The sequence below is a fragment of the Methylobacterium sp. E-041 genome, from assembly GCF_022829665.1.
Lineage (GTDB): Bacteria > Pseudomonadota > Alphaproteobacteria > Rhizobiales > Beijerinckiaceae > Methylobacterium.
Window position 1 is genome coordinate 1 of record NZ_JAKSYQ010000157.1, and the last position, 55,224, is coordinate 55,224.

Annotated in this window: 53 protein-coding genes, 2 tRNA genes and 2 pseudogenes; 34 read left to right on the forward strand and 23 right to left on the reverse strand. The window is 69.8% G+C overall.

Annotated elements, in window-relative coordinates:
• From MKK70_RS14405 to MKK70_RS14415, 3 genes and pseudogenes are all read left to right on the forward strand, one after another.
• A pseudogene (locus MKK70_RS14405) lies at positions 1-142 on the forward strand (IS481 family transposase); the annotation flags it as partial.
• A gap of 770 nt (positions 143-912) precedes the next feature.
• A complete protein-coding gene (locus MKK70_RS14410) occupies positions 913-1,371 on the forward strand; it encodes a hypothetical protein (RefSeq protein WP_243948561.1) in 459 nt (152 codons plus the stop codon).
• Between the two features lie 369 nt (positions 1,372-1,740).
• Positions 1,741-2,235 (forward strand): ferritin-like domain-containing protein, encoded by a 495-nt coding sequence (locus MKK70_RS14415; protein WP_243948562.1) that lies wholly within the window; start codon positions 1,741-1,743, stop codon positions 2,233-2,235.
• Between the two features lie 438 nt (positions 2,236-2,673).
• Here the strand turns inward: MKK70_RS14415 and MKK70_RS14420 are convergent, their stop codons facing one another.
• On the reverse strand, positions 2,674-3,084 hold the full coding sequence (locus tag MKK70_RS14420) for a MucR family transcriptional regulator (protein WP_279603656.1): 411 nt from the start codon (positions 3,082-3,084) through the stop codon (positions 2,674-2,676).
• 127 nt (positions 3,085-3,211) lie between these two features.
• Here MKK70_RS14420 and ctrA point away from each other — a divergent pair, with 127 nt between their 5' ends.
• The 6 genes from ctrA (at position 3,212) to MKK70_RS14450 (ending at position 9,006) form a co-directional block, all read left to right on the forward strand.
• Positions 3,212-3,913, forward strand: a complete 702-nt coding sequence (ctrA, locus tag MKK70_RS14425) for a response regulator transcription factor CtrA (RefSeq protein ID WP_243948566.1) — start codon at positions 3,212-3,214, stop codon at positions 3,911-3,913.
• Positions 3,914-4,328: 415 nt separating this feature from the next.
• Complete coding sequence (locus MKK70_RS14430) at positions 4,329-5,891, forward strand: 2-isopropylmalate synthase (protein ID WP_243948568.1); 1,563 nt, start codon at positions 4,329-4,331, stop codon at positions 5,889-5,891.
• Positions 5,892-6,033: 142 nt separating this feature from the next.
• Positions 6,034-6,109 (forward strand) — tRNA-Lys (locus MKK70_RS14435).
• A 174-nt stretch (positions 6,110-6,283) separates the two neighbouring features.
• Positions 6,284-7,081: an ABC transporter ATP-binding protein gene (locus tag MKK70_RS14440; RefSeq protein ID WP_147843016.1), complete on the forward strand. Its 798-nt coding sequence runs from the start codon at positions 6,284-6,286 to the stop codon at positions 7,079-7,081.
• Positions 7,081-7,965 (forward strand): ABC transporter permease, encoded by an 885-nt coding sequence (locus MKK70_RS14445; RefSeq protein WP_243948570.1) that lies wholly within the window; start codon positions 7,081-7,083, stop codon positions 7,963-7,965. The genes MKK70_RS14440 and MKK70_RS14445 overlap by 1 nt, the downstream gene beginning before the upstream one ends.
• Positions 7,966-8,040: 75 nt before the next feature.
• Positions 8,041-9,006: an ABC transporter substrate-binding protein gene (locus MKK70_RS14450; protein ID WP_243936249.1), complete on the forward strand. Its 966-nt coding sequence runs from the start codon at positions 8,041-8,043 to the stop codon at positions 9,004-9,006.
• Positions 9,007-9,049: 43 nt separating this feature from the next.
• Here the strand turns inward: MKK70_RS14450 and MKK70_RS14455 are convergent, their stop codons facing one another.
• Together MKK70_RS14455 and MKK70_RS30650 are read right to left on the reverse strand one after the other, a co-directional pair.
• Positions 9,050-9,295: a hypothetical protein gene (locus MKK70_RS14455; RefSeq protein ID WP_243948572.1), complete on the reverse strand. Its 246-nt coding sequence runs from the start codon at positions 9,293-9,295 to the stop codon at positions 9,050-9,052.
• Between the two features lie 121 nt (positions 9,296-9,416).
• Positions 9,417-10,217, reverse strand: coding sequence for a cold-shock protein (locus MKK70_RS30650; RefSeq protein ID WP_279603653.1), 801 nt, complete (start codon positions 10,215-10,217; stop codon positions 9,417-9,419).
• Positions 10,218-10,523: 306 nt separating this feature from the next.
• Here MKK70_RS30650 and MKK70_RS14470 point away from each other — a divergent pair, with 306 nt between their 5' ends.
• The 3 genes from MKK70_RS14470 to MKK70_RS14480 all read left to right on the forward strand — a co-directional run bounded on the left by MKK70_RS14470 (position 10,524) and on the right by MKK70_RS14480 (position 13,043).
• Positions 10,524-10,997 carry a response regulator gene (locus MKK70_RS14470; protein ID WP_147729085.1) on the forward strand — a complete coding sequence of 158 codons (474 nt, stop codon included), beginning with the start codon at positions 10,524-10,526 and terminating at the stop codon, positions 10,995-10,997.
• A gap of 229 nt (positions 10,998-11,226) precedes the next feature.
• Positions 11,227-12,315, forward strand: coding sequence for a Ppx/GppA phosphatase family protein (locus tag MKK70_RS14475; RefSeq protein WP_147729084.1), 1,089 nt, complete (start codon positions 11,227-11,229; stop codon positions 12,313-12,315).
• Positions 12,312-13,043 (forward strand): RlmE family RNA methyltransferase, encoded by a 732-nt coding sequence (locus MKK70_RS14480; protein WP_243948574.1) that lies wholly within the window; start codon positions 12,312-12,314, stop codon positions 13,041-13,043. The genes MKK70_RS14475 and MKK70_RS14480 overlap by 4 nt, the downstream gene beginning before the upstream one ends.
• Positions 13,044-13,322: 279 nt before the next feature.
• On the opposite strand, the gene MKK70_RS14485 is transcribed toward MKK70_RS14480, so the two are convergent.
• From MKK70_RS14485 to MKK70_RS14505, 5 genes are all read right to left on the reverse strand, one after another.
• Complete coding sequence (locus MKK70_RS14485; protein ID WP_243948625.1) at positions 13,323-14,585, reverse strand: DUF4167 domain-containing protein; 1,263 nt, start codon at positions 14,583-14,585, stop codon at positions 13,323-13,325.
• A gap of 441 nt (positions 14,586-15,026) precedes the next feature.
• Positions 15,027-15,926, reverse strand: coding sequence for a peptide chain release factor N(5)-glutamine methyltransferase (gene prmC / locus MKK70_RS14490; RefSeq protein WP_409568277.1), 900 nt, complete (start codon positions 15,924-15,926; stop codon positions 15,027-15,029).
• A complete protein-coding gene (prfA, locus tag MKK70_RS14495; protein WP_147726318.1) occupies positions 15,923-17,008 on the reverse strand; it encodes a peptide chain release factor 1 in 1,086 nt (361 codons plus the stop codon). The genes prmC and prfA overlap by 4 nt, the downstream gene beginning before the upstream one ends.
• Before the next feature lie 60 nt (positions 17,009-17,068).
• Complete coding sequence (gene ptsP, locus MKK70_RS14500; RefSeq protein ID WP_243948576.1) at positions 17,069-19,333, reverse strand: phosphoenolpyruvate--protein phosphotransferase; 2,265 nt, start codon at positions 19,331-19,333, stop codon at positions 17,069-17,071.
• 85 nt (positions 19,334-19,418) lie between these two features.
• Positions 19,419-20,654: an aspartate kinase gene (locus MKK70_RS14505; RefSeq protein ID WP_243936242.1), complete on the reverse strand. Its 1,236-nt coding sequence runs from the start codon at positions 20,652-20,654 to the stop codon at positions 19,419-19,421.
• A 280-nt stretch (positions 20,655-20,934) separates the two neighbouring features.
• Between MKK70_RS14505 and ubiG the strand changes: the two genes are divergently transcribed.
• The 3 genes from ubiG to MKK70_RS14520 are packed head-to-tail and all read left to right on the forward strand — an operon-like array spanning position 20,935 to position 23,353.
• Entirely contained in the window at positions 20,935-21,723 is a 789-nt protein-coding gene (ubiG, locus tag MKK70_RS14510; RefSeq protein ID WP_243948580.1) for a bifunctional 2-polyprenyl-6-hydroxyphenol methylase/3-demethylubiquinol 3-O-methyltransferase UbiG, read from the forward strand.
• 45 nt (positions 21,724-21,768) lie between these two features.
• Entirely contained in the window at positions 21,769-22,329 is a 561-nt protein-coding gene (locus tag MKK70_RS14515; RefSeq protein ID WP_243948582.1) for a YbhB/YbcL family Raf kinase inhibitor-like protein, read from the forward strand.
• A gap of 49 nt (positions 22,330-22,378) precedes the next feature.
• Positions 22,379-23,353, forward strand: a complete 975-nt coding sequence (locus MKK70_RS14520; RefSeq protein ID WP_243948584.1) for an NADPH:quinone oxidoreductase family protein — start codon at positions 22,379-22,381, stop codon at positions 23,351-23,353.
• A 4-nt stretch (positions 23,354-23,357) separates the two neighbouring features.
• Here MKK70_RS14520 and MKK70_RS14525 read toward each other — a convergent pair whose 3' ends face one another.
• The 4 genes from MKK70_RS14525 to MKK70_RS14540 form a co-directional block, all read right to left on the reverse strand.
• Complete coding sequence (locus MKK70_RS14525; RefSeq protein WP_243948586.1) at positions 23,358-24,371, reverse strand: adenosine kinase; 1,014 nt, start codon at positions 24,369-24,371, stop codon at positions 23,358-23,360.
• A 67-nt stretch (positions 24,372-24,438) separates the two neighbouring features.
• Positions 24,439-24,993 (reverse strand): Uma2 family endonuclease, encoded by a 555-nt coding sequence (locus MKK70_RS14530; RefSeq protein WP_147726311.1) that lies wholly within the window; start codon positions 24,991-24,993, stop codon positions 24,439-24,441.
• 43 nt (positions 24,994-25,036) lie between these two features.
• Positions 25,037-25,357, reverse strand: a complete 321-nt coding sequence (locus MKK70_RS14535; protein WP_147843247.1) for a hypothetical protein — start codon at positions 25,355-25,357, stop codon at positions 25,037-25,039.
• A gap of 77 nt (positions 25,358-25,434) precedes the next feature.
• On the reverse strand, positions 25,435-26,316 hold the full coding sequence (locus MKK70_RS14540) for a sulfite oxidase heme-binding subunit YedZ (RefSeq protein ID WP_243948587.1): 882 nt from the start codon (positions 26,314-26,316) through the stop codon (positions 25,435-25,437).
• A 203-nt stretch (positions 26,317-26,519) separates the two neighbouring features.
• Here MKK70_RS14540 and MKK70_RS14545 point away from each other — a divergent pair, with 203 nt between their 5' ends.
• Positions 26,520-27,539 (forward strand): aldo/keto reductase, encoded by a 1,020-nt coding sequence (locus tag MKK70_RS14545; protein ID WP_243936231.1) that lies wholly within the window; start codon positions 26,520-26,522, stop codon positions 27,537-27,539.
• A 131-nt stretch (positions 27,540-27,670) separates the two neighbouring features.
• Positions 27,671-28,792 (forward strand): DUF2336 domain-containing protein, encoded by a 1,122-nt coding sequence (locus MKK70_RS14550; RefSeq protein ID WP_243948588.1) that lies wholly within the window; start codon positions 27,671-27,673, stop codon positions 28,790-28,792.
• Positions 28,793-28,862: 70 nt separating this feature from the next.
• On the opposite strand, the gene MKK70_RS14555 is transcribed toward MKK70_RS14550, so the two are convergent.
• A complete protein-coding gene (locus MKK70_RS14555) occupies positions 28,863-29,201 on the reverse strand; it encodes a hypothetical protein (RefSeq protein ID WP_243948589.1) in 339 nt (112 codons plus the stop codon).
• 322 nt (positions 29,202-29,523) lie between these two features.
• Here MKK70_RS14555 and MKK70_RS14560 point away from each other — a divergent pair, with 322 nt between their 5' ends.
• The 3 genes from MKK70_RS14560 to MKK70_RS14570 are packed head-to-tail and all read left to right on the forward strand — an operon-like array spanning position 29,524 to position 32,569.
• Positions 29,524-31,419, forward strand: a complete 1,896-nt coding sequence (locus tag MKK70_RS14560) for a PAS domain-containing sensor histidine kinase (protein WP_147858191.1) — start codon at positions 29,524-29,526, stop codon at positions 31,417-31,419.
• A gap of 32 nt (positions 31,420-31,451) precedes the next feature.
• The gene (locus MKK70_RS14565) at positions 31,452-32,171 is read left to right on the forward strand and encodes a peptidoglycan-binding domain-containing protein (RefSeq protein ID WP_243948629.1); all 720 of its coding nucleotides are present in this window, start codon (positions 31,452-31,454) and stop codon (positions 32,169-32,171) included.
• Between the two features lie 56 nt (positions 32,172-32,227).
• Positions 32,228-32,569 carry a DUF1491 family protein gene (locus MKK70_RS14570; RefSeq protein WP_243948590.1) on the forward strand — a complete coding sequence of 114 codons (342 nt, stop codon included), beginning with the start codon at positions 32,228-32,230 and terminating at the stop codon, positions 32,567-32,569.
• A 43-nt stretch (positions 32,570-32,612) separates the two neighbouring features.
• Here the strand turns inward: MKK70_RS14570 and gltX are convergent, their stop codons facing one another.
• Positions 32,613-33,956, reverse strand: coding sequence for a glutamate--tRNA ligase (gene gltX / locus MKK70_RS14575; RefSeq protein WP_243948591.1), 1,344 nt, complete (start codon positions 33,954-33,956; stop codon positions 32,613-32,615).
• 173 nt (positions 33,957-34,129) lie between these two features.
• On the opposite strand from gltX, the gene MKK70_RS14580 reads away from it, so the two are divergent.
• Together MKK70_RS14580 and MKK70_RS14585 are read left to right on the forward strand one after the other, a co-directional pair.
• The gene (locus MKK70_RS14580; protein WP_243948593.1) at positions 34,130-34,438 is read left to right on the forward strand and encodes a hypothetical protein; all 309 of its coding nucleotides are present in this window, start codon (positions 34,130-34,132) and stop codon (positions 34,436-34,438) included.
• 176 nt (positions 34,439-34,614) lie between these two features.
• Positions 34,615-34,689 (forward strand) — tRNA-Val (locus tag MKK70_RS14585).
• Positions 34,690-34,818: 129 nt separating this feature from the next.
• On the opposite strand, the gene MKK70_RS14590 is transcribed toward MKK70_RS14585, so the two are convergent.
• Positions 34,819-35,730, reverse strand: coding sequence for a neutral zinc metallopeptidase (locus MKK70_RS14590; RefSeq protein WP_243948631.1), 912 nt, complete (start codon positions 35,728-35,730; stop codon positions 34,819-34,821).
• A gap of 87 nt (positions 35,731-35,817) precedes the next feature.
• Positions 35,818-36,714: a uracil-DNA glycosylase family protein gene (locus tag MKK70_RS14595; RefSeq protein WP_243948633.1), complete on the reverse strand. Its 897-nt coding sequence runs from the start codon at positions 36,712-36,714 to the stop codon at positions 35,818-35,820.
• 228 nt (positions 36,715-36,942) lie between these two features.
• Between MKK70_RS14595 and MKK70_RS14600 the strand changes: the two genes are divergently transcribed.
• Together MKK70_RS14600 and MKK70_RS14605 are read left to right on the forward strand one after the other, a co-directional pair.
• Complete coding sequence (locus MKK70_RS14600) at positions 36,943-38,616, forward strand: electron transfer flavoprotein-ubiquinone oxidoreductase (RefSeq protein ID WP_243948595.1); 1,674 nt, start codon at positions 36,943-36,945, stop codon at positions 38,614-38,616.
• A 277-nt stretch (positions 38,617-38,893) separates the two neighbouring features.
• On the forward strand, positions 38,894-40,762 hold the full coding sequence (locus tag MKK70_RS14605) for a tetratricopeptide repeat protein (RefSeq protein WP_147841315.1): 1,869 nt from the start codon (positions 38,894-38,896) through the stop codon (positions 40,760-40,762).
• A gap of 7 nt (positions 40,763-40,769) precedes the next feature.
• On the opposite strand, the gene MKK70_RS14610 is transcribed toward MKK70_RS14605, so the two are convergent.
• Together MKK70_RS14610 and MKK70_RS14615 are read right to left on the reverse strand one after the other, a co-directional pair.
• On the reverse strand, positions 40,770-41,210 hold the full coding sequence (locus MKK70_RS14610; protein ID WP_243948597.1) for a HEPN domain-containing protein: 441 nt from the start codon (positions 41,208-41,210) through the stop codon (positions 40,770-40,772).
• Positions 41,194-41,538: a nucleotidyltransferase domain-containing protein gene (locus MKK70_RS14615; protein WP_243948598.1), complete on the reverse strand. Its 345-nt coding sequence runs from the start codon at positions 41,536-41,538 to the stop codon at positions 41,194-41,196. Before MKK70_RS14615 ends, MKK70_RS14610 begins: the two co-directional genes overlap by 17 nt.
• Before the next feature lie 119 nt (positions 41,539-41,657).
• Between MKK70_RS14615 and MKK70_RS14620 the strand changes: the two genes are divergently transcribed.
• Positions 41,658-42,533: a 4-(cytidine 5'-diphospho)-2-C-methyl-D-erythritol kinase gene (locus tag MKK70_RS14620; RefSeq protein WP_243948599.1), complete on the forward strand. Its 876-nt coding sequence runs from the start codon at positions 41,658-41,660 to the stop codon at positions 42,531-42,533.
• A 59-nt stretch (positions 42,534-42,592) separates the two neighbouring features.
• On the opposite strand, the gene MKK70_RS14625 is transcribed toward MKK70_RS14620, so the two are convergent.
• Positions 42,593-43,615: a polyprenyl synthetase family protein gene (locus MKK70_RS14625; protein WP_147725412.1), complete on the reverse strand. Its 1,023-nt coding sequence runs from the start codon at positions 43,613-43,615 to the stop codon at positions 42,593-42,595.
• A 161-nt stretch (positions 43,616-43,776) separates the two neighbouring features.
• Between MKK70_RS14625 and MKK70_RS14630 the strand changes: the two genes are divergently transcribed.
• Positions 43,777-44,007: a DUF2007 domain-containing protein gene (locus MKK70_RS14630; RefSeq protein WP_243948600.1), complete on the forward strand. Its 231-nt coding sequence runs from the start codon at positions 43,777-43,779 to the stop codon at positions 44,005-44,007.
• A gap of 2 nt (positions 44,008-44,009) precedes the next feature.
• Positions 44,010-44,759: a tRNA1(Val) (adenine(37)-N6)-methyltransferase gene (locus MKK70_RS14635; protein WP_243948601.1), complete on the forward strand. Its 750-nt coding sequence runs from the start codon at positions 44,010-44,012 to the stop codon at positions 44,757-44,759.
• A 73-nt stretch (positions 44,760-44,832) separates the two neighbouring features.
• Here MKK70_RS14635 and MKK70_RS14640 read toward each other — a convergent pair whose 3' ends face one another.
• Positions 44,833-45,081, reverse strand: coding sequence for a hypothetical protein (locus MKK70_RS14640; RefSeq protein ID WP_243948602.1), 249 nt, complete (start codon positions 45,079-45,081; stop codon positions 44,833-44,835).
• A 232-nt stretch (positions 45,082-45,313) separates the two neighbouring features.
• On the opposite strand from MKK70_RS14640, the gene MKK70_RS14645 reads away from it, so the two are divergent.
• Positions 45,314-46,168 (forward strand): S49 family peptidase, encoded by an 855-nt coding sequence (locus MKK70_RS14645; RefSeq protein WP_243948603.1) that lies wholly within the window; start codon positions 45,314-45,316, stop codon positions 46,166-46,168.
• A 45-nt stretch (positions 46,169-46,213) separates the two neighbouring features.
• Here MKK70_RS14645 and MKK70_RS14650 read toward each other — a convergent pair whose 3' ends face one another.
• Positions 46,214-46,477 carry a hypothetical protein gene (locus MKK70_RS14650; protein ID WP_147725407.1) on the reverse strand — a complete coding sequence of 88 codons (264 nt, stop codon included), beginning with the start codon at positions 46,475-46,477 and terminating at the stop codon, positions 46,214-46,216.
• Between the two features lie 211 nt (positions 46,478-46,688).
• Between MKK70_RS14650 and MKK70_RS14655 the strand changes: the two genes are divergently transcribed.
• The 4 genes and pseudogenes from MKK70_RS14655 to MKK70_RS14670 all read left to right on the forward strand — a co-directional run bounded on the left by MKK70_RS14655 (position 46,689) and on the right by MKK70_RS14670 (position 50,944).
• Positions 46,689-47,627, forward strand: coding sequence for a glycine--tRNA ligase subunit alpha (locus MKK70_RS14655; protein WP_243948604.1), 939 nt, complete (start codon positions 46,689-46,691; stop codon positions 47,625-47,627).
• Complete coding sequence (locus MKK70_RS14660; protein ID WP_243948606.1) at positions 47,624-48,070, forward strand: DUF3828 domain-containing protein; 447 nt, start codon at positions 47,624-47,626, stop codon at positions 48,068-48,070. Before MKK70_RS14655 ends, MKK70_RS14660 begins: the two co-directional genes overlap by 4 nt.
• 141 nt (positions 48,071-48,211) lie before the next feature.
• Complete coding sequence (glyS, locus tag MKK70_RS14665) at positions 48,212-50,374, forward strand: glycine--tRNA ligase subunit beta (protein WP_409568278.1); 2,163 nt, start codon at positions 48,212-48,214, stop codon at positions 50,372-50,374.
• Positions 50,375-50,591: 217 nt separating this feature from the next.
• Positions 50,592-50,944: pseudogene (locus MKK70_RS14670) on the forward strand (endonuclease domain-containing protein).
• Between the two features lie 9 nt (positions 50,945-50,953).
• Here the strand turns inward: MKK70_RS14670 and MKK70_RS14675 are convergent.
• Entirely contained in the window at positions 50,954-51,955 is a 1,002-nt protein-coding gene (locus MKK70_RS14675; protein ID WP_147841290.1) for a magnesium transporter CorA family protein, read from the reverse strand.
• Positions 51,956-52,165: 210 nt separating this feature from the next.
• Between MKK70_RS14675 and groES the strand changes: the two genes are divergently transcribed.
• Together groES and groL are read left to right on the forward strand one after the other, a co-directional pair.
• Positions 52,166-52,453, forward strand: coding sequence for a co-chaperone GroES (gene groES, locus MKK70_RS14680; protein ID WP_243948611.1), 288 nt, complete (start codon positions 52,166-52,168; stop codon positions 52,451-52,453).
• An 83-nt stretch (positions 52,454-52,536) separates the two neighbouring features.
• Entirely contained in the window at positions 52,537-54,189 is a 1,653-nt protein-coding gene (gene groL / locus MKK70_RS14685) for a chaperonin GroEL (protein ID WP_147725401.1), read from the forward strand.
• Positions 54,190-54,517: 328 nt separating this feature from the next.
• Here groL and MKK70_RS14690 read toward each other — a convergent pair whose 3' ends face one another.
• On the reverse strand, positions 54,518-55,171 hold the full coding sequence (locus tag MKK70_RS14690; RefSeq protein ID WP_243948612.1) for a peptidase inhibitor family I36 protein: 654 nt from the start codon (positions 55,169-55,171) through the stop codon (positions 54,518-54,520).
• Between the last annotated feature and the right edge of the window lie 53 nt (positions 55,172-55,224).

The window sequence follows — 55,224 nt, forward strand, 5'->3', positions numbered from 1 at the left end:
CCTGGATGCCTACAACTTCGCTCGGCGGCTCAAGACCCTACGCGGCCTTACTCCGTATGAAGCGATCTGCCGGGCCTGGGCAGACAATCCAGACCGCTTCAGATACGATCCAACCCATCTCACCTCGGGACTGCACAGCTAGGCGTTGGTGATAGTCCGAGGGGGGATCGTTCGAAATGCTCATAGGCTGGCCTACGCAGGTCGAGAGCACTCGGTTTCACCACGGCCTGTTAGATCGATCCCGCTGGTTTTGACCGGGGCAACCCCAGATCCGTCAAACCAAGCCCCTGCGCCAAACCGATCGCAGCCTCCAGTGAGAGATCGTTGCTAGTGCCTTGTTCGATGGCCTCGATAACACTCGGATCGGTCCCTAGGAGGCGTGCAGCACTGATCAGATCCAAACATAGCTTGGCACGCGCCGGTCCCGCATGGTGGGCAAGGTTCCGAAACAGAACTCGCCTCCGTTCCGCTGTTTGTTCCATGCACACTGCATGAGTTCCTGGTGAACGACGAATTGCCGCTCTCCGAGCATAGCTGTTTAGGCCCGACATCCCCCTACCTGTGGTTGATCCCCTGCCATTCCTACAACGCAAGGAACCCAAACCGATGCCGTGTTCATCGCAGAGATCACGAGGCATAAGGATCTAAGGACTGCACTCAGGAACGTTCACTCAACAAGTGCATCTAAGAACTGCTCTGAAACTGTCTTCCTTTTAATGAAAGCTTCTGCAGTCGAGGTCCGCATCAGCAGACTATGTTCCGTGGACTAATATTGATGATTATCTCCAGATAGGCAGCATACCAGTCTTGCAATTAACGCTATAGCTATTTTATACCAAAAATTAACCATCATATAAATCAAAATAATTATATTATCTAAATATAAATCGCTATGGAATTTTAACTATAAGCATGAAATACGATATATATATCAAACTATGTTATATCATCGAACCCCTTATCCTGCATATGACTGCCAGATTATTGCTATATTATGAGATAGGCATCGTGCTTCAACGTTCTCGCTCTCGTCGTCTGTGGGCACCAGTGTTAGTCTTGGCTACGGTCACAGCCCTAAGTGTCGCTCTGCCAGCCTGGGCAGCGCTATCCACGGTGGTCCGTGTGGTTTTGCAAAAAGGACGCCACTACGATCCGAAGGATCTGTTCCTTCAACGAGGCGCCACGCTTGTACTCGTGAACGGCGACGATGTCGCCGTGCACCATGCCTTCATCGAGGCTGATCGCCTCCGCTTCGATGGCGGTGATCAGGAACCTGGCTCAGAGCGCACACTGAAATTGACAGAGGCCGGTGCCTTCGTGGTTCGATGCGGCATCCACCCAAAAATGACGCTTACCATTCATGTGCAGTGAGCATCCTATCCGGTCGTAGCATCGGGGACATCGTGAAGCGGTACGCCGGGGCCGCGGGCTTCGATCCCGCTGCGTTCGGCGGGCATTCCCTGCGGGCCGGGTTCGTAACGACGGCGGCCGAGCGAGGCGCGGACCTCGCCCGGATCATGGATTAGAGCGGCCATCGCGATCCGCGCACCGTGGTCGGCTACATTCGCCGGGCGAACGCCGTCAAGGGGCACTCGGAGAGCGAGTTTCTGTAAGCCGTCTGTCTGAACAAGAGGTTGGGCCGGCATAGGCTGCGACGGCTAACCACGCAGTGAGTCAGGCTCGATATCTGAACTGTCGGGGTCGGGTGCGGTTATGGAAACACAACCAAGGAGCCCCGCGATGTCCGCACCCACCAGCCTGAAAGAAGTCTACCTCGACGAGATGCAGGATCTCTGGTCGGCCAACGACCAGATGGTGAGGGCTGCCCAGCAGCTCACCGGTCAGGCGAGTGACCCCAAGCTAAAACAGATGCTGGAGCACTCAGTCGGCGGCATCCAGAAGCACACCGACGTGCTCAAGAGCCTAATCCAGGCCAATGGCGGCGAGACCAAGCCGGAGCATTGCAAGGGCATGGAGGGCCTCGTCGCGGAGGCGCTCAAGCACGGTATCAAGGAGGCGCCGAGCGACGGCAAGCTGCGCGACGTGCAGATCATCGCCCAGTATCAGCGCATGTCGCATTACGGCCTCGCGGGCTTCGGCTCGGCTGCCGCCTACGCCAAGGCGCTTGGTCGCAGCGACGACGCGGCCAAGCTCAAGCAGGCGGTCGACGAAATCTACAAGGGGGATACGATGGCCAGTCAACTGGCGGAGAGCGTCGAGCGGGCAGCAGCGTAGGTCGCAGCCTCTTCCACCTTCAGGCGCAAGGTCAAATTGATTTATAGCCAAAAGGCGCCCGGTCGACCGCCGGGCGCCATGTCCGTGTAATGTGATGCCAATCTGGCGCGACCACCGCTCGTCAGAAGCTAGGCTTGACCTTCCTCGGCAGCCGTGTCTGGATCGTTTGGCTTCTTCTGCGCCTCGGCCACCGGATCTTTGCTCTCAGGCTCACTCCCGGTAGTTGAGTCTGGGACGTTCACGCCCGTGATCGGCACGGTGGGTGGAATGGTAGGCTCGTGATCGCTTCCAGCCATGACCTGATGCTCCCTTACCCGAAGGTACCGTTCAGACGGCGCTTGGAATGCGGCAGCGCTGTGAAGGTGTACGCCAGCGCAGAAAATTGGTTGCTCAGCGGCCTTAGGCCACCTCGGAGATCGTCTCTCCCGTCTCAGCAGCCTAAACGGCTGCCTTGCGCCGCAGCTGGCCGAGGCCGAGTGAACGCGCCAGGTCGGATCGCTTGACCGAGTAGGCGGCCGATACGATGGGGTAGTCAGACGGCAGGCTGTACTTCGCGCGGTAGCTCTCCGGTGTGAGCCCGCGAAGCGTTAGGTGGCGCTTCATCGTCTTGTAGGTCTTACCATCCTCGAAGCTGACCATGCCGTCCGGCGTGATCGACTTGCGGATTTGGGCCGGCGTCGGCTTCTCAACGGCGGGCTCGGCTGTCTCCTCCTTGCCAAGGCCAGATAACGCCGCGTGCACGGAGGCGATCACACCAGGCAGCTCACTCAACGACACTCGGTTGTTCGAGACGTACGCTGCGACGAGGTCCGCTGTCATTTCAAATTCGTCCCGCCCCGAAACGAGCATCGCACCACCAGTCATGTTACTATCCTCGGAATACCTGTCACTCCGCATAACAACTTACTAAATTAGACGTCAAGCTTTTGTTAGGGATATCGCATTAGGAGTTTTTTAGATTTTCTGAGGTTGGACGATGCGGGTTCTGCTAATCGAGGATGATGCGTCGGTAGCGCAGAGCATCGAGCTGATGCTCAAGACGGCCGGGTTCAATCCTTTCGTCACCGATCTCGGTGAGGAGGGAGTCGATCTCGGCAAGCTCTACGATTACGACATCATCCTGCTCGACCTGAACCTGCCTGACATGTCGGGCTATGAGGTGCTTCGCAGCCTTCGCCTCGCCAAGGTCAAGACCCCGATCCTGATCCTGTCGGGCATGGCCAGCATCGAGGACAAGGTGAAGGGCCTCGGCTTCGGCGCCGACGACTACCTCACCAAGCCGTTCCACAAGGACGAGCTCGTGGCCCGCATCCACGCGATCGTCCGCCGCTCGAAGGGCCACGCCCAGTCGGTGATCACCACCGCCGACCTAATCGTGAACCTCGACCAGAAGACCGTCGAGGTCGCCGGCTCCCGCGTCCACCTCACCGGCAAGGAGTACCAGATGCTGGAGCTCCTCTCGCTGCGGAAGGGCACGACGCTGACCAAGGAGATGTTCCTCAACCATCTCTACGGCGGCATGGACGAGCCCGAGCTGAAGATCATCGACGTGTTCATCTGCAAGCTGCGGAAGAAGCTCGCCAACGCCAGCCAGGGCAAGAACTACATCGAGACCGTCTGGGGCCGCGGCTACGTGCTGCGCGAGCCGATGGACGCCGAGGAGCGCATCGCCGTCTGATCCTCGCCCGCCCCGGCTCTTCCCTCTACAGGCACCCGCGGATCGCTCCGCGGGTGCCTTCTTCGTTGCGGCGGCCGGTTTCGCCGCTCGGCCGGTCGACGGTCGTGCTTGTCTTCGGGCCCAACCAGGGATATCCACGCTGCCTGCGTCGGCGGCCCCGCACATCTCCGTGCGGACCCGAGATCGGCGCCGAGGAGAGACGAGCCTTGGCCAGCGCCGGCTCAGCACCCGTCATCGTCGAGGCCGCGACCGCGGCGTCGCTGACGCGCGCCCTCCGCTCGCTTCTGCTTACCCGCCCCTGAGGGCCGTCCGGGCGTTCGCCTGGGCCTTCAGGGGATCGCATGGCCGACCTCACAGGCTTCGAAGGCCGCCCGATCCGCTCGGCGGGGGCGCGCCGCGACAGGGTGGACAACCGATGACCAGCGTTTCCGAGACGAAAAAAGACCGCGTCGTGATCTTCGACACGACGTTGCGCGACGGCGAGCAATGCCCGGGCGCGACCATGACCCTCGACGAGAAGCTCGCCGTCGCCGAGCTGCTCGACGCGATGGGCGTCGACGTCATCGAGGCCGGCTTCCCGATCGCCTCGAACGGCGACTTCGAGGCCGTCTCGGAGATCGCCCGCCGCGCCAAGCGCGCCACCATCGCCGGGCTCGCCCGCGCCATCCCCGCCGACATCGCCCGGGCCGGCGAAGCGGTGCGGCACGCCCGCCAGGGGCGCATCCACACCTTCGTCTCGACCTCGCCGATCCATCTCGCGCACCAGATGCGCAAGACCGAGGACGCGGTCGTCGAGATCATCCTGAAGACGGTGGCGCAGGCCCGCGACCTCGTCGCCGACGTCGAGTGGTCGGCGATGGACGCGACCCGCACGCCGATCGACTACCTGTGCCGCTGCGTCGAGGCGGCGATCAAGGCCGGCGCGACGACGATCAACCTGCCCGACACCGTCGGCTACGCGACGCCGGGCGAGTACCGCGCGATGTTCGAGGCGGTGCGCGCGCGCGTGCCGAACGCCGACAAGGCGATCTTCTCGGTCCATTGCCACAACGATCTCGGCCTCGCGATCGCCAACACGCTGGCCGGCATCGAGGGCGGCGCGCGGCAGGTCGAGTGCACGATCAACGGCATCGGCGAGCGCGCGGGCAACGCGGCGCTGGAGGAGGTGGTGATGGCGATCCGCACCCGCTCCGACGTGCTGCCCTACGAGACCGGCATCGAATCGACGATGCTGACCCGGGCCTCGAAGCTCGTCAGCCACGCCACGAACTTCCCGGTGCAGTTCAACAAGGCGATCGTCGGCCGCAACGCCTTCGCGCACGAGAGCGGCATCCACCAGGACGGCATGCTCAAGCACGCCGAGACCTACGAGATCATGACCCCGGCCTCGGTCGGCCTCACCAAGACCAACCTGGTGATGGGCAAGCATTCCGGCCGCGCCGCCTTCCGCTCGAAGCTCGACGAGCTCGGATTGAGGTTGTCCGACAACCAGCTGCAGGACGTTTTCGAGCGGTTCAAGGCCTTGGCCGACCGCAAGAAGAACGTCTACGACGAGGACATCGAGGCGCTGGTCGACGAGAATCTCGCCACCGCGCACGACCGCATCCGCTTGGTCTCGCTCTCGGTCATCGCCGGCACGCGCGGGCCGCAGCGCGCGACCATGAAGGTCGCCGTCGACGGCAAGACGCTCACCGAGGAGGCCGACGGCAACGGGCCGGTCGACGCGGTCTTCAACGCGATCCAGGCGCTGGTGCCGCACGAGGCGCAGCTCGAGCTCTACCAGGTCCACGCGGTCACCGCCGGCACGGATGCCCAGGCGGAGGTCTCGGTGCGGCTGAAGGCCGGCGAGCGCTCGATCACCGCACGCGGCGCCGACCCCGACACCCTCGTCGCCTCGGCCAAGGCCTACCTTTCGGCGCTGAATAAGCTCTCGGCCTCGGCCGTGCGCCTCCACGCGCAGCACGCGGCGGCGGAGTAGGCCGAAAACCGACCGGCCCGGGGGAAAATTCCGGCTCGCGGGCAAAAACCGCGAACACGGGGTGGACAGCCCCCGGCCCGGTTGGTATCAGCCCGCATCGCAGCGGGACTTGGTGGACCGCGGCGGATCGCTCAATGCGATCGGGCGCATAGCTCAGTTGGTAGAGCAGCTGACTCTTAATCAGCGGGTCCTAGGTTCGAACCCTAGTGCGCCCACCAAAGGATTCCGAACTTCGATGATGTGAGGGCAGGACGCGGTCGCGCGTGCTGCCCTTCTTCGTTTGGTCCGGCGCCAGCGATCACGCGTGTCTCGCCGATTCGGCCTCGCGCCTGCATTCTGCATGCAGTTTGGCCCGGGCCTTGCTGGATCCCGCCGTCAGCGTGGAGCCGGTGATGGATGCGGTTGCGAACGGCCGGGACGTGCAGCTCGCCCTGCGGGGCATCCGCAAGGCGTTCCCGGCGAAGGGTGGTGCCGTCCCGGTGCTCGACGGGCTGAGCTTCGACATCTACGAGCGCGACTTCGTCAGCATCATCGGGCCGTCCGGCTGCGGCAAGACCACGGTCTTCAACGTGATCGCCGGCCTGCTCGAGCCCGACGAGGGGACGATGCGCTTTCGCGGCGAGATCGTGCCCGGCCTGTCCGGCCGCGTCGGCTACATGATGCAGAAGGACCTGCTGTTCCCCTGGCGCACGGTCCTGCAGAATGTGATGCTCGGCCTGGAGATGAAGGGCGTCGACGCCAGGGCCGCCACCGAGACGGCACGGGACTACCTCGCCCGCTTCGGCCTGTCCGGCTTCGAGAACGCCTACCCCAAGACCCTGTCAGGCGGCATGCGGCAGCGCGCGGCGCTGATCCGGACGCTGATCATGGATCCGGACATCCTGCTCCTCGACGAGCCGTTCTCGGCGCTCGACTACCAGACCCGGCTCTACCTCGAAGGCGTGCTGCTCGACGCGGTCGAGACCTTCCACAAGACCGTCGTGCTCGTGACCCACGACATCGACGAGGCGGTGGCGCTCTCGAAGCGCGTCGTGGTGCTGGGCAATCGCCCGACCCGGGTGAAGGCGGTGCACGACATCGCGCTCAGCGATCGGTCGCCGATCGGCGCCCGCAGCGATCCGCGCTTCTCCGAGTATTTCAACACGCTCTGCGGCGAGCTCGACATCCAGACCAGCGCGAGGGCGGCCTGATGGCGATCCAGATCCTATCCCACGAACAGGCACCGCCGGAGGCGGCGAGCCGACCGACGCCGCCGGCCCGACGCCGCCGGCCCGGTGCCCTGGCACGGGCGATCAACACCACGCTCGGGCGCGGGCTGATCCAGCTCCTCGCGGTGGCCGTGTTCTTCGCGGCTTGGGAGGTCGCGGTCGATGCCGGCTGGCTCACCGAGTTCCTGGTCGGCGCGCCCTCGGGCATCTGGCGGGTGTTCGTCAAGAGCGTGCTCGACGGCAGCCTCGCCCACGACACCTGGCTCACGGTGGTGGAGGCCATCCTGGGCTTCGTGATCGGTACCGCGATCGGCTCGGTCGCGGGGCTCGGGCTCTGGTACTCGGTGCTGGTGGCGCGGATCGTCGAGCCGTTCATCGTCGCGATCAACTCGGTGCCGAAGATCGCGCTCGCCCCGATCGTGATCCTGTGGTTCGGCACCGGGTTCGTCTCGAAGGTCGCGCTCGCGGTCTCGCTGACGGCGCTGGTCGCGCTGATCGCGGCGTACCAGGCCGCCCGGGACGCCGATCCCGACCTGCAGGCGCTGCTGGCCTCGATGGGCGCCTCGAAGAACCGGATCTTCCGCTCGGTGATCGTGCCGTCGACGCTGCCGGCGATCATCGGGATGTTCCGGATCAACATCGGCTTCGCGCTGGTCGGCGCGGTCGTCGGCGAGTTCATCTCGTCCCAGGCCGGGCTCGGCCACCTGATCTACAACGCCTCGTCGCTCTACGACCTCAACGCCGTCTGGGTCGGGCTGTTCGTGCTGATGTTCGTCGGCTTCCTGCTCTACCACGTCATCGATTTCGCCGAGCGCCGCATCCTGCCGTGGCGGCAGGTCGACACCGCCGGCAGCGTCCAGGTCTGAGTTCCAAGCCGGCGGAGCGCGGCTCGCCGCGGCCGTCCGCCCCGCCCTTCCCGCCAGCAGAACGAGAGCCTTCCGATGATCCAGCGTCGTCCCCTCATCGCGACCGTCGCCGCGGCCTGGCTGATGGGGGCCCTGCCCGCCTCGGCGGCGGCGCTGAAGGCGACCGTGAGCCAGGCCTTCCAGTCGATGCTCTACCTGCCGCTCTACGTCGCCCTGGACGAGGGCCTGTTCGAGAAGGCCGGCATCGACGTGACCAAGGAGACGGCCGGCGCGCCGAGCGTCGCGCTCTCGGCGGTGATCTCGAAGAGCGCGCAGTTCTCGATCCACGGCCCGGAATGGACCGCGGTGGCGGCCTCGAAGGGCGCGCCCGTCGGCGTCATCGCCAACGTTGTCAACGGTGCCGCCGTGTGGATCGCGACGACGCCGGACTTCGTCTTCAAGGACGTGAAGGACCTCAAGGGGCAGACCATCGTCACCGGGTTGATGCCAACGACGAGCACCTCGCTATTCCTCAAGCTCTTGAAGGAGAACGGCCTGTCGAAGGACGACGTGACGCTGACGCAGGTGCAGCTCGGCACCGAGCCGGGCCCGTTCCTCGCCGGCCAGGCCAAGGTCGCCGTGCTGTACGAGCCCGGCCTCGATCAGGTTGCCGCCAAGGGGATGAAGGTCGTCCTCGGCTTCCCCGAGAAGTACGGCCCCTACGCCTTCTCGGCGGTGAGCGCGCGCAAGGATGTCGATCCGGCGGTGGCGCAGGCCTTCGTCGACGGCATGCAGGCGGCGATCCGGCTGATGCAGTCCGATCCGGCCAAGGCGGTCGCGGTGGCGAGGAAGGAGTTCCCCAACCTCGATCCGACCGTGGTCGAGGCTGCGGTCAAGCGCATGATGGGCGACAAGGTCTATCCGGAGAGCGTCGACATCACGTCCGATGCCCTCAAGATCGCCCTCGATACGCAGATCGCCCTCGGCAACCTCGCGGCCCAGCCGGACTACGCCACCTTCGTGCGGCGCGATTTCATCACCAAGGCGATGGCCGGCCAGTAGCGCTCGGTGCCGTCCGCGATCTCAGCGCGGATGGTCCCCCGGCTCAGCGGGTGGCCGGACGCGACGATCGGAGGGACTTCGCTGCCATCGACGCGCTCGGTGGCAGATCGTTCGCGCTCGGAACCGCCGCGTCCTTCTCCGGGACGGGGCCGGGCTTCTTCGCATCCCGCCCGCGCTCGAAGCCGTAGCCGAGGTTCACGCCGGCATAGGCGCCGGTGAAATCCTCGGCCCTCGCCTGCTGCGCCGTGGCGAGGGCGAGCAGGATGCCGAACGGTACGGCACGACGCATGAGATGTCTCCGATTGTCGTCCCGGAACGCAAAACGGCGGCCCCGTGAAGGACCGCCGTTTCCAATCGCATCGGGAACGCGGCGGAAGCGAGGCCGCCGCGTTCGCCAAAAATGCCGCTGATCAATCGTCGACGTTGATGCTCTGAGCCTCGCGGCCCTTCTGGCCGTCGACCACACCGAGCGTCACGGTCTGACCCTCGGCAAGCGACTCGAGGCCGGCCCGCGACAAGGCGGAGCGATGGACGAACACGTCCTTGCCGCCGTCGTTCACCGACACGAAGCCGAAGCCCTTGGCCGGGTCGTACCACTTCACGGTGCCCTGCATCTCGGTCGAGGGGCCCGAGGCGACGCGGCCACCGCCGCCGTAACCGCCGCCGCCGCCACCGAAGCCGCCACTGGCGCCGCCGTAACCACCGCCGGCACCGTAGCCGCCGGCGCCGCCGAAACCGCCGGCGCGCGGGGGACGCGCATCGCGCATCTCGCGCCGGGGCGGAGCCGCCTCGGCCGTCGAGGTGTCGACGCTGGTCACGTTGGTGACCTGCGGACCCTTCTGGCCCTGCGCGGTCTGAACGGTGAGCCGGGTGCCCGGCAGCAGGTCGTCATGGCCGGCTGCCTCGACGGCGCGGATGTGGAGAAAGGCGTCGCCCGAGCCGTCGCCGAGCTCAACGAAGCCGAAGCCCTTCTCCTTGTTGAACCACTTGACCGTGGCATCGCGCTCCGGGCCCGTAGGGGCCGCCGCAGCCCGGGGAGCGCCGCGATCGAAACCACCGCCGCCGCCACCGAACCCGCCACCGCCGCCGCCGAAGCCGCCGCCACCGTATCCGCCGCCACTCGGGGGAGCCTGATCAGGCCATCTCGGCTCTGCGCCACCCTCATCGAAGCCGCGCTTCTGCGGCCCCCGGAAATCACGACCACGTCCCATCGAAAGCTCGCCAAAAACCGTCCGCCGACCACGTCTCGAATACCGCGTGCGCGCCATCCCAGACAGCTAACGCCCCGCACTCCCATTACCCCCGGTCGCGGTAACCAAGAATAACGCCTCAGTCCTGACGCAATTGGCCGTTGACCGCAAGGACCTTGTTGTCGATCCGCTCGGAGTTCCATCACTTTCTCGTCGTCGTGAAACCCAGGCTTGCAGAGCGCGCCGTGTTAGGGAAGCGCAAAGGCCGGGCGCGTATGCAGAGGGACAGGCTCCCGCATCCGCCGGGGCCCGCGTGCCGCCCCCTCGATGATCGCGACCCCGACCTTCCCGGACTTCTCCGCCCTCGTGGTCGACGAGAGCCTCTACATCCGTCGAATCGTGCGCGACATGCTGATGCGCGTCGGCATCAAGCGGGTGCTGGAGGCGCCGGACGGGGCCGAGGCGCTCGGCGTGCTCGCCGAGAGCAAGCCCGACCTGACGATCATCGACTGGGACCTGGCGATCCTCTCGGGCGAGGAGTTCATCCGGCTGGCACGCACGCCCTCGACCTCGCCTTGCCCGACGATTCCCATCATCCTGATGCTCGCCCAGCCGCGTCGGAACGTCGTCGACCGCGCGATCACCCTCGGCGTCAACGAGATCATCGCGAAACCGTTTTCGCCCAAGACGTTGTGGTCGCGCCTCGACGAGGTGATCAACCGGCCGCGACCCTACTCCCAGGTGAAGAGCCTGCTGCGGCCGACCTCCCGCGCCGCCAGCCTCGCCAAGGCGATGGCCTGACGCGACCGCGTGATCGCGCATCGCATCCGATGTCTCGGCGGCCGGGTCTCGGCGTCGGGCGCATGGTTTTCGATCCTCGTCGCCGGCTGCGGTCGCGCCGACGGCCGTGGATGCAGTCCCGGCATTCGTGAACGGGACGTTGCAGTTCGCTGCCGAGCGAGTAGGGTCGAGCGTGAATGATGGCCGGGCGGTTCGCCGGGGCCAGGGATGGGAAAGCGCGGCGACGCCGATGAGGGACGAGAGTGGCGCGACCGCGCCGGCCCGCCCCCAGGGCGCGCCACCGGCAGGGGCACCCGGTTCCGCCCCCGCGGTCTCGCATCGCGACGTGCGCCGCAACGCCTACGCGGCCCTGGATCTCGGCACCAACAACTGCCGCCTGCTCATCGCCGAGCCGTCCTCGCACGGATTCCGGGTGATCGACGCGTTCTCGCGCATCGTCCGGCTCGGCGAGGGGCTCGGCAGCTCCGACCGTCTCAGCGAGGCGGCGATCGAGCGGACGATCGACGCGCTGCGGATCTGCAAGGGGAAGATGCGCGCCCGCGGCGTCGGGCGGGCCAAGATCATCGCCACGGAGGCCTGCCGGCTCGCCGTGAACGGTGCCGAGTTCGTCGCGCGCGTGCGGGCCGAGGTGGGCCTCGATCTCGAGATCGTCGACCGGCAGACCGAAGCCTATCTCGCCGTCACCGGCTGCGCCGCGCTCGCCGACCCGCAAGCCGAATCGGTGGTGATCTTCGACATCGGCGGCGGCTCGACCGAGATCGCCTGGCTCGACGGCTCGGCCGCCAACCCCTCGACCGATCCGACCCTGCGCATCCGCGCCTGGGATTCGCTGCCGGTCGGCGTTGTCACCCTGGCCGAGCGCCACGGCGGCTCCGAGGTGACGCGGATGATGTTCGAGGGCATGGTCGAGGAGGTGGCCGAGATGCTGGGCCCCTTCGCGATCCGCGCGGCGGCCGCGGCGACGGCGCCCGGCTTCCACCTGCTCGGAACCTCCGGCACCGTCACCACCATCGCGGCGATGCACCTGCGCCTCGTGCGCTACGAGCGTCGCCGGGTCGACGGGCTGTGGATGAGCGACGCCGAGGTCGCCGGTGCGATCGACGACCTGCTCGACACGCGGCTCGACCAGCGGGCGGAGAACCCGTGCATCGGCCGCGACCGCGCCGACCTGGTCCTCGCCGGCTGCGCGATCCTGGAGGCGATCCGCCGGGCCTTCCCGGCCGAGCGCCTGCGCATCGCCGATCGCGGCCTGCGCGAAGGATTGTTGATGAACATGATGCGGGAAGACGGCGTGTGGCGCCGCGGGGGCTACCGGTGACCGACAGGCGTGGCGGAGCGGGCGCGACGGGCGGAGTCCGCGGCGATCTCAAGCAGCGGGTGAAGACCGGGCGCGGGCGCACCCATTCGCAGAAGAGCTGGCTCGAGCGCCAGCTCAACGATCCCTACGTCCAGCGGGCCAAGCGCGAAGGATACCGCTCGCGGGCGGCCTTCAAGCTGATGGAGATCGACGAGCGCTTCAAGCTGCTGAAGCCCGGCCAGCGCATCGTCGATCTCGGCGCCGCCCCCGGCGGCTGGTCGCAGGTCGCGGCGAAGATCGTTGGCGAGACCGGCCGCATCGTCGGAATCGACCTGCTCGAGATCGAGCCGATGCCGGGCGTCGAGTTCATCACCCTCGACTTCCTCGACCCCAAGGCGCCGAGGCGCCTCACCGGCCTGCTCGGCGGCCCGGCCGACCTCGTGCTGTCCGACATGGCCGCCAACGCCACCGGCCACAAGAAGACCGATCACCTGCGCATCATCGGGCTCGCCGAGACCGCGGCCGAGTTCGCCCGGGAGGTTCTGGCGCCCGGCGGCGCCTACCTCGCCAAGGTGCTGCAGGGCGGCACAGAGACCGCGTTGCTCACCGACCTCAAGCGCGACTTCTCCCTCGTGCGGCACGTCAAGCCGAACGCCAGCCGCGCCGATTCGAGCGAGCTCTACGTGCTGGCGACCGGCTATCGCGGGCCGACGCCGGCCCTCGCCCTCGCCGAGGCGGACGGGGACTGATTCGCGGCGCTGCGCCTGCTGCGCGCACGGGCGGTCCGGCTCGAAACGCCGGTGCCGTGGCACCCATGCCGGCTCGGAGACCTGCCGCGAGAGCCTATCGCCCGACGCCCGCTGGCACTGCCGGGAGGCCTGGATCTCACGTCTCTCCGGCCCGTTCTCTGCGTCCGAGCGTATCCCGACCGGGTGAAGGCCGGATCGGCCCTTCGGGGACCGACCTTCGGATACGAAAAAGGCCACCCCGGAGATCCGGGGCGGCCTGTCTCGCGGGAATGATGGCGTCTACTCGACCGAGGAGGCGCCGTCCGGTGCCTTGGTCTCCGGCGAACCTTCGGCCTCGGTCCCCTCGAAGCGCGGGCGCCGCCGGCGACGGACCTTCGGAGCCGGCGCGTCCTCGCCTTCGGCCGTGGGCAGGCTCGGCGCCTGCGCCTCCGCCACGGGCGCTTCGGCGGCCGGCGGCAGGCGGGGCGGCGTCATCAGGAAGGCCGGGAGGCCGGCCGCATCCTCGGCGACGGGCCGCGGCTCCTCGCGGCGACGCTCGCGCCGGGCCGGAGCCTCGGCCCGGGCCGGCGCTTCCGCACGCACCGGCGCCTCGGCGCGGGCCGGCATCTCGGTCCGGGCCTCCTGGCGCGGCTCGCGGCGCGGCTGCTCTGTGCGTCCGTTCTCGTAACGGTTCTCGCGGGGCGCTTCGGCGCGCGGCTGCTCCTGACGAGACGGATCCTGGCGCGAAAGGTCCTGGCGCGGAAACTCGTCCCGCGGCTGATCGCGGCGGTTGAACTCGGCGCGGTTCTCCTGCCGATTGTCCTGGCGCGGATACTCCTGCCGCCCGTTCTCCTGCCGCCCGTTCTCCTGCCGTCCATTCTCCTGCCGCCCGATGTCCTGGCGGTTGAAGGTCTGCCGGGGCGCGTCCTGGCGATCGTAATCGGCGCGCTGGCCGTGCTCCTGGCGGCCCTGATCCTGCCGGCCGCCGTCCTGGCGGTTGCCGTCGGGACGCTGGTTGTCGAAGCGGGCGCCGTTGTCGAAGCGCGGCCGGTCGTTGCGGTTGTTCTGGAACCGGTCGCGGCGCTCCTGGCGGTCGCCGCGGTTCTGGTTCTGGCCGAACCTGTCCTGCTGGTTGCGATCCTGGCCGCGATCCTGGCGCCCGTCCTGCTGGCCGCCCTCGCCGCGGTTGTCGTAGGGCTGCGGCTGTTGGCCCGGATCGCCGTATTCGGGCGCGTAGCCGGCATAGCCCTGGCCGTTGGCCTCGCCGCCCTGCTCGTCGTCGCCGTCCTCCATGTCGTCGTCGTACGACCGCGAGGCGTAGCCGGCGCCGGCCTGCGGGCGGCCCTGCTCCTGCGCGCCGGAGATGATCCGGAAATAGTGCTCGCCGTGCTGGAAGTAGTTCTCCGCCGCCACCGGGTCGCCCGCCGCCTGCGCGTCCCGCGCGAGCTGAGCGTACTTGTCGGCGATGTGCTGGGCGGTGCCGCGGACTTTGACGTCGGGTCCGTTGGATTCGTAGGACCGGGTCAGCGGGTTCGGGCCCTTCGGCCGGTTCCGGCCGCGCACCCGTCGGTTCTGGTTTGGTCTCATCGGTCTCAGATGACCCTCGTTACTGCGAAAGGCGCGTCTGGTCGGGGGAAGGCTGGGGGCCGGGCTCCCGAGGCGCCGCAGTGCGGGGCCTCGCCGGCGCCCGCGGACGGATCATCGGAATTGATCCACGAACCGCTCGCCTACCAGCCGTCTGTCCCGATCCCTCGGGGCCTACGCTTGCGTCCAAGACGCCCGTCGATTGTCAGGTTCGAAAACCGCCGCGTCGCTGCTCGAACCCGAGCCTGCGTCTGATCGACGGTGGAGCGATCGGCCGCCACCCCGCAAAGGATGCGCTATACCGAACCTACGGCTTTCCGTCTTAACGGATCGTCCGCGAACCGCAAGTCGAGACGGGGGATCCAGCGCGAAGTTGATGGGGATTCCGGCGAATTTTGTGTGATCGGTGCCATAAATCCCCTATGCGGGCGCCTTGTCGGGCCGACCGACGAACGACGCGACCCGCGTATGCCCGGCGAGATCGCGCGTGATGCCGCTCGGTCGAAGGCCCGCCTTCCGGCCCAGCTCCGTCACGGCGTCCGCCTGATCGTAGCCGATCTCGAGGTGGAGTGAGCCGCCCGGCGCGAGCAACCCGCCTGCCGTCGCATCGACGATCCGTCGATAGGCCGCAAGCCCGTCGTCGCCGCCGTCGAGCGCGGCTATCGGATCGTGCTCGCGCACCTCGCGATCGAGGCCGGCGATCACGGCGCTGGCGATGTAGGGCGGGTTCGAGACCACCCGGTCGAACCGGCCCACGAGCGCCTCGCACCAATCGCCGGCGACGAACAGGGTGCGATCGGCGACGCCATTGTCGAGCGCGTTCGCGCGCGCCGTGCGCAGGGCATTCCAGGAGCGATCGAGGCCGATGCCGGTCGCGTTCGGCAGCGCGCTCAACAGCGCGACCAAGATGCAGCCGCTGCCGGTGCCGAGGTCGAGGATGCGGAGGGGGGCCGCCGGGTCCGAAACCGTTTCCAGCGTGGCGTCGACCAACGTTTCGGTGTCGGGCCGCGGCACCAGCGTTTCCGGGGACAGCCGGAACGGCAGGCCCCAGAACTCCCACGTTCCGAGGATGCGGGCCACCGGTTCTCCGGCAGCGCGCCGGCGCGCGGCGGCCTCCAACCTGTCCGCGCCCTCCGACCCGAGGGCTCGGCCGCCGTGCAGCGCGAGGTCGACGGCGCGGAGATCGAGCACGCCGAGCATCAGGAAGCGGGCATCGCCCTCGGGTATGCCTTCCGCGGCGAAGCATTCGGCGAGGCGCCGCAGGGCAAGGCTGCGCGTATGATCCGGGCGGACGATGCGCGCGTCGGCCCGTCCGCTCACGCCATGCCTTCGGCGGCGAGCAGCTCGGCCTGATGCTCCGTCACGAGCGCGTCGACCAGCTCGTCGAGGGCGGTGCCGGCGAGCATCTCCTCCAGCTTGTACAGGGTGAGGTTGATGCGGTGGTCGGTCACCCGGCCCTGCGGGAAGTTGTAGGTTCGGATGCGCTCCGAGCGGTCGCCGGTGCCGACCTGCGACTTGCGGTCGGCGGCGCGGACCGCATCCTTGGCCGAGCGCTCGGCATCGTAGAGCTTGGCCCGCAGCAGCGACATCGCGCGGGCGCGGTTCTTGTGCTGGGAGCGCTCCTCCTGGACGAAGATCACGATCCCCGACGGCAGGTGGGTGATGCGGATCGCCGATTCGGTCTTGTTGACGTGCTGGCCGCCGGCCCCCTGCGAGCGCATGGTGTCGATCTTCAGATCGGCGTCGTTGACGACGATGTCGACCTCCTCGGCCTCGGGCAAGACCGCGACGGTGGCGGCGGAGGTGTGGATCCGCCCCTGCGCCTCGGTGTCGGGCACGCGCTGGACCCGGTGGGCGCCGCTCTCGAACTTCAGGCGGGCGAACACGCCGCGGCCCTTCACCTCCGCCACGACCTCGCGATAGCCGCCGACGGTGCCCTCGCTCTCGGAGATGACCTCGACCTTCCAGCCCTTGGTGTCGGCGTACTTGGCGTACATCCGGAACAGGTCGCCGGCGAACAGCGCGGCTTCGTCGCCACCGGTGCCGGCGCGGATTTCGAGGATCGCGCTCTTCTCGTCGGCCGCGTCCTTGGGCAGCAGCATCAGCTGCAGGTCGCGGTGCGCCTTGATCAGCGCGTCCTCGGCGTCGGGCTTCTCGGCGGCGGCGAGCGCACGCATCTCCGGGTCGCCGCCGGGCTCGTCGATCAGCGCCTCGACCTCGGCCAGGTTGGCGGCCGCGGCGCGATAGGCGTGGATGCCGGCGACCACGGGATCGAGATCCGACAGCTCGCGGGAGAGCTGGACGATGCTCTCCGAGCTCGCATCGCCGGCGGCGAGGGTGCCGGTGACGATGTCGTGGCGCACGAGGATGGCGTCGAGGCGGTCGGGGGGAAAGGGGATCATCGACCGGGGTCTACTCTGGGACGCTGACGGAAACGAGCCCGGTTTTCACGCTGGGCGGGGTCAGACCGGGATGCCGTGGGCCTTGGCGAAGGCGGCGAGCGCCGGGCGGATCGAGGCGCCGTCATGGGCGCGGGCCATCTCGGCGTCGATCACGTCGGCGATCGCCCGCGCATCGAGGCTCAGCACCATCGCCTTGATCGGGCCGATCGAGGCGGGCGACATCGAGAGGTCGCGGAAGCCCATGCCGATCAGCGCCATCGCTTCGAGCGGTCGTCCGCCGATCTCGCCGCACACCGTCACCGGGCATCCGGCCGCGTCTGCGCGCTCGGCGATCAACCGGAAGGCGCGGATCGCCGCGGCGCAGAGCGGATCGAACCGGTCCGCGACGCGGCGGTTCTCGCGGTCGACCGCAAACAGGAACTGCATCAGGTCGTTCGAGCCGACCGACAGGAAGTCGGCCACCTGCGCGATCTCGTCGATCTGGAACAAGAGCGAGGGCACCTCGACCATCGCGCCGAGGCGGCAATCGCTCGGCAGCGGATGGCCGTGGCGGCGCAGATGCGCCTTCTCGCGATCGACGATCGCCTTGGCCCGGACGAACTCGTCGACCGTGGCAACCATCGGGAACATGATCTTGAGCGGGCGCCCGGCCGCCGCCCTCAGCAGCGCGCGCAGCTGCACACGAAGCAGCGCCGGTCGGTCGAGGCCGATCCGGATCGCGCGCCAGCCCAGCGCCGGGTTCTCCTCCTCGAGCTTGGGCATGTACGGCAGGATCTTGTCGCCGCCGATGTCGAGCGTGCGGATCGTCACCGGCCGGTCGCCGGTGGCGGCGAACACCGCCTCGTACAGCGCCTGCTGCTCGGCCGCCGAGGGCATCCGCTGCGCCACCATGAACTGCAGCTCGGTGCGGAACAGGCCGATGCCCTCCGCGCCGGTCTCGTTGAGGTGGCCGAGGTCGACGAGCAGGCCGGCATTGAGGTGCAGGCCGATGCGGATGCCGTCCCGGGTGGTCGCGGGGACGTCGCGCAGCGCCCGGTACTGCTCCTGCCGCTTGGCGCGCAGGCGCACCATCTCGGCATAGGCCGCCTCGATCTCCGGCCCCGGGCGGACCTGGACCTCGCCGGAGACGCCGTCGACGATGATCGCGTCGCCCGAATCGCACAGCGCCGTCGCGTTCTCGACCTCGCCGACGGCAGGGATGCCGAGCGCCCGCGCGACGATCGCGATGTGGCTCGTCGGACCGCCCTCCTCCAGCACGACGCCGCGCAGGCGCGATGGATCGTAGTCGAGCAGCGCCGCCGGGCCCATCGAGCGGGCGACCAGGATCGCGTTGTCGGGCAGGTAGGCGCCCGCGCCCGCGCCCTCCTGCCCGGTCAAGCGGCGCAGCAGGCGGTTGGCGAGGTCGTCGAGGTCGTGCAGGCGATCGCGCAGGTACGGGTCGCTCTGGCGCATCATCCGGGCGCGGTTGTCCGACTGGACGCGCTCGACCGCCGCCTCCGCGGTCAAGCCCGAGACCACTGCCTCGCGCATCCGGCGCAGCCAGCCCTTGTCGTGGGCGAACATGCGCACCGTTTCCAGCACCTCGCGCGATTCGCCGGTGCCGATCTTGTCGCCGCGCTCGACCAGGTCGTCGATCGCCGAGCGCACCGCCTCGATCGCGGCCTCGAGCCGGGCGATCTCGGCCTCGACGTTCTCGGCGATCAGCGTCTTCACGACGATGCGCGGCTCGTGCAGCACCACGTGGCCGAGGCCGATGCCGTCGGCGAGCACGACGCCGCGGGCGTTGACGGCGCGGCGCGCCGCGGTGCCGGCGTCGGGAGCCAGCCCCTGCAGCTCGCCCGACGCGATCATCTCCGAGAGCACCATCGCGGTGGTCTGGAGCGCCTCGATCTCCTCGTCGGAATAGACGCGGTAGGTCTTGTTCTGGACGGTGAGCACGCCGAGCGTGTTGCCGGCCCGGAGCAGCGGCACGCCGAGGAAGGCGTGATACGCCTCCTCGCCCGTCTCTGGGCGGTAGGAGAAGGCCGGGTGGGTCTGCGCGTCGGAGAGCGACAACGGCTCGGCCGTCTGCGCGATCAGGCCGACGAGGCCCTCGTCGGCGCGCATCCGGGTCAGGTGGACCGCCTCGCGGTTCAGGCCCTCGGTGGCGAACAGCTCGAGCGTGTTGTCGTCGCGCAGGACGTAGACCGAGCACACCTCGGCGATGACGTTGGCGGCGATGACCACGACGATGCGGTCCAGGCGCGCCTGGGGGCTGACCGGCTCCGCCATGGCTTCGCGGAGGCGGCGCAGCAGCAGGCGCGGGCCTCCGGGCGCAGCGGGCATCGTCTGGTCAATCCCCTGTCAGCGCGACGCCGGGTGTCGGCGCCGGGCAATCTCAGGTCGCACCCGTCGGACGGGCCTGCAAGCCTCAGGCCTGATCCAGGCCGTATAGCGAGTGGAGCGTGCGGACGGCAAGCTCGGTATAGGCCGCGTCGATCAGGACGGAGAACTTGATCTCGGAGGTGGTGATCGCCCGGATGTTGATGCCCTTGTCGGCCAGCGCACGGAACGCCTTGGCCGCCACGCCGGCATGGCTGCGCATCCCGACGCCGATCGCCGAAACCTTCACCACGTCGGTGGCGCCCTCGATCTGCGCGAACCCGATCGTGTCGTGCGCCCGGTCGAGCACCGTGCGCGCCCGGTCGTAGTCGGCGGCCGGCACCGTGAAGGTCATGTCGGTGGTCGACTGGTCGCCCGACACCGTCTGGATGATCATGTCGACGTTGATGTTGGCGTCGGCCAGCGGCCCGAAAATCGCGGCGGCGACGCCGGGGCTGTCCTTGACGCGGCGAAGCGTGATCTGCGCCTCGTCCCGCGCGAAGGCGATCCCGGTGATGATCTGCTGTTCCACGTCTGTGTCCTCGTCGCAGATGAGGGTGCCGGGGCGCGCGGCGTCCGGCGGATCGAAGGAGGAGCGGACCGTGGTCGGCACCCGGTGCACCATGGCGAGCTCGACGGAGCGGACCTGCAGCACCTTGGCGCCGAGCGAGGCCATCTCCAGCATCTCCTCGAAGGTGACGCGCTCCATGCGCCGCGCCTTCGGCACGACGCGCGGGTCGGTGGTGTAGACCCCGTCCACGTCGGTGTAGATGTCGCAGCGCTCGGCGCCGATGGCGGCGGCGACGGCCACCGCGCTGGTATCCGACCCGCCGCGGCCCAACGTCGTGATCCGGCCGGTCTCGGCATGGATGCCCTGGAAGCCGGCGATCACCGCGACCTCGCCGCGCTTGAACCCTGCGTCGAGCCGGGCGCCGTCGATCTCCTCGATGCGGGCGGATCCGTGCGCGTCGGAGGTCAGGATCGGCACCTGCCAGCCCTGCCAGGAGCGGGCCGGGATCCCGGCCTTGCGCAGCGCGATCGCCAGGAGGCCCGAGGTCACCTGCTCGCCCGAGGCGACCACGGAATCGTACTCGGCGGCCTCGTATTCGGGGTCGGCGTCCTTGACCCAGCCGACGAGCTCGTTGGTCTTGCCCGACATCGCCGAGACCACGACCGCGACCTCGTAGCCGGCCGCGACCTCGCGGGCGACGTGGGCGGCCACGTTGCGGATGCGCTCGACGTTGGCGACCGAGGTGCCGCCGAATTTCATCACCAGACGGGGCATGCAGCGTCCGCGTTTCTCAAACTTCGTCGAACGACCGATCCGGGCTCAGATGTCCGGGCGTGTTCGGCGGCCTCCAACGATTCGCGAACGGCCGCGCCGCCGGCTGTACCGGACCGGCGTCCGGCGGGTACAAGCGGGGTCGGGGGCTGTCAACACGCCGCCAAGCTCCACTTACCCGGAATGCAGGGTCGGCCGCACCCGCTCGGCCGGTCGCCCGTGCGCGGTCGGCGCGGGACTGCGACCACCGAGCGCGCGCCGTCCCCGAATGGGAAGAGATCGGATGACCATCGACGAGACCGCCGCCGGGATCGAGGCGGGTGCGAGCAGCAGCGCGGGCCTCGGCTTCGTCGACCCCGGCGAGGTCGCCCGGTTCGATGCGCTCGCCGCGACGTGGTGGGATCCGCGCGGTCCGATGCGGGTGCTGCACCGCTTCAATCCCGTCCGCCTCGCCTACATCCGCGACGCGGTCTGCCGTCATCACGGGCGGTCGGTCGAGACGCCGTTCGCGCTGCAGGGCCTCTCGATCGTCGATGTCGGCTGCGGCGGCGGCGTGCTGTCGGAGCCGCTCGCGCGCCTGGGCGCCGACGTCACCGGCCTCGACCCGGCGGCGCAGAACATCGCCGCCGCGCGAAGCCACGCGGAGGCCGAGGGCGTGCCCGTCGACTATCGCGCCGAGACCATCGAGTCTGTGGTCGCCGCGGGCGAGACCTTCGACGTGGTGCTGATCATGGAGGTGATCGAGCACGTGACCGACATGCCGGCCTTCGTCCGCACGGCGGCGTCGGCGGTGAAGCCCGGCGGCCTGCTCTTCGCCGCGACGCTCAACCGGACGATGCGCTCCTTCGCGCTCGCCATCGTCGGCGCCGAGTACATCCTCGGCTGGCTCCCCAAGGGCACCCACGACTGGGAGAAGTTCGTGACGCCGTCCGAGCTGTCGGCGGCGCTCGGCGGCGGCGGCCTGTCGGTCACCGACACCACGGGCGTCGTCTACAATCCGCTCACCGACGGCTGGCGGCTGGGCCGCGACACGGCGGTGAACTACATGCTGGCGGCCGAGCGCCCGGCCTAGCACGCAGGGCACTGTTCGACCGGCGTCAGAAACGAAGGAGACCCGATGCTCGAGAAGATCCCCGCTGCGGTCGGTCAGGCCTTGTCCGGCCTCAAGGCCGGCCTCGAGAAGACCGTCTTCCACGCCGATTTCGCCGATGCCCCGGAGACGATCGCGCTGACGAGCCCGGCCTTCGCCGACGGCGCCGGCATGCCGGTCCGCTTCACCGCGGATGGCGACGGGACGTCGCCGCCGCTCGCCTGGAGCGGCCTTTCCGCGGGCACGGCGAGCGTCGCGATCCTCGCCGAGGATGCCGGCAGTCCGACGCCGCAGCCGCTGGTGCACCTGATCGTCTGGAACCTCGCGCCGGACGTTTCGGATCTGGCCGAGGGGGCGGCCTCCGCGAACGCGCGCGTCGATCTCGGCAAGAACAGCTTCCTCAAGGACGGCTGGCTTCCGCCCGACCCGCCCACCGGCCACGGCCCGCACCGCTACCTGTTCCAGGTCTACGCCCTCGACCGCCTCCTCGACCTGCCGGCCTCGCCGGGCCGCGGCTCCCTGGTCGATGCGATGCGCGGCCACGTCCTGGCCAAGGGATCGCTGGCGGGAATCTACGAGCGGCGCTGAGGCGATCGGCTGGCCTTGGGCAACTGGTGAAACGAACGGAAGGCGCGCGATGAAGGCTCTCCTGTGCACCCGGCTCGGCGGCCCGGACGACCTGTCGATCGCGATGCTGCCCGATCCCGTCCCCGGCCCGGGCGAGGCCCTGGTGCGGGTCACCGTCGCCGCGCTCAACTTCTTCGACACGCTGATCATCGCCGGGCGCTATCAGGTGAAGCCCGAGCTGCCGTTCTCGCCCGGGGGCGAGGCCTGCGGCGTGGTCGAGGCCCTGGGACCGGGCGCGGACGGCGTGCGGGTCGGCGATCGGGTGATCGTGCATGCCAAGCACGGCACCTGCCGCGAACGGCTCGCGGTGCCCGCACGCATGCTGACGCCGGTTCCGGCCGGGGTGAGCGACGAGCAGGCTGCCGGCCTCACGATCACCTACGGCACGTCCCTCCATGCCCTGCGCAACCGCGCGAAGATCCGGCCCGGCGAATGGCTCGCGGTGCTCGGGGCGTCGGGCGGGGTCGGTCTCGCGGCGGTCGAGCTCGGGGCGCTGCTCGGGGCGCGGGTGATCGCCTGCGCCTCCTCGGAGGACAAGCTCGCCATCGCCCGGCAGCACGGGGCGGAGGTGGGCCTCGTCTACGATCCGGCCACCCTGCGCGACGCCCTGAAGGACGCGACCGGGGGCAAGGGCGTCGACGTGGTCTACGACGCGGTCGGCGACGCCTTCTCGGAACCGGCCTTCCGCGCGCTGACCTGGCGCGGCCGCTTCCTCGTCGTGGGTTTCGCCGCGGGCGAGATTTCCCGCCTGCCCCTCAACATCATGCTGCTGAAGGAGCTCGACGTGATGGGCGTCCACTGGGGCGTCTTCACCGAGCGCGAGCCGGAGGTGCACCGCGAGAACCAGCGCCAAATGCTCGCATGGGTCGCCGAGGGGCGGCTGACCGCGCGGGTGCACGGCGCCTACCCCCTCGAGGACTACGCCGCGGCCCTCGGCATCCTCAGCCGGCGCGAGGCGGTGGGCAAGGTGCTGCTCCGGCCCTGATCCTTCAGATCAGCCCCTGCGCCTTGGCGAGCGCGACGAGGTCGCCCTGCGGCCGGGCGCCGATGTGCTGGATCACCTCCGCCGCCGCGAGCGCGCCGAGGCGGGCCGAGGTGACGTAGTCGAGGCCGCGGGCGTGACCGGCCAGGAAGCCGGCGGCGAAGAGGTCGCCCGCGCCGGTGGTGTCGACCACCTCGCGCACCGGCGAGGCCTCGACCGAGCGGATCTCGCCGCCCTTCACCACCATCGCGCCCTCGGACGAGCGCGTGACGAGGCCGAGCAGGTGCCGCCCGCGGGCGTCGCGCTCGTCGCGGAGCGCCTTCAGCGCCGCGTCCGCGTCGTCGGTCTGGTACAGGCTCTGCAACTCGCCGATGTTGGCGAACAGGATGTCGACGCTGCCGTCGCGGATCAGCCCGAGGAACTCGTCGCGGTAGCGGCCGACGCAGAACGCGTCCGACAGGGTCAGCGCCACCGCGTTGCCGGCGCCGTGGGCGATCGTCACCGCCTTGCGGAACGCGTCCTTGGCGGCCGGCGGGTCCCAGAGGTAGCCCTCGAGGTAGACGACGCGGGCGCCCGCGACCGTCGCCTCGTCGAGGTCGGCCGGCGACAGGCCCTGGCAGGCGCCGAGATAGGTGTTCATCGTGCGCTCGCCGTCGGGCGTCACGAGGACGAAGCAGCGGGCGGTGGCCGGTCCGTCGGTCGCCACCGGCACGTCGAACGCGACGCCGGTCGCCTTCAGGTCGTGGCTGAACAGGCCGCCGAGCTCGTCGTCGCGGACCTTGCCGACGAAGCCGGTCTTGGCGCCGAGCAGCGCCGCGCCGACCGCCGTGTTGGCGCCCGACCCACCCGACACGATCGTCGCCGGCCCCATCGCGGAGAACAGCGCCTCGGCGCGCGGCTCGTCGATCAGCGCCATCGCGCCCTTCGGCACGCCCTGGTCGGCGAGGAAACCCTCGTCCGTGCGGGCGATGACGTCGACGATGGCGTTGCCGAGCACCAGAAGGTCGAGGCGAGCGGTCATGCGGGCGTCCCTTCGGAAATTCGCTCGCGCTCTCGCACCGGCGCCCGGCAGGGTCAAGCGAGGCGGCTCAGGCGTCGTCGTAGAGTTCGGCGAGCGGGACGGTGATGCCGGGAGGATCGAAGGTCAGCACGCCGTCCGAGACGATACGCGTCTCGATGACGTCGTCCGCGCGACGATGATGGTGGACGGCGAGGCGTTTGACCGTGTCGATGAGGAGGTAATGCATCACGCTCGGGATGCCGAAGTAGCCTGCGAATTTCGCGCCCGTATCGATCGATCGCGTGCTCGGCGAGAGGACTTCGACCACGATGACCGGATCCGTCACTTCCACCGTGTCCGGATCGAGACGAGGTCCGCAACGCACGAGGGCGTCAGGCTCGAAAGCCGTGGTGCGTTCGATCCGAATCGTCATTCCGTCCGGGAGCACCTGGCAGGGCAAGCCTTCCCGCCGAATGGCAGCCCGCAACGCGAGTTGAGCGGCGAATTTCGTCTCGGCATGCCGGACCCGTTCCGGCGACATCGCGAAGACCTCGCCGTCGAGCAACTCATGCCGCCCCGGTCGTCCCTCGCCCCAAGCCAGGAACTCGTCGACGGTCATGCGCGGTTTCGGCTTCACGCTCATGTGGCGAGCGTAACATGTCCCGATCGGGCCGCGAAGGCGGCCGCTACTGCATCGACTTCACTTCGCACTGCGCGTAATCGGCGCTCGCCTTCACGTAGGCGTTGAGCTTCTGCACGTAGCCTTCTGCGATCGGCCGGAACGCCTGGAGCTGCAGGTTGTAGGCCTTGATCGCGTCGTTGTAGCTGTAGGCCTCCCAGCCGGGGCACCCGCCCTTGGCATCGAGGCAGGCGGGTTTCGCCGGCAGGGCCGGCTTCTCCGGCTTGGCCGAGGCGGGCGGCGCCTCCGGCAGCGGGCAGGCGGCGAGCGCCGCGCCGGGGCAGACCAGCGCGAGGACGAGCGAGGATCGGCTCAGGAAACCGCGCATGGACAGGTCGAGCTCCGTTCGGCCCGCCGCGGGGCCGCGCCGGGTTGTGCGTCAGCGTGCCGGCGGGAGCAAGGCGCCTATGCGGCCGGCTGGACGCGCTGCGGACAGCCCGCCCGCGGCGCCGGCGCCTTCGCACCCGGCGGCACGCGCACGAGGGCGACGACGGGCAGCGTCAGGCCGACCGCGAGGACCCACCAGGCCGGGCGGATCACGTCGGAAAAGTCGAGGTTGGCGCCGAGCACGAGGTCGGCCGGGATGCCGCTCTTGATCCCGTACCAGGCCGCCTCGATGCCCGCGGTCGCGAGGGCGGCGGCAACGGCGAGCAGCGCGAGCGACCACGGCCGCATCGGCAGCCTGAACCGTTGGATCAGGCGCCAGCCCATCAGCAGCACGAACAGCCCGGTCCAGAACACCGGATCGGAGACGTCGATCTTCGATTGCAGGAAGTAGTGCAGCAGCCCGAGGATGCCGATCGCGTAGGCCGCCTTGTGGAGGCGCGACCAGCTCGCGCCCATCCGCCGGATCGCGGCGTCCGTCGAGGTCGCCCCGAGGGCGATGAGGCCGACGAGCGCGACGAAGCCGATCGTGAGGTAGAACCGCAGCGCGATCTCGGAGACGACCTTGGCGAGGTCGAAGTTCTGGTCGACCACGTACAGCGCGAGATGCGCCAGCGCGTAGGCCGCCGTGGTTACGCCGAGCAGGCGCCGGACGTTGATCAGCTTCGGCCAGTTCGCCACCCGCCGCAGCGGCGTGACCGCGAGGGAGGCCAGCAGGAAGCGGATCGTCCACTCGCCGGTGCCGTGGATCAGCGCCGTGATCGGCTTCGGCCCGAGCGCATTCGTCGCGTAGGCGCCGGCGAGGTAGACGGCCGGGGCGACGGCGAGCAGGAACGCGACGAGCTTCAGGAGCGACAGGCGTCCGGCGCGGTCGAGCCAGGGCAGCGGCAGGGCGTGGGACATCTCGGCTCTTCGCATGCGGTGTCGATGACGGTTGGCGGCCCGGTCGGCCGGCACGGCGCGGGGAGCGCATGCGACCCATTCGCCGCGATGTGCCTCCGGTTACGGGCACGGGCCATTCCCGGTTCCGAACCTGCGACGACGGTTGACGCCCCGCGATCCCGGCCGAGATACCCCCGCAACCCCACGACGCAGGACCGCTTCCGATGGATTACCGCACGCTCGGCCGCTCGGGCCTCAAGGTCTCGCCGATCTGCCTCGGCACGATGATGTTCGGCGGTGCCACCGACGAGGCCGATTCCGCGCGCATCGTCGCGAGCGCCCGGGATGCGGGCGTCAACTTCATCGACACCGCCGACGTCTACAATTCCGGCGCCTCGGAAGCGATCACCGGCCGCGCGATCGCGACGGATCGGCATGCCTGGGTGCTGGCCACCAAGGTCGCCAACCCGATGGGCGACGGGCCGAACGATCGCGGCCTGTCGCGCGTCCACGTCCTTCGCGCCGCCGAGGAGAGCCTGCGCCGGCTCGGGACCGACTTCATCGACATCTACTACCTCCACAAGGAGGACCACGCGACGCCGCTCGACGAGACCGTGCGGGCGATGGAGACCCTGGTTCGCCAGGGCAAGATCCGGCACTTCGGGGTCTCGAACCACCGTTCCTGGCGGATCGCCGAGATCTGCCGCCTGTGCGACGCCTACGGCATCGACCGGCCGGTGGTGAGCCAGCCGTACTACAACGCGCTCAACCGCATGCCCGAGACCGAGCACCTGCCGGCCTGCGCGCATTTCGGCCTCGGCGTGGTGCCGTACTCGCCGCTCGCCCGCGGCGTGCTGACCGGCAAGTACGATCCCGACGCGCCGCCGCCGGCCGACACCCGCGCCGGCCGCCAGGACGCGCGGATGATGCAGACGGAATGGCGCCCGGAATCGCTGCGCATCGCCCGCACCCTGAAGGACCATGCCGAGGCGCGCGGCATCACCGCCGGGCAGTTCGCCTTTGCCTGGGTGATGAACAACCGCGCCGTGACCGCGGTGATCGCCGGCCCGCGGACCATGGAACAATGGACCGACTACCTCGGCGGGCTCGACTATCGCTTCACGCCCGAGGACGAGGCCCTGGTCGACGGCCTCGTCGTGACCGGCCATCCCTCGACGCCCGGCTACAACGATCCGGCCTACCCGATCGAGGGCCGGGTGACGGTGAGCGGCACGAAGGTCTGAGGCGGATCGGCCTCGTGCCGATCCGATCTTGGCGCAGGACGACACGTCGCTTCGGCGAGCGGCTTAAAGGTCGATTCACGCAAACGACCCTAGCGTGATGGTCGATCCAGTTCCTGCGTATCCGAAGTGCCATGCCCCCATCCGTCGAGGTCGCGCCCGACCTGTCCGGGCTGATCGAACTGTCGCGCATCGCGCATCTCGACCTGAAGCCCGTCATCCTGCGGGTCCAGACCGATCTGTTCGTGCAGGCGGCCAACCGCGACAAGTCGGAGCTCGAATCCTTCGCCTCGCTCGCCGGCGGTCTGATCCCGATCGTCGATGAGGAGACGGCGGCGATCGTTGCGGAGAAGCTCGCGCCCTTCGCCGACACGCCGCAATCCGTCCTCGCCACGCTGGCCGCCCGCGGCGGACGCGTCCGCGACATCGTGCTGGGGTCGGCGGTGACGCTTTCGCCCGCCCTGATCGATGCCGCGCTCCTCGACGGTGCCGATCTCGGCTCGGCGATGGCCGGCCGACCCGGCCTCCCCCGCGCGGTGATCGCCGAGCTGGCGCAGCGCGGCGATCCGGCGATTGACAGGGCGCTTGCCGGCAATCTCGGGATCACGCTCCGCGGCGGCGACGTCCGGCACCTCGTCGGCCGCGGCCGGACCGATCCGGACCTCGCTGGCCTCCTGCTCGCCCGCCCGGATCTCGCCGCCGGCGAGCTCGCTCCGCTCTACCTGCACGCCGACCCGATCCGGCGCGACGCGATCCGCGAGGCGATCGCCGCCACGGCCGCGCTTCGCCCCTGCCCGCCCCCGCCGCGCAATCTTGGCGGCATGCTGCTCGGCCTCTCCGCCGCCCACGACGTCCCGGGCTTCCTCGCCGCCCTGTCGGACGGGCTCGGGCTGCCGGCGAATTTCCTGCGCAGCGCGCCCGACGCCGGCTCGCGCTACGACCTGCTCACGCTGTGCCTGCGCGCCGCCGACCTCCACGAGGAGGAGGCGGTCTACGTCTTCCTGACCCTCGACGAGGCGGTCTCGCGCTCGGCCGAGCGGGTGTTCGAGCTCGTCCGCCTGTTTCGGACCACCGATCGTCCCGCCGCCCGCGACCTGCTCTCGGCGATCCTCGACCGGCCGCTGCGCGAGCGCACCGGCGCGTCCGACGCCCACCAGCCGCACCATGCGCCGGACACGGGCAAGATCCGGCAGGCCGCGGCCGAGCGGCCGGCGAACCGGACGCCCCTGCCGATGCGGGCTCGGAAGTCGTCCTGAGATCGGCCGCGCCGGCCGCCGGCTGGGGCTCACGCATTCCGCGTCGTCGTATCGTCCAGCACGAACGGCCTCAGCGCCCCTCCGATCCCCGCCACGGAGCCTTGCGATCGGCATCCGCGAGGGTGTCGCGCGAGGCGGCCTGCGGACCGACGTGCCGGCCGAGCTCGGCCATGGCCTCCTGCGCCAGGCGCTGCCGGGACTCCGCCGGCATCGCGCTCCAGGCGGCCGTGGCGGACCCGACCGTGGCGAGCAACGTCGATCCCGTCGCGGGCGCCGGGGACGCCGCGTCGCGCGGACCGGCCATCTCGGGTGCGGGCGGAACGCTCGCGCGTGTCCCCGGCTGGTCGCGGGTGGCCGCGAGGTACGACAACGCGCCGATCACCAGGGCGGCTCGCAGCAGGAACGACATGGACGGTGATCCGGGAAGCGGGCGGGTCGAAGACGCCCGAGGGTGGGGCCGGCTTCCTGAATCCAACGTCAACCGATCGCCTAAAAGGCATTCGATGGTGAACGAGCCCCGACGGGGACACCCTGCGCGTAGTCACGGTTACGTTGTGGAAAGCATCCCGGCCATCGCGGGCCGACGCGCAACACTCGTTTAAGCCGGGTCTGCGAGGGTCGGGATCTAGTCGTTCGTCACCGAACCGGGGGGCGCGAAGGCCGAGTATTGCCAGGCATGCCGCGTTGTTGGCCGTCCTGGTCTTGGGTCTTGTGCGTTGCGCGTATCTGTCTTGCGTATTCAACACCGGCTGCCCGCGCTGCTCGACGCCCGCCTCGCGAGCTTCGTGCATGAATCGGCGATCGAGGATGCCAGCGTGCGCTTCCGCCACGAGCGCTTCCTCGTGTCGCGCCTCGCCACCGGCGCGGTGATGATGGCCGGCCTGCCGCCCTACCTGCTGTGGCGCGGCGTGCCGTCGGGCATCGAGGTCCTGGCGATCGCCAGCCTGTTCCTGCCCGTGCTCGCCGCCGTCCTGCTCTCGCGCACCGGCTCGCTGTGGATCGCGCACGCCGTCTCGTCGGCCGGCCTCACCGGCCTCGTCGTGTGCCTCGCCAGCCTCACCGGCGGCGTGCAGTCGGCCGCCGCGATCTGGCTCGTGGCGATCCCGCTCGAGGCGGTGGTCTCCGGCTCGAAGCGCGCCACCGTTGCGGCGTCGCTGCTCGCGATGGTCGGCGTCCTCTGCGTGGCGTTCACCGGATCGTGGATCATCACGAGCCCGACCATGGCGCTGTCGGCCTCCGTCGCGATGCCGGTCTTCGCCATCACCGCGATCGGCCACGTCGCCGCGCAGGTGCTGGAGCAGATGCGCAACGAGGGCCAGTGGCGCAAGCGCATGCGGGACAACGAGGCCCGCGACCGGATGCTGCTCGCGGCCATCGACGACCTCGTGACCTGGCACGACGTCAACGGCCGGGTGATCGAGGCGTCGGCCTCGGCCGAGACGCTCGTCGGCACCGATGCGATGCGCCTGCGCGGCCACGGCCTGCTCGAGCGGGTGCACGTGGCCGACCGCCCCGCCTTCCTCCAGGCGATCAGCGACGTCGCGGCTCTGGGCAAGCCGGCGACGGTGCAGCTGCGCCTCAACGTCGACCCGACCGCCCGGCGCCAGGACGGCGCGCGGCTGATCCATGTCGAGATGCGCGCCCACCGGATCGCGCAGTCGCCGTCGGGCCCGGTCGGCGTCGTCGCGGTGACCCGCGACGTGACCGAGCATCGCCGCCACGCCGAGGAGCTCGAGCGCGCCCGCGCCGAGGCGGAGCGCGCCGACGAGGTCAAGAGCCGGTTCCTGGCCAACGTCACCCACGAGCTGCGCACGCCCCTGAACGCTATCATTGGCTTCTCCGAGGTCCTGGCCGGCGAAGGCGCGGTCGTGCTCGCACCGGAGCGGGCGCGGGAATATGCCGGCATCATCGGCGCCTCGGGCCAGCACCTGCTCAGCGTCGTCAACACGCTGCTCGACATGAGCCGGATCCAAAGCGGCAACTTCGACTACGCGCCCGAGCTGGTCGACGCGGCGGCGCTGACGCGCAGCTGCTGCGACCTGATGAAGCTCAAGGCCGATGCGGTCGGCGTCGTGCTCGCGCAGGTCGCCGAGCCCGGCCCGATCGAGATCACCGCCGATTCGCGCGCCTGCCGTCAGGTGCTGATCAACCTGATCTCGAACGCGGTGAAGTTCACGCCGGCCGGCGGCCGCGTCGAGGTGGCGCTACGCCGGACCGCGGCCGGCCTCGACCTGATCGTGTCGGATACCGGCATCGGCATCCGCGAGGCCGACCTGCCGCGACTCGGAACGCCGTTCTTCCAGGCCGGCTCCGGCGGCTACAAGCGCACCCACGAGGGCACCGGCCTCGGCCTCTCGGTGGTGCAGGGCCTCGTCGGCCTGCACGGCGGCACGATCGCGATCGAGAGCGCGCCGGATGCCGGGACCACGGTCACCGTCAGCCTGCCGAGGGCCTGCCGGTCGGCCGAGAGCCCGGTCGGCACCGCGCCGCTCACCGCCCGGGTTCGCCCGGCCGGCAGGGCTTCGGCCCACGGCGCCGTGGTGCGGCTGCCGCTCGGCCTGTTCGACACCGGGCCGACGGTGGTGCGGGAGATCGACGATCCCGCGCGCCTGCGCCGCGTCGGCTGATCGAAACGCAACGGGGAGACAGAATGTCCGAGATGCGCGACCATCGCGAGATCACCGTCGCCGGAGACGCCCGCAGCGCCCGCCCGGCCAAGGCCCCCCGCCGCCCGGCGCAGCGCCGGCCCGCCGCCGACGTGTCGGAATGGCGGATGATGCTCGGCGCCGTCGCCAGCGGGACGTTCCGGATGTGCCGGCGCAATCCCGGCGCGCTGTTCGGCGGCGTGGTCGCGTTCGGCGCGGTGGTGGTCGTCTCGATGAACGCCCTCGGCTACCAGAACGGGCGCCACCCGGCCCCGATCCTGCCGAAGATCGCGATCCGCCAAGATGCGATGAGCAAGGATGCGGCGAGCAAGGACGCCGCGAGAAAGGACCCCGCCGCGAGGTCGACGCCTGAGAAGGTCGCCGATGCCGACCGGCCGGCCGAGCCGGCGCACACGCCTCTCAAGGCAGCAGAGGCCGCTAGGCCCGCCGCCCGCGATCCGATCGCCGACCTGATCCGATCCGACGAGACGACCGCTTCGGTGACTCCCAAGAGTGCCGTCGCGCCGCCCAAGCCGCAGCCGGCGGTGATGCAGGCGCAGAAGGCCTTGTCGAAGCTCGGCTACGGCCCGCTCAAGGCCGACGGGCTGATGGGAGCGACCACCCGCGCGGCGATCGAGAAGTTCGAGCGCGACCGCAAGCTGCCGGTAAAGGGCGAGGCCGCCGGCCGCACGCTGCGCGAGCTCGCCGCCCGCGCGGCCCTGCCCCCGGCCTGATTGCATCGCGGTCCGGCGCGGCGCATGCCCGGCGCGCATCCGCACCGGGAGAGTCCATGCCGCGCCTGCGCTCCGACTTCTGGGTTTCGGCCCATCTGCGGCGACTGGCCGTCGAGGGGATCTCCGCGGTGCAGCGCCGCCGGGGCGCGGCGGAGGCCGGCGCGATCTTCGTCAAGGTCGATCGCCTCGACGGCCGCGCCGACCTCTACGGGCCGGCGCCGCAAGCGCTGTTCGAATATGAGGATACCGGCGGGCGTCGCTTCGTGGCGATGGTCTCGGAGGGCACGCCGCTTGATGCGGAGGAGCGCCTGACCAAGGAGATCCGGTTCGATTCCGACCTGTGGATCATCGAGATCGACGACCGCGAGGGCCGCCATCTCCTCGATCTCGCCGAGTAGAGCCGGCCGACGTTTTTCCAGGATCCGCCCGGGAGGCGGCGTCTCAGGCGGTCTCTCCGGCGAGCCGTCGCCCGGCGCGGTCCCGGCCGATCAGCGGCAGCAGGCCCGCAAGGTCGGGCCCGTGCTCCAGCCCCGTGAGCGCCAGGCGCAGCGGCATGAACAGCGCCTTGCCCTTGGCGCCGGTCCGCTCGCGGATCGTCGTCGTCCAGGCCTTCCAGGTTTCGGGTCCGTAGGGTTCGGGCGGAAGGGTGTCGAGGGCCGCCGCCGTCACGGCGGCGTCTGCGATCACCGGTGTCACCGGCCCGGCCACCACCCCCCACCAGTCCCGGACCTCGTCGATCCTGTGCAGGTTGGCCCGCACCGCGAGCCACAGCGGCTCGGCGGCCGCGGCCGGGATGCCGAGCGCGTCCAGGCGCTCGGCGGCGTCGGCGAAGGGCATCGCGTGCAGGATGCGGGCGTTGAGCCCGTCGAGCTCGTGCGGGTCGAACTTTGCCGGCGCCCGCGAGATGTGGGCGAGGTCGACGAGGCCGGCGAGCTCGTCCAGCGTCGCGACGGCGCGGACCGCCTCCGCCGATCCGGTCAGCACGGCGAGCGAGCGGACGGCGGCCGGCTCGTAGCCCGCCTCGCGCAAGGACCGCAGCGAGAGGTGGCCGAGGCGCTTGGAAAGCCCCTCCCCGTCCGCCGTGGTCAGCAGGTTGTGGTGGCCGAAGATCGGCAGCGTCGCCGCCAGCGCCTCGAAGATCTGCACCTGAACGCCGGTGTTGGTGACGTGGTCTTCGCCGCGGATCACGTGGGTGACCCCGAGGTCGGCGTCGTCGACCACCGAGGGCAGCGTGTAGAGGTAGCTGCCGTCGGCCCGCACCAGCACCGGGTCCGAGAGCGAGGCGCAGTCGACATGGGCCTCGCCGCGGACGAGGTCGTCCCAGGCGACGACGCGCGGCTCGAGCTTGAAGCGCCAATGCGGGATGCGGCCCTCGGCCTCCATCGCCGCCCGCTCGTTGGCGGTGAGGGCGAGCGCGGCGCGGTCGTAGATCGGCGGCAGGCCGCGGCCGAGCTGGCGCTTGCGCCGCCGCTCCAGCTCCTCCGACGTCTCGTAGCAGGGATAGAGCCGGCAGAGCGCCTTCAACCTGTCGGCGGCCGCGTCGTAGATCGCGGTCCGGTCGGATTGGCGGGCGCGTAGATCCGGCACGATGCCGAGCCAGGCGAGGTCGGTCTCGATCGCCTCGGCGAAGGCCTCGGTCGAGCGTTCGCGATCGGTGTCGTCCAGCCGGAGCAGGAAGCGGCCGCCGCGCGCGCGGGCGAACAGCGCGTTCAGCAGCGCCGGGCGCGCATTGCCGATGTGGAGGAAGCCGGTCGGAGACGGCGCGAAGCGGACGAGAGGAGCCATGCTGGGCTCATAACCCCCAATCGACCCGCTCGGCCACAGCCCGTCGGACAGAGGGAGCCGCACGCCCCGCGAGGACCGACGGAAACGCGCGCCGGGTTTCGCGGTTGAAGACCTGTGTCGTTCGACCGGCTGCGCGCAGCGCGGCGTCCACTATCCAGGGAAATCACCCTCCGATGCGATCGATTCTCCTCGCCACCCTCGTCGCCGCGGCGACGCCGGCCTTCGCCCAGAGCAACGCACCGGCACCGATCCGCCAGCCGAACCCGCCTCAGCAGGTCGCGCCGGGCACGCCGCCGGGCACCGTGGCGGTTCCGGGAGGCGCCACCAACAGCGGCTCCGGGGCCAGCGCCGTGGTCGCGCCGACCGGCACCGGCGCGGCGACGGTCACGACGGATTCCGCGGCGGGCGGCAACGCCGACCAGCCCGAGCGCGGCGTTCCCCAGATGGGCCGCGGCGGCGGCGGCAACGCCGGCGGCCAATAGGGCCCGGGGCGGTTTTCCGATCGGAGCCGGCGCGGCCGTCGACATTGGTGGGCGGTCGCGCCGGTTCTGCAGCTTGACGCCGCCGCCTACCCCGCCCTAGAAGGCCCTCGTCCCGGGATCGAAGGCGCCAGCGCCGGTCGCCCCGGTCGCGGCGACGGCGTGTCGCCGCGCGGTACGGACGGTTAGCACAGCGGTAGTGCGTTCCCTTCACACGGGAAAGGTCGCAGGTTCGATCCCTGCACCGTCCACCATTCTCTTCCGCATCGCCGTCACGGCATCGTTCGACGCGCGGCGAGCGCTCGTGCGTGCCAGCCCGAGCGCTCGAAATCGCCGTGAGCCGCATCGCTCCCCCCGCAGAGGATGGAGCAAGCTAGCCAGGATCAGTTGTTCGCGGTCCGGAACGTGTCGCAGGACTTCGTCTGGCCGCTCTTGTAGCCGTTCATGAACCAGCGCTGGCGCTGCTCGGACGAGCCGTGGGTGAACGAATCCGGCACGGCGTAGCCTTGGCTCTGCTTCTGCAGCTTGTCGTCGCCGATCGCGCTCGCCGCGTTCATCGCCTCGTCGATGTCGCCCTGCTCGAGCGCGTTGTACTTGTCGTTGGAGTTCTTGGCCCAGACGCCAGCAAGGCAGTCGGCCATCAGCTCGATCCGCACGGAGAGCGCGTTGGCGTCTCGCTTCGAGGACGCCTGCTGCTGCCGGGCCTGAACCTTGCCGAGAATGCCGAGGACGTCCTGCACGTGGTGGCCGACCTCGTGAGCGATGACGTAGGCGTAGGCGAAGTCGCCCTTCACGCCGAACTTCTGCTCCATCTCCTTGAAGAAGCCCGTGTCGAGATAGACCTTCTTGTCGAGCGGGCAGTAGAACGGGCCCATCGCGGCCTGGGCCGAGCCGCAGCCGCTGCGGGTGCCGCCGGTGTAGAGCACCATCGTCGTCGGGGTGTACTGCTTGCCGGTCTGGTTCGGCAGGATCTGGCTCCATACGTCCTCGGTGTTGCCGAGGATCTTGGAGGCGAAGCGGCCGCTGTCGTCGGTCGGCGCGGTCTTGCGGCGCGTCTGGATCTGCGGATCGGCCGGCTCCTCGCGCTGGCTGCCGCCGCCACGGGTGATCTGCTCGTCGCCCCCCATCAGGATCGCCGGGTTGATGCCCGTGACCCAGCTGATGATCAGGATGACGACGATCGCGCCGATGCCGAGGCCGCCGGCGCCGCCGCCCGGGAAGCCCATCCCGCCACCGCCGCCCTCGCCGCGACGATCCTCGACGTTGTCCGAACTCCGAAAATCGTCCCAGCGCATGGTCTCGACCGCCACTCGTTCTCACGACGCCGTTATCGCGAGTCGCAGGGTAATGACACAGGCCGAAGGACGGTTCCGCCGGAACGGTCAAGCTTTTCCGTCGAGCGCGGTGCGCAGCAGCCGGAAATCGCGCCAGGCGAGCCGCTTCTGCATCGGCTGCCGCAGCAGGTAGGCCGGGTGCAGGGTGGCGAGGGCCCGCACGGTGCGGTGAGGCATCGCGTAGGGGTAGAACCGCCCGCGCGCCTTCAGGATGCCGTCCTTGTTGCCGGTGATCGCCTTCGTCGCCGGGCTGCCGAGGCAGACGATGATGTCGGGGTCGGCCAGCTCGATCTGGCGCTCCAGGAACGGCCGGCACACGGCCAGTTCCTGGATCGTCGGCTCGCGGTTGCCCGGCGGCCGCCAGGGCACCACGTTGGCGACGTAGGCCTTGGTCCGGTCGAGGCCGATCACCGCCATCATCCGGTCGAGCAGCTGGCCCGAGCGGCCCATGAACGGCTTGCCGATGCGGTCCTCGTCGGCGCCGGGCGCCTCGCCGATGAACATCAGCTTCGCGGCCGGATTGCCGTCGGCGAAGACGAGGTTCTTCGCGGTGAACTTCAGCGGGCAGGCGTCGAAGGTCGCCATCAACGCCTCGAGCTCCTCGAGCGTCCCGACATCCTTCGCCCGTGCCCGCGCATCGATCGCCGCATCCTCGGGCTTTGCCGATGCCGACTGCCCGTAGGTGCGCGGCGGAGCCTTCTCGGGCGCCGGCGGCGGATCGCCCCGCGGCGGCAGCTCGCAGCGCGGCGCTTCCGGCTGTTCCAGGCGCGGCGCTTCCACCTGCGCCTCGCGCACGGGCGCGCTGCGGCGCAGGGCCGGCGCCGGGGTGTCGGCTTCCCGGAAGCGGTCGTGCGGCGCCTCGTCGAGGGCGAGGTCGACGCCGCTCTCCACATGGAAATCGAGGTACGCGATCAGGTCGCGCTGTGCGTCCGCCGACGAGGTCATGAGCATCATGTGGGGCTTCGCACGCCTGTGGACAACGCGGCATTCCGGTCGGCGTCAGGCCGCGACGCTGCGCAACTTGGCCGCTCCCGCGCCCGATCCCCTGCCAGCAGCGGCTTGCCAACCTACATTGGAACGGGTTCAGAACGACGGCAACGGCGCATCGAACGGTCGGACGGCGGAGACGCACGGTCCGCGCGCACGAACGAGACACGGCAGGAGACGACAGGCATGGCGCATCCCGAACGCGAGGGCATGGATTTCGACGTGGTCGTCGTCGGCGCGGGGCCGGCCGGGCTCGCCGCGGCCATCCGCCTGAAGCAGCACGCGCTCGAAAGCGGCGACGAGGTCAACGTGGTCGTCGTGGAGAAGGGCTCCGAGGTCGGCGCCCACATCCTGTCGGGCGCCGTGATCGACCCGTCGGGCCTCGACGTCCTCGTGCCGGACTGGCGCGACGATCCCGAGCGGCCGCTGAAGACCGCGGTGGAGCGCGACGAGTTCCTGTTCCTGACCAAGAACAGCGGCGTCACCCTGCCGAACCTATTCTTCCCGAAGTTCATGTCGAACCACGGCAACTTCGTCGGCTCGCTATCGAACGTGACCAAGTACCTCGGCGCGAAGGCCGAGGCGCTCGGCGTCGAGATCTATCCCGGCTTTCCGGCCTCCGAGGTGCTCTACGACGACCGGGGCGTCGTCGTCGGCGTCGCCACCGGCGACCTCGGCATCGCCAAGTCGGGCGAGCCGCGCGACGACTACACCCGCGGCATGGAGCTGCGCGGCAAGTACGTGATCTTCGGCGAGGGGGCGCGCGGCTCGCTGACCAAGACGGTGATCGACCGGTTCCAGCTTAACCGGCACAGCGACCACCAGAAGTACGGGCTCGGCGTGAAGGAGCTGTGGCAGCTCGCGCCCGGCAAGTTCGAGCCGGGCCTGGTGCGGCACTCGATGGGCTGGCCGCTGCCGAACAAGGCCGGCGGCGGCTCGTGGCTCTACCACTTCGACGACCACCTGCTTTCGGTCGGCTTCGTCACGCACCTGAACTACGAGAACCCGACCCTGTCGCCGTTCGAGGAGTTCCAGCGCTTCAAGACCCACCCGATGATCCGCGAGGTGTTCGAGGGCGCCAAGCGCATCGGCTACGGCGCCCGCGCGATCATGGAAGGCGGATGGCAATCGGTGCCGAAGCTCGTCTTCCCCGGCGGTTGCCTCGTCGGCGATTCCGCCGGCTTCGTGAACGTGCCGCGCATCAAGGGCTCGCACAACGCGGTGCTCTCCGGGATGCAGGCGGCCGACGCCATCGCCGCCGCGCTGAAGGCCGGGCGCCAGGGCGACGAGCTCACCGCCTACGATGCCGGCTGGCGCGACAGCGCGATCGGCACCGACCTCAAGGCGGTCCGCAACGTCAAGCCGCTGTGGTCGCGCTACGGCACGCTCGCGGGCGTGGGCTTGGGCGGCCTCGACATGTGGTCCAACACCCTGCTGAACGCCTCGATCTTCGGCACGCTGAAGCACGGCAAGCCCGACTACGCCTGCACCAAGCCGATCTCCGAGGTGACGCCGATCGTCTACCCGAAGCCCGACGGCAAGCTCACCTTTGACCGGCTGTCCTCGGTCTACCTTTCGAACACCAACCACGAGGAGGACCAGCCGGCCCACCTTCAGGTCAAGGACATGGGCCTGCAGAAGACCTCCGAGCACGACGTGTTCGGCGGGCCCTCCGCGCGCTACTGCCCGGCGGGCGTCTACGAGTGGGTCGAGGATGCGGCCGCCGGCGACGGCGTGCGCTACCAGATCAACGCGCAGAACTGCGTCCACTGCAAGACCTGCGATATCAAGGACCCCAACCAGAACATCAACTGGGTGACGCCGGAGGGGCCTGGCGGGCCGAACTACCCCAACATGTGATCGGATCGATCCGCCTCGTCCGCTCCGCGCGATCCACGTCGCGCGGAGCGGATTCGCTCGGCGAACCCGCTCCGCGGGAACCGGACGCGCGAGCCGAAAGGGTCGTCCGTCGGGGCCTGGAACGATCGAATCGCGGCGGGTCCGGCGGCGTCCGGCGGTCGGGCCCGCGCCATCCTTTCGCCTTGCGGGCATGGCGGGAAGAGTCCAGTGTCCCCGCCGAATTCGGCGCCGCCTGGCCGCGATGGGCAGGCGCCCGCAGGAGCCGTGAACGGTGCCCATGACCGATGTCCGTCCCCGCCGCACCCGCACGGTGCTCGCCCTGACGCTCGCCGCGAGCGTCTCGCTCGGCGGGCAAGCGTTCGCGATGCAGCCGCGCGAATCCAGCCCGATGTCGGAGTACGAGCCGGCGGAGTCGCTTGAGGGCAACTTCCTCTCGGCCTACATCGCCGGGGCCTCCCGCGACACCGCGGCGGCGGCGAGCTTCTACCGCGAGGCGGTGAAGGCCGATCCGCGCAACACCGATCTGCTCGAGCGGGCCTTCGTCTCGCTGCTCGCCGACGGCGCCCTGCCCGACGCGTTCCGTGCGGCCGAGCGCCTTGTCAACCGCGACTCGACCAACGGGCTGGCGCAGCTGTCGCTCGGCGTGCGCCAGATCAAGGCCGGCCAGTGGGCCGCCGCCCGCCAGAATTTTTCGCGCAGCGGACGCGGGGCTGCCGCCGACCTCACCGCGACGCTCCTCACCGCCTGGGCCTATGCGGGTGCCGGCGACGGCAAGCGCGCCCTCGAGACCGTGAGCAAGCTCAAGGGCGAGCGCTACTACAACACCTTCCGCGACTATCATGCCGGTCTGATCGCCAGCGTCACCGGCGACCAGGCCGAGGCGGAGCGCCGCCTCAAGGCGGCCTACGACGCCGACAAGAACACCCTGCGCATCGTCGACGCCTACGCGCGGTTCGAGGCCAATGCCGGCCGCACCGACCTCGCGATCCAGGCCTATACCGACTTCGACGCGCTGATGCCGCGCCACCCGATCGTGCGCGACGCCCTCGACAAGCTGAAGGCCGGCAAGCCGCTCGCCCGCCTCGTCACCACGGCGCAGGAAGGCGCCGGCGAGGTACTGTACGGGCTCGGCTCGGCCGGCTCGACGCAGGGCGACGAGCTGCCGGCGGTGGTCTACCTCCGGCTCGCCCTCTACCTCGCCCCCGAGCATGCGCTGGCGCGCCTGACGCTCGCCGACACCCTCGACCGGATGAAGCAGCCGGAGAAGGCGAACGAGGCCTACGCCCAGATCCCGGCGACCTCGCCGCTGAAGCTCAACGCCGACATCCAGATCGGCCTCAACCTCGAGCAGGCCGGCAAGGGCGATGAGGCGCTGCAGTACCTCGACGCCGCGATGAAGGCGCATCCCGACGACATCGACGTCATCACCGCGCTCGGCAACGTGCAGCGCTCGCGCAAGAAGTACGAGGAGGCGGCCGAGACCTACAGCCGCGCGATCGCGCTCATCGGCGACCGGCCGCAGGCGAACTTCTGGACGACCTACTATTTCCGCGGCACCGCCTACGAGCGCGCCAAGCAATGGCCGAAGGCCGAGGCCGACCTGAAGAAGGCCCTGGAGCTCGTGCCGGCGAGCCAGCCGGCGGCGAAGGCGCAGGTGCTGAACTATCTCGGCTATTCCTGGGTCGATCAGAAGATCAACATCGACGACGCCTTCAAGCTGCTCAAGCAGGCGGCCGACGCCAGCCCGCGCGACGGCATGATCGTCGACAGCCTCGGCTGGGCCTATTTCCGCCTCGGGCGCTGGGACGACGCGGTGCGCGAGCTCGAGAAGGCCGTGGAGCTGAAGCCGGGCGACCCGACCATCAACGACCACCTCGGCGACGCCTACTGGCGCTCTGGCCGGCGCCTCGAAGGCAAGTTCCAGTGGCAGCACGCCAAGGACCTGAACCCCGAGCCCGACGACCTCGTGCAGATCAACGAGAAGCTGAAGAACGGCCTGCCCGATACCGACAAGCCGACCGCCACGGCGGAGAACCCGCCGGCGCCGGTGGCCGCGCCGCACAACGCCGAGAACCCGGAACTGCCGAAGGGCGCCCCGGCCCCGAGCGAGGCGCCGGGCTCGGCCGACAAGAAGAGCGGCGGCTGAAGCAGGCTTATCGACGCGGGACCGGGTTCGACGCGGTCCCGCCGACTTCGGCTTCGATCGCGAAATGCTCTTCGGGGGATACGATCAGCCCATCGATCGCTGCCAGTGCGTCCTCGACGCGGTCGGATGACGGGGTCGCCGGAACACGCCCTGTCGGTGTCCCGTAGCGATAGCTGGTCGCGTAGGCTTCCAGGAACGTGATCGCTGCGAGTGCCCGGCGATCCGGGTTTTCCTCCGGGATCTTCCGAACGATGGTATCGAGCTGGTGGGCGTCCTTCCGCTCGATGTGGATGCCCTCGGCCGTGGCGACGGCCGTGATCAGGTGTTCGGCGGCCTGCGACGCCAAGTAGGCAGCGTTCCGCGACTCGGCCTTCAGCAGGATGCGAGCATCCTTCGCACAATCGCGGGCAAGCTCGAGGCAGGTCGCGATCCTACGCCCCTTGGACATCGAGTCTCAGGCCTTCGCGGGCGAGGGCATAGCTCAGCGTATTCGGGACGCCCCAGCTTTCGGCCAGCTCGCTTTCGCGGGCGGCCAGGATCGTGGCGGAGATGCCGGCTTCGCGGCCGATCGACCACCCGATGATGGGATCGAGCGCATCGTCGGAAACATCGTCCGGCACCGCGACGACGAGGTCCCAATCGCTGTCGGCACGATGATCGCCGCGGGCCCTGCTCCCGAACAGCCAGATCGCCCGCGGTCGCATGCGGGTGCGGATCGCCGCGATCAACGTGGCGAGGTCGTCCGGCAGCGGATCGGCGTAGTTGGATCGGGACACCGTGCGATCCTAGGCCGGCCTTGGCGGGCCGACAATGCCGGGCGTACGCCTGCGGGTTGCCGCGCTGGCGCCCGCCTCGTATGGCCTGCCGCTCCAAGTCATCGCCCCGACGAGAGCCCGTGCCCCTGCTCACCACCCGCGCCCCGGCGAAGATCAACCTGACCCTGCACGTGCTCGGGCGTCGCCTCGGCGACGGCTATCACGTGCTGGAAAGCCTCGTGGCGTTCGCCGGCGTCGGCGATGCGCTGACGCTGGATCCCGGCCCGGAGCTGTCGCTCTCTGTGAGCGGCCCCACCGCGGGACCGGCCGGCCCGACCGGCGACAACCTCGTCGTGCGGGCGGCCCGGCACCTCGCGGAGGCGGTGCCGGATCTCAGGCTCGGCGCGTTCGATCTCGTCAAGCGGCTGCCGGTGGCGGCGGGGATCGGCGGAGGGTCGTCGGATGCAGCCGCGGCGCTGCGCCTGCTCGCGGAGCTGAACGGCCTGCCCCTCGACCATCCGGCGGTGGTCGCCGCCGCACGGGCCACCGGGGCCGACGTGCCGGTCTGCCTTGATCCGCGGGCCCGCATGATGCGCGGCGCCGGCGAGGAGATCGGCCCGGCGCTCGGGATGCAGCCGTTCCCGGCGGTGCTGATCAACCCCGGCGTGCCGGTGCCGACGGCACCGGTGTTCAAGGCGCTCGGCCTCCGGGTCGGCGACCGCTTGAACGGCGCGCCCCATCCCGAGATCGGCCCGGGATCCGGGGTCGAGGCTCTGGTCGCGGCGATCGGGCCGGCGCGCAACGACCTCGAGGCCCCGGCGCTGACCGTGGCGCCGGCGATCGGCACCGCGCTCGCGGCGCTCCGCACCCAGGCGGGCTGCCGGCTTGCGCGGATGTCGGGTTCGGGCGCGACGGTGTTCGCGGTCTTCGCCGATCGTCATTCGGCGTCGCGGGCCGCGCGCGCGATCGGTTCGACGCAGCCGACGTGGTGGACGGTCGCGACCTACCTGCGCTGACGGACGGGCGGAGGCGTCGAGAGGATCTGTGGAGTGGTTCGAGGGCCGCCGCGTGCGGATCAGTGGACGCGCGAAACGCAGAAATCCACGACCTGCAGCAGCGCCGACTTCATCGGGCTTTCGGGGAAGGGATCGAGCGCATCCCGTGCGAGCGTGCCGTAGTCGCGCGCGCGGGCGACCGTCTCCTCGAGGGCGTGGTGGCGCCGCAGGATCGCGTGCGCGGTCTCGAGATCGCCGTCTTCCAGCGCACCCTGCTCCAGAGTCCGGCGCCAGAAGGCGCGTTCCTCCTCGGTGCCGCGGCGGACGGCGAGCACGATCGGCAGGGTGATCTTGCCTTCGCGAAAATCGTCGCCGACGTTCTTGCCGAGCGCTGCGCTGGTGCCGCCGTAGTCGAGCACGTCGTCGATGAGCTGAAAGGCGATGCCGAGGTTCATGCCGTAGGCGCGGCAGGCCTCCTGCTCGGCGACCGGGCGCCCGGCGAGGACCGGACCGACCTCGCAGGCGGCGGCGAACAGCTCCGCGGTCTTGGCACGGATCACCGCGAGGTACGCGTCCTCCGAGGTGCCGGTGTTCTTGGCGGCGGTGAGCTGCATGACCTCGCCCTCGGCGATCACCGTGGCGGCGGCCGAGAGGATGTCGAGGGCGCGCAGGGAGCCGACCTCGACCATCATCCGGAACGCTTGCCCAAGCAGGAAGTCGCCGACGAGCACGCTCGCCTCGTTGCCCCACTTGATCCGCGCGGCGACCCGGCCGCGGCGCATGTCGCTGCCGTCCACCACGTCGTCGTGCAGCAGGGTCGCGGTGTGCATGAACTCGACGCTGGCGGCGAGCTTCACGTCCCCGTCGTGGCCGGAATAGCCGCAGAGGTCGGCGCTCGCCAGGGTCAGGATCGGGCGCAGGCGCTTGCCGCCGGAATCGATCAGATGGTTGGCGACCTCGGGGATCATCGCCACGTCGGAACCGGTGCGCGACAGGATCTGGGCGTTCACCCGCTCCATGCCGCCCGACACCAGGGCCACGAGGTCGGCGAGGCTCGCTTCCGCGTCGGGGCGGCCTTCTTCGATGGAAACGACGACACCCAAGGTCCGATGCCTCCAGACCGATTTCGACTGCAGCGCGCGATGCGCCACCCCTTCGCATGCGCTTGAGGGCACCGCAACATGCGTCCGCGAAACCGGATATGGTGCCGGCGCACGCCAGCGCGCACGCGACGAAAGCGCCCTCCACCGCGAACAGGGTTGTGATGACCGAGCTGATCCGCACCAACGACATCGTCCTGATCGGCTTCGCGCAATCGCTGCTCGAAGGCGCCGCCATCCCGGTGCTCGTCGCCGACAACCACATGAGCCTGATGGAGGGCTCGATCGGCGCCTTCCCCCGGCGCCTGCTGGTGCCCGGCGATCATGCCGCGCAGGCGCGCCGGCTCCTGCGCGACGCCGGGCTCGCGCACGAGCTTCGCGACGCGAACCCCTGATCATGGCCGAGGTGCCGGACGACTTTCTCGGCGGAACCCTGCGCCTGCTGCAGCCGCCGCGCGGCAGCCATCGAGCCGGGACCGACGCGGTCCTGCTGGCGCGGTGGATCGAGCCGAAGCCGGGCGACGTCGTCTGCGACGTCGGGGCCGGGACGGGGGCGGTCGGGCTCGCCGTCGGCATCCGCGAACCCGGCAGCCGCATCGTGCTGATCGAGCGCGCGCCCGAGATCGCCGCGCTGGCGCGCTGGAACGCCGAGCTGAACGCGATGGCCGACCGGGTGACGGTGGTCGAGGCCGACGTGCTCGCCTCCGGTGCCGATCGCCGCAGCGCCGGCCTCGCAACGGGTTGCGCCGACATCGTGCTCACCAACCCGCCGTTCTTCGAGGCGGGACGTCACCGCCCGTCGCCGGACGCGGGCAAGGCCGCCGCCCACGACTTCCCTGTGGGCGGGTTGGAGCGCTGGATCCGGACCTGCACCGACCTGCTTCGACCGGACGGTCGGCTCGGGTTGATCCACCGGGCCGACGCCCTGCCGCTTTGCCTCGAAGCCCTGCGCAACCGGTTCGGCGGCGTCGCGATCCGTCCGGTTCACGCCCGCGCCGAGCGTCCGGCGATCCGCATCCTCGTCCGCGCGACCAAGGGAAGCCGTGCCGCGCTCGAATTGCATCCGCCGCTCGTCCTGCAGGGGGCGGACGGCGGCTTCACCGCCGAGGCGGACGCCCTGCACCGTGGCCGGCCCTGGCCGGCGTGAAGGTGCATGCGGCGCAAAATATCCGCGACGGGTGAAAAGAGGGGGGCGTCCCGGACGCCCCCCTCGCAAAACCTCAGTAGAACCGCAGCCGGCGATGATGACCGTGATGGTGGTGGTGATGATGCCGGCGCCAGTGATGGTGACGGTGCCAGCGGTGATGCCGGTGCCAGCGATGGTGGCGATGCCAATGGCGGCGGCCGTGCCAGCGGGCATTCTGCACCAGCGGCGCGGCATCGTTCTGCGCGGCGGTGATCGGCACCGTCATCGGGGCGGCCTTCGCCGAGAGGCTCAGGCCCGTCGCGCCGCCGAGCAGCGCGAGCACGACCGAAGAAATCTCCAGGATCGCATCGAGACGTCCTCTCCTTACCGTGGGACGGGCGAGGGGTCGGGCCCCGCCCGGGCGGAGAACGCTCCGCCGCGCCGGAAACGGCGGCCGGCGCGATTCGGTTCGATCGGCAGGCCGCGAAACGACGCGCCCTGCTCCGCAAGCCTTGCCGTGGGGCCGGCGATGACCACCTCCCACGACGCGGGCCTTCTCCCACCATCGGATCTCCATGTCCTTCGCCGTTCCGGATTTCGTGCGTGCGCTCCTTCCGGCGCGCTTTCGCAAGACGCGGTCGCGCGTCGCCGTGGTGCGCCTGAACGGCGCCATCGGCGCGGTCTCGCCGCTGCGCCCGGGCCTCTCGATCGCCACGGTCGCGGGCAGCCTGGAGCGCGCCTTCGCGATGCCGGGCGCGGTCGCCGTGGCGATCGTGATCAACTCGCCGGGCGGCGCGCCGGCGCAATCCCACCTGATCCACCGGCGCATCCGGGATCTCGCCGTGGAGAAGAACCTGCCGGTCTACGCCTTCGTCGAGGACGTGGCGGCGTCGGGCGGCTACATGATCGCCTGCGCGGCCGACACCATCGTCGCCGACCCGACCTCGGTGGTCGGCTCGATCGGCGTCGTCTCGGCCGGCTTCGGGTTCGACAAGCTGCTCGCGCGCATCGGCGTCGAGCGCCGCGTCCACACCCAGGGCGACGCCAAGGCGATGCTCGATCCGTTCCGGCCGGAGGACCCGGCCGACGTCGAACGCCTGCTGCGCATCCAGGCCGACGTGCAGGACCTGTTCACCGGTCTCGTCACGACGCGTCGCCCGACATTGAGGTCCGGCGAGAACCTGTTCACGGGGGCGATCTGGACGGGACGGCAGGCTCTCGAGCTCGGGCTCGTTGACGCGATCGGCGACATCCGCTCGACGCTGCGCGCCCGATTCGGGGAGGGCGTCGACCTGAGGCTGATCGCCGAGGCGAAGGGGTCGTTCGTCGCCCGCCTGCTGCGCCGCGGGGCGCCGGGCGGGATCGGCGTGGCCGACGAGGCCATCGCCGCGATCGAGGAGCGTGCGGCCTGGGCGCGTTACGGCCTGTGAGGCGACGTCGCGCGGAGGCCGCAAGGCCGCCACACGACGGCGCGCTCAGCGCGCGAGGCAGGCGGCGTCCGGCGTGCCGTACCCGCTGTAGACCACCCGCACCTTGCGGGTGCAGCCCTCGGCCTTGACGGCCGGCGCGGCGACGGGCGCCACCTCGACCGGCACCACCGCGACCGGCACGGCCACCGCCGAGACGTCGTCCACGGTGGCCAGTGCGCTGCTGGCGCTCATCACCAGCGGTGTCGCGACGAGCGAGGCGGCGACGAGGACCGCGAAGACGGTGACGTTCTTCTTGGCGAGGCTGCGCATGACTGTTGTTCCATCGCGTTCGGCCGGGGCGGGCGGCCGATATCCCAGTGTTGGGCAATAAACTTGGCCGTCGCGATACGGTTCCGCTTGTCCGCCGAAATTGCGCCGCATTCGGTGTGCGCCCGCACCCGCGCCGGCGTCGCGGTTGCCCAATGCGGTCGCCCGCGCTTAAACGCTGCCGCCTCCCCTGCCCGACGACGAAGAAGCGCCCATGCCGAGCGATGCCGATCTCAGCCCGAAAACGTCGTTCCAGGGCCTGATCCTGACCCTGCAGCGCTTCTGGGCCGCCAAGGGCTGCGTGATCCTGCAGCCCTACGACATGGAGGTCGGGGCGGGCACGTTCCACCCGGCGACGACGCTGCGCGCGCTCGGCCCGAAGCCGTGGAAGGCCGCCTACGTCCAGCCCTCGCGCCGGCCGAAGGACGGGCGCTACGGCGAGAACCCGAACCGGCTGCAGCACTACTACCAGTTCCAGGTCATCCTGAAGCCGAACCCCGAGAACCTGCAGGAGCTCTACCTCGAATCGCTCGCCGCGATCGGCGTCGATCTCGCCCTGCACGACATCCGCTTCGTCGAGGACGACTGGGAAAGCCCCACGCTGGGTGCCTGGGGTCTCGGCTGGGAATGCTGGTGCGACGGCATGGAGGTGAGCCAGTTCACCTACTTCCAGCAGGTCGCCGGCCTCGAATGCGCACCGGTCGCGGGCGAGCTGACCTACGGGCTGGAGCGCCTGGCGATGTACGTGCAGGGCGTGGAGAACGTCTACGATCTGAACTTCAACGGCGGGGCGGGCGCGGAGAAGGTCACCTATGGCGACGTGTTCCTGCAGGCCGAGCAGGAGTATTCGTGGCACAACTTCGAGGCAGCCGACACGGCGATGCTGTTCCGCCAGTTCGCCGATTCCGAGAAGGCCTGCCGCCTCTACCTCGACGCCGGCACTCCCGAGCGCGCTGGCACGCGCCACCGCATGGTTCAGCCGGCCTACGACCAGTGCATCAAGGCGAGCCACGTCTTCAACCTGCTCGACGCCCGCGGCGTGATCTCGGTGACCGAGCGCCAGAGCTACATCCTGCGGGTGCGCGAGCTGGCCAAGGCCTGCGGCGCGGCCTGGCTGCTCACGGAGGCCGGCGGCGCGCCGGCGGCGGCATGAACCGGTTCGCGTTCGCCACCCTGGCCTTGTTCGCCCTCGGCGCTGCTCCGGCCTTCGCCCAGTCCGCCACCGACCCGGTCGAGACCGTGCGCGCGTTCTACGCCAAGGACGATATCGGCGCGGTCGGCTTCTATGCGGCGCGCCTGCGCTCGCTCTACGAGCGGGACCGGCGCGAGGCCGGAAACGAGGTCGGCCGACTGGATTTCGCCTTCTACGTGAACGGGCAGGACACGGAGGCGAACTGGGAGAAGACCCTGAAGCTCACCATGCTCGCATCCGACGACGCGCGTGCGGAGGTGCAGGCGACCTTCCACAACGGCACGCCGCAGGACCTGCGCTACGATCTCGTGCGCGAGAACGGGCGCTGGCTGATCGCCGACGTGCGCTCGACGACGGCGCAAACCTGGGATCTCGTGACGATCCTATCTGCGAAGCTGCCCTAGCCCGAGCGCGACGCGCAGATCAGCGGCGGCATCCCGCGCCTCTCCGCACGCTCCGTCTCGACGGACGCGGAGCGGGCGTCTATTCCCGCGGCCATGCCCGATTTGCTGCTCGAACTCCGCTCCGAAGAAATCCCGGCCCGCATGCAGCGGCGCGCGGCCGAGGACCTGAAGAAGCTCGTCACCGACGCGCTGGTCGAGCGCGGCTTCCTCTACGACGGCGCGAAGGCCTTCGCGACCCCGCGCCGGCTGGCGCTCCACATCGCCGGCTTGCCCGCGCGCGGCGAGGCTTTGCGCGAGGAGCGGCGCGGACCGAAGGTCGGCGCGCCGGACGCCGCGGTGCAGGGCTTCCTGCGCGGCGCCGGGCTGACGAGCCTCGACCAGGCGCGGACGATCATCGACCCGAAGAAGGGCGAGTTCTACCTCGCGGTGATCGAAAAGCCCGGCCGCGAGACGCTGGACGTGCTGGCCGAGGTCCTGCCGGCGATCATCAAGAGCTTCCCCTGGCCGAAATCCATGCGCTGGGGGGCGGCCTCGGCGCAGGCGGGCGCCCTGCGCTGGGTGCGCCCGCTGCAATCGATCGTCGCGACCTTCGGCCCGGAGACCGAGACGCCGGACCTGGTGCCGTTCGAGGTCGGCGGCATCACGTCGGGCACCACCACCTACGGCCACCGCTTCCTGGCGCCCGGCGCGATCGAGGTCCGTCGCTTCGACGACTACGTCCGGAGCCTGGAGCGCGCCAAGGTCGTGCTCGATTCGGACCGGCGCAAGGACATCATCCTGCACGACGCCCGCGACCTCGCCTTCGCCCGCGGCCTCGAGTTCGTGGAGGACGAGGGCCTGCTGGAGGAGGTCGCAGGCCTCGTCGAATGGCCGGTGGTGCTGATGGGCACCTTCGACCAAAGCTTCCTCGACATCCCGGGCGAGGCGGTGCGCGCCACCATCCGCGCCAACCAGAAATGCTTCGTCGTGCGCGACGCCGGCGGCGCGCTGGCGCCGGCCTTCGTCCTGGTCTCGAACCTCGTCGCCACGGACGGCGGCGCCGCGATCACCGCGGGCAACGAGCGCGTGGTCCGCGCCCGGCTCTCGGACGCGAAGTTCTTCTGGGAGACCGACAAGGCGATCCGCCTCGCGGACCGCCTGCCGAAGCTTGACACCATCGTGTTCCACGAAAAGCTCGGGACGCAGGGCGAGCGGGTGCAGCGCATCGCGGCGCTCGCGCGTGAGCTTGCCTCCCTCGTCGGCGCCGATGCCGACCTCGCCGAGCGCGCCGCGCGGCTCGCCAAGGCGGACCTCGTCACCGAGATGGTCGGCGAGTTTCCCGAGCTGCAGGGCTTGATGGGCGCCCGCTACGCCGCGCTCCAGGGCGAGAACCCGAGCGTCTGTGCCGCGATCGAGGAGCACTACAAGCCGGTCGGGCCGAGCGACCGCGTGCCGACCGATCCAGTCTCGGTGGCGGTGGCGCTCGCCGACAAGCTCGACACGCTGGTGGGCTTCTGGGCGATCGACGAGAAGCCGACCGGGAGCAAGGACCCGTACGCGCTGCGGCGGGCTGCTTTGGGGGTGATCCGGACCACGCTGGAGCGGTCCCTGCGGCTGCCGCTTTCGAGCGTCGCCAACCGACAGTTCGCCATCGCGGAAACCCGCGGCGCGCCGGCCGCCTCCGCCGAGCCCGCAAGCATCCGCGAGGACGATCTCGGCTCGGCCGGCTTCCATTTCTCCGCAATCGTCGAGACCGACGGCGAGGCCGACCGAAGCCCGTCGGCCCAGCGCGTCGCCGACCTGCTGGCCTTCTTCGCCGACCGCCTCAAGGTCTACCTGCGCGACAAGGGTGCCCGCCACGACCTGATCGATGCGGTCTTCGCGCTGCCCGGCCAGGACGACCTGCTGATGGTGGTCCGCCGGGTCGAGGCGCTCGGCGCCTTCCTCGACACCGAGGACGGCAGGAACCTGCTCGCCGGCGTGAAGCGCGCCTCGAACATCCTGCGCATCGAGGAAAAGAAGGACGGCCGCGCCTACGATGCCGAGCCCGATGCGGCGCTCGCCGCCGCCGGCCAGCCCGAGGAGCGGGCGCTGGCCGAGGCAATGGCGACGGCGCGGGCCGAGGCCTCGGCGGCGGTCGCGAAGGAGGATTTTGCCGGCTCGATGCGGGCACTCTCGCACCTGCGCGCCCCGGTGGACGCCTTCTTCGAGCACGTCACCGTCAACGCCGACGACGCGGCGCTTCGCGAGAACCGCCTCGCCCTCCTCAACGCGCTGCGCGCCGCAACCCGAGAAGTCGCAGACTTCTCGGCGATCGTGGGCTGAACCCCGGGTCCCTTCTCCCAGGGCGAGAAGGGCAGGACGATCTACACTTCCGATAGGATGAAGCGCGGGTCCCCTCTCCCGTCCGGAAGAGGGACAGGGAGAGGGGTGCGCCTTCTCCGGATGAACCTGTCCCCTCACCCCAACCCTCTCCCGAACGGGAGAGGGTGTGCGTCGCGCATCCGCGAGGTCGCGTCGGCGTGTGAGGTCAGGTCATGGCATGTCGAACCCGACGCAGCGTGCGAAGAGTTTGCGGGCGGCGCAGACCGGTGCGGAGGCACGGCTCTGGCGCGTCCTCCGCAATCGGCAGCTGAACGGGCGCAAGTTCCGGCGGCAATGGCCGATCGGTCGCTACGTCGTCGATTTCGCCTCATCGAGGCGAAGCGCGTCGTCGAGGTCGTGGGTGCGACGCATGGATCGCAGGCCGCGATCGCGTCCGATGCCGATCGGACCGAATGGCTCGGACGATGCGGGTTCGAGGTCGTCCGCATCGCCAACGCCGAGATCGACGAAAACCTCGACGGCGTCCGCGAGACGATCCTCGCCGCGATCGAGCGGCGCGATGTCCTGTGACGCGCCGCCTCAGAACCAACCCTTGATCCGGAACACCACGATCGGGATGATCGCGCTCGCGAGGATCAGGCTGAGCGCGTAGGGGTAGCCGTAGGCCCAATCCAGTTCGGGCATGTGCTTGAAGTTCATCCCGTACATCGACGCGATCAGCGTCGGCGGCACGCCGACCACCGAGACGACGGTGAGGACGCGGAAGACGTTGTTCTGCTCGATGTTGATCAGGCCCAAGGCCGCGTCGAGGAGGAACTGGACGTTCTCCGAGAGCCGGGTCTCGAACTCGTCGAGGGATTCGATGTCCCGGCGGATCGTCTCGAAGCGTGCATCGGTCTCCTCCTGGGCCAGCACCTGCTCGCAGGCTCCGGCGACGAAGGGCACGATGCGCTCGAGGCCGAGCAGGCTCGCCCGGATCTTGCCGAGCACCTTCCCGCGGCGGGCGATGCCCCGCAGGATGCGCTTCAGCGCCAGGTCGCGGCGGCGCGGCGGAGCCTTCTCGTCGGATTTCGACGGTCGGGCGCGCACGTCGAAGTCGAAGATCCGCGTCGAGAGGCCGTCGAGCTCGGCGCCCATGTCCTCGAGCGCATCGGCGAGGCTGTCGACCAGCTCCTCCATCAGCAGCAGGAAGACCTCGATCCCGGTCTTGGCGACCTCCCCCTCGTCGATCCGCTTGCGCACCTCGGTGAAGGCGCGCAGCTCGTGGAAGCGCACGGTGACGAGGTGGTCCGGCGTCAGGACGAAGCCGAGCGGCTTGAGCAGCGAGTCGGTGCTCTCGAAGGTCACCATCGGCGTCGAGAGGGACAGGCCGTTCTTCAGCCGGCGCAGGCGGCTGGAGCTCTCGACCTCGGACAGCGCCTTGCGCGAGGGCACGCGGATGCCGGTGGCCTCCTCCACCGCCCGGGCCTCCTCGGGGGTCGGATCGTTGAGGTCGATCCACACGGTCTGGGTCGGGACGGCGGCGCGGCCGCCGGTGTCGCTCGGCGCGAGCGCGCCCTCGGGGCCGTGCAGGCTGAGCATGAAAAGGAATTCCGTCGGCGCTTGCGATGAGGGGAGAAACCCGGCGCGCGACGGCTGCCGCGGGGTGCGACAGACTTGACTCGCCAAGGGGCCGCCGCTATCTCGCCCGCAGCCTTGGCACTCATCTTCCATGAGTGCTAACGGCCAGGGTTGGACGCGGGTCTCCGCGGCATCAACGCCGATTTGCGAATTCAAACAAGAGGGCAGCTCATGAAGTTCCGTCCGCTGCACGACCGGGTCGTCGTCCGCCGCATCGAAGGCGAAGAGAAGACCAAGGGCGGCATCATCATCCCCGACACCGCCAAGGAGAAGCCGCAGGAAGGCGAGATCGTCGCCGTCGGCTCGGGCGCCCGCGACGAGGCCGGCCGCATCAACGCGCTCGACGTCAAGGCCGGCGACCGCGTCCTGTTCGGCAAGTGGTCGGGCACCGAGGTCAAGATCGACGGTCAGGATCTCCTGATCATGAAGGAATCCGACATCATGGGCGTCGTCGCCTGAGGTCTTCGGACACCTGACGTAACCGCCCTTCGAGGCCCGCCCGGGTCTTGGGGCTTCTCCACCAACGAAAAGGAATCCTGCACATGGCAGCGAAAGACGTTCGTTTCTCCTCCGACGCGCGCGACAAGATGCTCCGCGGCGTCGACATCCTCGCGGATGCCGTCAAGGTGACGCTCGGCCCCAAGGGCCGCAACGTCGTGATCGAGAAGAGCTTCGGCGCGCCGCGCATCACCAAGGACGGCGTCACCGTCGCCAAGGAGATCGAGCTCTCCGACAAGTTCGAGAACATGGGCGCCCAGATGGTGCGCGAAGTGGCCTCGAAGACCAACGACATCGCCGGTGACGGCACCACCACCGCGACCGTGCTCGCCCAGGCGATCGTCCGCGAAGGCGCCAAGTACGTCGCCGCCGGCATGAACCCGATGGACCTGAAGCGCGGCATCGACCTCGCCACGGCCGCCGCGGTCAAGGACATCATCGCGCGCTCCAAGAAGGTCGCCTCGTCCGAGGAGGTCGCCCAGGTCGGCACGATCTCGTCGAACGGCGACAAGGAAATCGGCGAGATGATCGCCCACGCGATGCAGAAGGTCGGCAACGAGGGTGTCATCACCGTCGAGGAAGCCAAGACCGCCGAGACCGAGCTCGACGTCGTCGAGGGCATGCAGTTCGACCGCGGCTACCTGTCCCCGTACTTCATCACGAACGCGGAGAAGATGGTCGCCGAGCTCGAGGACCCCTACATCCTCATCCACGAGAAGAAGCTGTCGTCGCTCCAGGCGATGCTGCCGGTGCTCGAGGCCGTGGTGCAGACCGGCAAGCCGCTGGTCATCATCGCCGAGGACATCGAGGGCGAGGCGCTCGCCACCCTCGTGGTCAACAAGCTGCGCGGCGGCCTGAAGGTCGCGGCCGTGAAGGCGCCGGGCTTCGGCGATCGCCGCAAGGCGATGCTCGAGGACATCGCGATCCTCACGCAGGGCCAGATGATCGCCGAGGATCTCGGCATCAAGCTCGAGAACGTCACCCTGCCGATGCTCGGCCGCGCAAAGCGGATCCGCATCGAGAAGGAGACCACGACGATCATCGACGGTTCGGGCGAGAAGGCCGACATCGAGGCGCGCGTCGGGCAAATTAAGGCGCAGATCGAGGAGACCACCTCGGACTACGACCGTGAGAAGCTCCAGGAGCGCCTGGCCAAGCTCGCCGGCGGCGTCGCGGTCATCCGCGTCGGCGGCGCGACCGAGGTCGAGGTCAAGGAGAAGAAGGACCGCGTCGACGACGCGCTCAACGCCACCCGCGCTGCGGTGGAAGAGGGCATCGTCCCCGGCGGCGGCACCGCCCTGCTCCGCGCCAAGAAGGCGGTCGCCGCCCTCTCGAGCGACAACCCCGACGTCCAGGCCGGCATCAAGATCGTGCTGAAGGCGCTCGAGGCCCCGATCCGTCAGATCGCCCAGAACTCGGGCGTCGAGGGCTCCATCGTCGTCGGCAAGATCACCGACAACACCAGCTCCGAGTCCTACGGCTTCAACGCCCAGACGGAAGAGTACGTCGACATGATCCAGGCCGGCATCATCGACCCGGCCAAGGTCGTGCGCACCGCCCTGCAGGACGCGGCCTCGGTCGCCGGCCTGCTCGTCACCACCGAAGCCATGATCGCCGACTCTCCGAAGAAGGACAGCGGCGCCCCCATGGGCGGCGGCGGCGGCATGGGCGGCATGGGCGGCGGGATGGACTTCTAAGTCCGAGCCACCATTGCAACGTCGGAAGGGGGTCGCCGCGAGGCGGCCCCTTTTTTCGTTGCGCTTGGGCCCGGGTCGGCGCCGTCTTCCCGACGCTGTGAAACGATCGGCGAGCGGACGCTTGGACGACGGGGGGGCTCGGGCGGCTTCGGGGAAGCCTGCAGCAGATCTGTCTCGACCAGTGGCCGCGCGCGCGCGGCCTCCCGCGGACATCCTGAGCGGGAGGCTCTGACGCGACGCGCTTCAAGCCTTTCAACCGGGAAGTCGACGAGAGCCGCGGCGGCGATACTGCAAAAAGGACGACAGGAGCGATCGACGACGCGCCGTGTCAGCCCGCCCGCTTTCCGCAGCGGACGTAGGATGCGGTGCCCTTGCCGCTCGTCCAGGTCAGGCGGTCGCCGTCGACGACGAGGCGGACCTGGGAGGACCAGCGCCGGCCGCGCTCGGCGCAGTCCGCGGCCATGGTCCAGGCGTTCCCGATGCGTCGGCCGTCGTGGAAGCTGCAGATCGTCCGCCCGGCGCTGGCGCGCTCGGGCGTGATCGTCGCGGGGATGTAGCCGCGTCGGCGCGAGCGCTTGCCGCAGGCGGCCTCGGTCGGGCCCCAGGTTCCGACGTACTCGGCGCGCTCCACGCGCGGCGGCGGTGCGGGCACCGGAGCAGCGGCCGGTGCCGAGACCGCCGCGACGACCGGAGCCGGCGCTTCGACGACGCGCGGCACCTGTACCTCGGGCACCGGCGTCGCGGCCGCGACCGCGATGGTCTGCGGCAAGGGGGGGAAGCCGAAGGCGGGCACCTCCGGCGGGGCGGCGGCGGCCGGCCTGAACGGGAGATCTTCGCTGAGGAACGTCACGCTGTACCCGAACAGCGTGCCCCAGCCGGCGGCGAGCGCGACGAACAGCGCGACCCAGCGCTTCGAAACGGGACGGCCCGCTCCGCTGCTCTGTTCCGTCGGGTACGCCTCGAGCCCCGCCGCCATCGTCATCCCGCCCTCCCCTTCGTGGGCCGCACGCATCCGACGCCGAAATCTTCCGTGCG

Coding starts and splice junctions, on each gene's coding strand:
- MKK70_RS14590 (WP_243948631.1), bottom strand. CDS start 35,730: ATGCGCTGGGACGATTTTCGGAGTTCGGACAACGTCGAGGATCGTCGC.
- MKK70_RS14675 (WP_147841290.1), bottom strand. CDS start 51,955: ATGCTCAGCCTGCACGGCCCCGAGGGCGCGCTCGCGCCGAGCGACACC.
- MKK70_RS14650 (WP_147725407.1), bottom strand. CDS start 46,477: ATGCGCAGCCTCGCCAAGAAGAACGTCACCGTCTTCGCGGTCCTCGTC.
- MKK70_RS14520 (WP_243948584.1), top strand. CDS start 22,379: ATGAAGGCTCTCCTGTGCACCCGGCTCGGCGGCCCGGACGACCTGTCG.
- MKK70_RS14565 (WP_243948629.1), top strand. CDS start 31,452: ATGCGCGACCATCGCGAGATCACCGTCGCCGGAGACGCCCGCAGCGCC.
- MKK70_RS14420 (WP_279603656.1), bottom strand. CDS start 3,084: ATGCTCGTTTCGGGGCGGGACGAATTTGAAATGACAGCGGACCTCGTC.
- MKK70_RS14545 (WP_243936231.1), top strand. CDS start 26,520: ATGGATTACCGCACGCTCGGCCGCTCGGGCCTCAAGGTCTCGCCGATC.
- ubiG (WP_243948580.1), top strand. CDS start 20,935: ATGACCATCGACGAGACCGCCGCCGGGATCGAGGCGGGTGCGAGCAGC.
- MKK70_RS14550 (WP_243948588.1), top strand. CDS start 27,671: ATGCCCCCATCCGTCGAGGTCGCGCCCGACCTGTCCGGGCTGATCGAA.
- MKK70_RS14635 (WP_243948601.1), top strand. CDS start 44,010: ATGGCCGAGGTGCCGGACGACTTTCTCGGCGGAACCCTGCGCCTGCTG.
- MKK70_RS14515 (WP_243948582.1), top strand. CDS start 21,769: ATGCTCGAGAAGATCCCCGCTGCGGTCGGTCAGGCCTTGTCCGGCCTC.
- ptsP (WP_243948576.1), bottom strand. CDS start 19,333: ATGCCCGCTGCGCCCGGAGGCCCGCGCCTGCTGCTGCGCCGCCTCCGC.
- MKK70_RS14445 (WP_243948570.1), top strand. CDS start 7,081: ATGGCGATCCAGATCCTATCCCACGAACAGGCACCGCCGGAGGCGGCG.
- MKK70_RS14655 (WP_243948604.1), top strand. CDS start 46,689: ATGCCGAGCGATGCCGATCTCAGCCCGAAAACGTCGTTCCAGGGCCTG.
- MKK70_RS14450 (WP_243936249.1), top strand. CDS start 8,041: ATGATCCAGCGTCGTCCCCTCATCGCGACCGTCGCCGCGGCCTGGCTG.
- MKK70_RS14410 (WP_243948561.1), top strand. CDS start 913: ATGAAATACGATATATATATCAAACTATGTTATATCATCGAACCCCTT.
- MKK70_RS14610 (WP_243948597.1), bottom strand. CDS start 41,210: ATGTCCAAGGGGCGTAGGATCGCGACCTGCCTCGAGCTTGCCCGCGAT.
- MKK70_RS14605 (WP_147841315.1), top strand. CDS start 38,894: ATGACCGATGTCCGTCCCCGCCGCACCCGCACGGTGCTCGCCCTGACG.
- gltX (WP_243948591.1), bottom strand. CDS start 33,956: ATGGCTCCTCTCGTCCGCTTCGCGCCGTCTCCGACCGGCTTCCTCCAC.
- MKK70_RS14430 (WP_243948568.1), top strand. CDS start 4,329: ATGACCAGCGTTTCCGAGACGAAAAAAGACCGCGTCGTGATCTTCGAC.
- MKK70_RS14570 (WP_243948590.1), top strand. CDS start 32,228: ATGCCGCGCCTGCGCTCCGACTTCTGGGTTTCGGCCCATCTGCGGCGA.
- MKK70_RS14660 (WP_243948606.1), top strand. CDS start 47,624: ATGAACCGGTTCGCGTTCGCCACCCTGGCCTTGTTCGCCCTCGGCGCT.
- MKK70_RS14600 (WP_243948595.1), top strand. CDS start 36,943: ATGGCGCATCCCGAACGCGAGGGCATGGATTTCGACGTGGTCGTCGTC.
- MKK70_RS14630 (WP_243948600.1), top strand. CDS start 43,777: ATGACCGAGCTGATCCGCACCAACGACATCGTCCTGATCGGCTTCGCG.
- glyS (WP_409568278.1), top strand. CDS start 48,212: ATGCAGCGGCGCGCGGCCGAGGACCTGAAGAAGCTCGTCACCGACGCG.
- MKK70_RS14475 (WP_147729084.1), top strand. CDS start 11,227: ATGAGGGACGAGAGTGGCGCGACCGCGCCGGCCCGCCCCCAGGGCGCG.
- MKK70_RS14580 (WP_243948593.1), top strand. CDS start 34,130: ATGCGATCGATTCTCCTCGCCACCCTCGTCGCCGCGGCGACGCCGGCC.
- MKK70_RS14415 (WP_243948562.1), top strand. CDS start 1,741: ATGTCCGCACCCACCAGCCTGAAAGAAGTCTACCTCGACGAGATGCAG.
- MKK70_RS14440 (WP_147843016.1), top strand. CDS start 6,284: ATGGATGCGGTTGCGAACGGCCGGGACGTGCAGCTCGCCCTGCGGGGC.
- MKK70_RS14530 (WP_147726311.1), bottom strand. CDS start 24,993: ATGAGCGTGAAGCCGAAACCGCGCATGACCGTCGACGAGTTCCTGGCT.
- ctrA (WP_243948566.1), top strand. CDS start 3,212: ATGCGGGTTCTGCTAATCGAGGATGATGCGTCGGTAGCGCAGAGCATC.
- prfA (WP_147726318.1), bottom strand. CDS start 17,008: ATGATCCCCTTTCCCCCCGACCGCCTCGACGCCATCCTCGTGCGCCAC.
- MKK70_RS14455 (WP_243948572.1), bottom strand. CDS start 9,295: ATGCGTCGTGCCGTACCGTTCGGCATCCTGCTCGCCCTCGCCACGGCG.
- MKK70_RS14525 (WP_243948586.1), bottom strand. CDS start 24,371: ATGACCGCTCGCCTCGACCTTCTGGTGCTCGGCAACGCCATCGTCGAC.
- MKK70_RS14645 (WP_243948603.1), top strand. CDS start 45,314: ATGTCCTTCGCCGTTCCGGATTTCGTGCGTGCGCTCCTTCCGGCGCGC.
- groL (WP_147725401.1), top strand. CDS start 52,537: ATGGCAGCGAAAGACGTTCGTTTCTCCTCCGACGCGCGCGACAAGATG.
- MKK70_RS14505 (WP_243936242.1), bottom strand. CDS start 20,654: ATGCCCCGTCTGGTGATGAAATTCGGCGGCACCTCGGTCGCCAACGTC.
- MKK70_RS14540 (WP_243948587.1), bottom strand. CDS start 26,316: ATGTCCCACGCCCTGCCGCTGCCCTGGCTCGACCGCGCCGGACGCCTG.
- MKK70_RS14535 (WP_147843247.1), bottom strand. CDS start 25,357: ATGCGCGGTTTCCTGAGCCGATCCTCGCTCGTCCTCGCGCTGGTCTGC.
- MKK70_RS14470 (WP_147729085.1), top strand. CDS start 10,524: ATGATCGCGACCCCGACCTTCCCGGACTTCTCCGCCCTCGTGGTCGAC.
- MKK70_RS14690 (WP_243948612.1), bottom strand. CDS start 55,171: ATGACGATGGCGGCGGGGCTCGAGGCGTACCCGACGGAACAGAGCAGC.
- MKK70_RS14555 (WP_243948589.1), bottom strand. CDS start 29,201: ATGTCGTTCCTGCTGCGAGCCGCCCTGGTGATCGGCGCGTTGTCGTAC.
- groES (WP_243948611.1), top strand. CDS start 52,166: ATGAAGTTCCGTCCGCTGCACGACCGGGTCGTCGTCCGCCGCATCGAA.
- MKK70_RS30650 (WP_279603653.1), bottom strand. CDS start 10,217: ATGGGACGTGGTCGTGATTTCCGGGGGCCGCAGAAGCGCGGCTTCGAT.
- MKK70_RS14595 (WP_243948633.1), bottom strand. CDS start 36,714: ATGACCTCGTCGGCGGACGCACAGCGCGACCTGATCGCGTACCTCGAT.